Source organism: Flavobacterium sp., from assembly GCF_024710485.1.
Classification (GTDB): Bacteria; Bacteroidota; Bacteroidia; order Flavobacteriales; family Flavobacteriaceae; genus Flavobacterium.
In genome coordinates, this window is sequence record NZ_JANJUQ010000030.1 from 114953 (window position 1) to 157648 (window position 42696).

Annotated in this window: 33 protein-coding genes (1 of these 33 running past the window's edge); 18 read left to right on the forward strand and 15 right to left on the reverse strand. The window is 38.4% G+C overall.

Annotated elements, in window-relative coordinates:
* Window positions 1-1318, reverse strand: the 5' portion of a protein-coding gene (locus Q0M21_RS07220) for a PAS domain S-box protein (protein WP_295336331.1). The gene continues 1235 nt to the left of window position 1, outside the view; only the first 1318 of its 2553 coding nucleotides appear in the window; the start codon lies at window positions 1316-1318; the stop codon falls past the left edge of the window.
* Window positions 1319-1662: 344 nt separating this feature from the next.
* Between Q0M21_RS07220 and Q0M21_RS07225 the strand changes: the two genes are divergently transcribed.
* The 4 genes from Q0M21_RS07225 to katG all read left to right on the forward strand — a co-directional run bounded on the left by Q0M21_RS07225 (window position 1663) and on the right by katG (window position 8090).
* Window positions 1663-2847, forward strand: a complete 1185-nt coding sequence (locus tag Q0M21_RS07225; RefSeq protein WP_295336334.1) for an FIST signal transduction protein — start codon at window positions 1663-1665, stop codon at window positions 2845-2847.
* A 10-nt stretch (window positions 2848-2857) separates the two neighbouring features.
* Complete coding sequence (locus tag Q0M21_RS07230) at window positions 2858-5356, forward strand: PAS domain-containing sensor histidine kinase (protein WP_295336336.1); 2499 nt, start codon at window positions 2858-2860, stop codon at window positions 5354-5356.
* Window positions 5357-5358: 2 nt separating this feature from the next.
* Window positions 5359-5760 (forward strand): response regulator, encoded by a 402-nt coding sequence (locus Q0M21_RS07235; RefSeq protein ID WP_295336339.1) that lies wholly within the window; start codon window positions 5359-5361, stop codon window positions 5758-5760.
* Window positions 5761-5897: 137 nt separating this feature from the next.
* Window positions 5898-8090: a catalase/peroxidase HPI gene (katG, locus tag Q0M21_RS07240; RefSeq protein WP_295336342.1), complete on the forward strand. Its 2193-nt coding sequence runs from the start codon at window positions 5898-5900 to the stop codon at window positions 8088-8090.
* Between the two features lie 141 nt (window positions 8091-8231).
* Here the strand turns inward: katG and Q0M21_RS07245 are convergent, their stop codons facing one another.
* From Q0M21_RS07245 to Q0M21_RS07255, 3 genes are all read right to left on the reverse strand, one after another.
* Window positions 8232-9296, reverse strand: coding sequence for a two-component regulator propeller domain-containing protein (locus tag Q0M21_RS07245; RefSeq protein ID WP_295336345.1), 1065 nt, complete (start codon window positions 9294-9296; stop codon window positions 8232-8234).
* Between the two features lie 434 nt (window positions 9297-9730).
* The gene (locus Q0M21_RS07250) at window positions 9731-13012 is read right to left on the reverse strand and encodes an amidohydrolase family protein (protein WP_295336348.1); all 3282 of its coding nucleotides are present in this window, start codon (window positions 13010-13012) and stop codon (window positions 9731-9733) included.
* 53 nt (window positions 13013-13065) lie between these two features.
* Entirely contained in the window at window positions 13066-14739 is a 1674-nt protein-coding gene (locus Q0M21_RS07255) for an amino acid permease (RefSeq protein ID WP_295336351.1), read from the reverse strand.
* Between the two features lie 218 nt (window positions 14740-14957).
* On the opposite strand from Q0M21_RS07255, the gene Q0M21_RS07260 reads away from it, so the two are divergent.
* The 3 genes from Q0M21_RS07260 to Q0M21_RS07270 all read left to right on the forward strand — a co-directional run bounded on the left by Q0M21_RS07260 (window position 14958) and on the right by Q0M21_RS07270 (window position 16260).
* On the forward strand, window positions 14958-15593 hold the full coding sequence (locus Q0M21_RS07260; RefSeq protein ID WP_295336354.1) for a peroxiredoxin: 636 nt from the start codon (window positions 14958-14960) through the stop codon (window positions 15591-15593).
* Window positions 15594-15681: 88 nt separating this feature from the next.
* Window positions 15682-15990, forward strand: coding sequence for a co-chaperone YbbN (locus tag Q0M21_RS07265; protein ID WP_295336357.1), 309 nt, complete (start codon window positions 15682-15684; stop codon window positions 15988-15990).
* A 12-nt stretch (window positions 15991-16002) separates the two neighbouring features.
* Window positions 16003-16260: a hypothetical protein gene (locus Q0M21_RS07270; protein ID WP_295336359.1), complete on the forward strand. Its 258-nt coding sequence runs from the start codon at window positions 16003-16005 to the stop codon at window positions 16258-16260.
* 28 nt (window positions 16261-16288) lie between these two features.
* Here Q0M21_RS07270 and Q0M21_RS07275 read toward each other — a convergent pair whose 3' ends face one another.
* Window positions 16289-16663, reverse strand: a complete 375-nt coding sequence (locus Q0M21_RS07275; protein WP_295336361.1) for a DoxX family protein — start codon at window positions 16661-16663, stop codon at window positions 16289-16291.
* A 161-nt stretch (window positions 16664-16824) separates the two neighbouring features.
* Here Q0M21_RS07275 and Q0M21_RS07280 point away from each other — a divergent pair, with 161 nt between their 5' ends.
* From Q0M21_RS07280 to Q0M21_RS07290, 3 genes are read left to right on the forward strand one after another with little or no spacing between them, the layout of a single operon-like run.
* Window positions 16825-18135: an anthranilate synthase component I family protein gene (locus tag Q0M21_RS07280; protein WP_295336363.1), complete on the forward strand. Its 1311-nt coding sequence runs from the start codon at window positions 16825-16827 to the stop codon at window positions 18133-18135.
* 17 nt (window positions 18136-18152) lie between these two features.
* A complete protein-coding gene (tilS, locus tag Q0M21_RS07285; protein WP_295336367.1) occupies window positions 18153-19463 on the forward strand; it encodes a tRNA lysidine(34) synthetase TilS in 1311 nt (436 codons plus the stop codon).
* A complete protein-coding gene (locus Q0M21_RS07290) occupies window positions 19463-21460 on the forward strand; it encodes a thioredoxin family protein (protein ID WP_295336370.1) in 1998 nt (665 codons plus the stop codon). The genes tilS and Q0M21_RS07290 overlap by 1 nt, the downstream gene beginning before the upstream one ends.
* A gap of 29 nt (window positions 21461-21489) precedes the next feature.
* On the opposite strand, the gene Q0M21_RS07295 is transcribed toward Q0M21_RS07290, so the two are convergent.
* Window positions 21490-22014, reverse strand: a complete 525-nt coding sequence (locus tag Q0M21_RS07295) for a hypothetical protein (RefSeq protein WP_295336373.1) — start codon at window positions 22012-22014, stop codon at window positions 21490-21492.
* 142 nt (window positions 22015-22156) lie between these two features.
* On the opposite strand from Q0M21_RS07295, the gene Q0M21_RS07300 reads away from it, so the two are divergent.
* Together Q0M21_RS07300 and Q0M21_RS07305 are read left to right on the forward strand one after the other, a co-directional pair.
* Window positions 22157-24487, forward strand: coding sequence for an ATP-dependent helicase (locus tag Q0M21_RS07300; RefSeq protein WP_295336375.1), 2331 nt, complete (start codon window positions 22157-22159; stop codon window positions 24485-24487).
* Between the two features lie 62 nt (window positions 24488-24549).
* Window positions 24550-25170, forward strand: coding sequence for an L-threonylcarbamoyladenylate synthase (locus Q0M21_RS07305; protein ID WP_295336378.1), 621 nt, complete (start codon window positions 24550-24552; stop codon window positions 25168-25170).
* A gap of 88 nt (window positions 25171-25258) precedes the next feature.
* Here Q0M21_RS07305 and Q0M21_RS07310 read toward each other — a convergent pair whose 3' ends face one another.
* The 3 genes from Q0M21_RS07310 to Q0M21_RS07320 form a co-directional block, all read right to left on the reverse strand.
* Window positions 25259-26098 carry an OmpA family protein gene (locus Q0M21_RS07310; protein WP_295336381.1) on the reverse strand — a complete coding sequence of 280 codons (840 nt, stop codon included), beginning with the start codon at window positions 26096-26098 and terminating at the stop codon, window positions 25259-25261.
* A gap of 80 nt (window positions 26099-26178) precedes the next feature.
* Entirely contained in the window at window positions 26179-27168 is a 990-nt protein-coding gene (locus tag Q0M21_RS07315; protein ID WP_295336383.1) for a glycosyltransferase family 2 protein, read from the reverse strand.
* A 3-nt stretch (window positions 27169-27171) separates the two neighbouring features.
* Window positions 27172-27621 (reverse strand): type I restriction enzyme HsdR N-terminal domain-containing protein, encoded by a 450-nt coding sequence (locus tag Q0M21_RS07320; RefSeq protein WP_295336386.1) that lies wholly within the window; start codon window positions 27619-27621, stop codon window positions 27172-27174.
* A gap of 53 nt (window positions 27622-27674) precedes the next feature.
* Between Q0M21_RS07320 and holA the strand changes: the two genes are divergently transcribed.
* The 4 genes from holA to Q0M21_RS07340 all read left to right on the forward strand — a co-directional run bounded on the left by holA (window position 27675) and on the right by Q0M21_RS07340 (window position 33022).
* Window positions 27675-28679: a DNA polymerase III subunit delta gene (gene holA / locus Q0M21_RS07325; RefSeq protein ID WP_295336389.1), complete on the forward strand. Its 1005-nt coding sequence runs from the start codon at window positions 27675-27677 to the stop codon at window positions 28677-28679.
* A gap of 137 nt (window positions 28680-28816) precedes the next feature.
* Window positions 28817-28999, forward strand: a complete 183-nt coding sequence (locus Q0M21_RS07330; protein WP_295336392.1) for a CAL67264 family membrane protein — start codon at window positions 28817-28819, stop codon at window positions 28997-28999.
* A 46-nt stretch (window positions 29000-29045) separates the two neighbouring features.
* On the forward strand, window positions 29046-30740 hold the full coding sequence (gene ettA / locus Q0M21_RS07335) for an energy-dependent translational throttle protein EttA (protein ID WP_295336395.1): 1695 nt from the start codon (window positions 29046-29048) through the stop codon (window positions 30738-30740).
* A gap of 77 nt (window positions 30741-30817) precedes the next feature.
* Window positions 30818-33022, forward strand: coding sequence for a response regulator (locus tag Q0M21_RS07340; protein ID WP_295336398.1), 2205 nt, complete (start codon window positions 30818-30820; stop codon window positions 33020-33022).
* Here the strand turns inward: Q0M21_RS07340 and Q0M21_RS07345 are convergent.
* Together Q0M21_RS07345 and Q0M21_RS07350 are read right to left on the reverse strand one after the other, a co-directional pair.
* Window positions 33019-34272: a DEAD/DEAH box helicase gene (locus Q0M21_RS07345; RefSeq protein WP_295336401.1), complete on the reverse strand. Its 1254-nt coding sequence runs from the start codon at window positions 34270-34272 to the stop codon at window positions 33019-33021. The two genes, Q0M21_RS07340 and Q0M21_RS07345, sit on opposite strands and share 4 nt — an antisense overlap.
* Before the next feature lie 135 nt (window positions 34273-34407).
* A complete protein-coding gene (locus tag Q0M21_RS07350) occupies window positions 34408-35445 on the reverse strand; it encodes a formimidoylglutamase (protein WP_295336404.1) in 1038 nt (345 codons plus the stop codon).
* Window positions 35446-35542: 97 nt separating this feature from the next.
* Here Q0M21_RS07350 and Q0M21_RS07355 point away from each other — a divergent pair, with 97 nt between their 5' ends.
* On the forward strand, window positions 35543-36427 hold the full coding sequence (locus Q0M21_RS07355) for a hypothetical protein (protein WP_295336406.1): 885 nt from the start codon (window positions 35543-35545) through the stop codon (window positions 36425-36427).
* A gap of 52 nt (window positions 36428-36479) precedes the next feature.
* Here Q0M21_RS07355 and hutI read toward each other — a convergent pair whose 3' ends face one another.
* Window positions 36480-37718, reverse strand: a complete 1239-nt coding sequence (gene hutI / locus Q0M21_RS07360; RefSeq protein ID WP_295336409.1) for an imidazolonepropionase — start codon at window positions 37716-37718, stop codon at window positions 36480-36482.
* Window positions 37719-37786: 68 nt separating this feature from the next.
* Here hutI and corA point away from each other — a divergent pair, with 68 nt between their 5' ends.
* Entirely contained in the window at window positions 37787-38857 is a 1071-nt protein-coding gene (gene corA, locus Q0M21_RS07365) for a magnesium/cobalt transporter CorA (protein ID WP_295336412.1), read from the forward strand.
* Here the strand turns inward: corA and nhaA are convergent.
* From nhaA to Q0M21_RS07380, 3 genes are all read right to left on the reverse strand, one after another.
* Complete coding sequence (gene nhaA / locus Q0M21_RS07370; protein WP_295336414.1) at window positions 38854-39996, reverse strand: Na+/H+ antiporter NhaA; 1143 nt, start codon at window positions 39994-39996, stop codon at window positions 38854-38856. The two genes, corA and nhaA, sit on opposite strands and share 4 nt — an antisense overlap.
* Before the next feature lie 63 nt (window positions 39997-40059).
* Window positions 40060-42003 (reverse strand): OmpA family protein, encoded by a 1944-nt coding sequence (locus tag Q0M21_RS07375; protein WP_295336418.1) that lies wholly within the window; start codon window positions 42001-42003, stop codon window positions 40060-40062.
* Between the two features lie 11 nt (window positions 42004-42014).
* A partial coding sequence (locus Q0M21_RS07380; RefSeq protein ID WP_295336449.1) for a type IX secretion system membrane protein PorP/SprF occupies window positions 42015-42696 on the reverse strand: 682 nt, incomplete at its 5' end.

The following is a 42696-nucleotide window of genomic DNA, read 5'->3' on the forward strand; positions in this document are numbered from 1 at the left end:
CTACTTGTTTTCCTTTTTTTTTGGCTTCCTGAAAATACGTTTCTCGTTGGATGGCCATATCGTTATTAATCCCTTTTTTTCTACAATAATCAAAATTGTTTTTACCTATCATCCATTGGCGTAAATCCGGATCGGATATGCCATTAGGATTGATAAAAAGATAGTTGTGATTTTTGTCAAAAACCGCTATATCCGCTGGTAAATTAAAAAGCACGGAGTCGTTAAACTCATTGCGTTTCTTGATTTCAAAATCGGCTATTTTTTGTTGTGAGATGTCCCAAACAATACCATTAAATACCATTTTACTGTTTTGAAAAACCGGAGTGGCACTCGCTTCAAACCATTTGATACTGTTGTCTCTCAATATCATCCGACCGGTAAACTTAAAAGGCTCGTTGTATGAGATAGATTGTTGTGTAGCTTCAAGAAATGAAGGAATGTCTTCAGGGTGTATGCGCAATCGGGTTAACCAAGACTTGTAATGTGTTAGTATATTAAATCCGAAAATTTCCTGAAATGAATTGCTCACATGGTGGAAATAATGAACTTTATTTTTGAGTACATGAAACTGAAATAAAGCAACCGGCAGATGCTTTTGGAAAAAATCAATTTGAGATTTTTTTTCCTCAATGACAATTTTATCTTTTAGTTTTTCAGTTATATCATTGCAAATCAGTAAGTAGTAGTGTTTGTTTTCGAAGTTTCTTTTTTGAAAATCAATTAACAAATGTTTTTTTTTGATTTTTTCACTAAACTTAAAATCATTTTTCTTGTCGACTTTTTGTAAAATTTCCGACCATTTTACAGCGTTTTGGAAATATTTAAAAATCTCCCAAATACATTTTTCACTCAAATTGGCATCGGAGATTTTAACCATTTTTTGGGCAGCAGAGTTTTTGTAAACTAATTTTCCGTCTGAGTTAAAAACAAAAACTCCTTCTTTAATTTGATGGATGAATGCTTCAAAGAGACCAAGTTTCTTTTTTATGGAAGTCAGATTTTCATCAGTTTGTTTTTTGTTTGGTACTGTTTTATTAAAAGTAATGATGTAGTACTCTTTTTCTCGAGTAAATAAAGAAAAGTTTAATTCGAGTTCAACCAAGTTGCCCTCAAGATCAGCAACTTTTTTTTGTGTGTTGAAAGGAAAAGATATGTTGTTAAAATTAATTTCCGAAATCAAAGAATCTATGACGCTATTGGGGAATATTGAAAGTATATTTTGTGCTTTTTGATTGATAAAAATGCACTCTCTCTCATCGTTAAAAGCAATAACAGACAAGGGTAATACTTGTAGGATTGATGAGATATTTTGTTCCAAATGGTGCATTTTCCTGTGTCTAGACTCATTTTTTCTCAAATTTAGAATCCTAATTTTTGCCTTTAGCAATTTTAGGCTTAACGGTAGCTTTATTTATTTCAGTGGTAATTATATATAGACGAACGGTATAAATAGCTATTTTATTACAATTAACATTTGTTTAATCTTCCTGTTTTTTGAATCTCTATTTTCATTCGTCGAAAGATTTAAACCGCTAGCGGAAATAACTTCGTGTTTTATCTAATCCTAATTCTTAAAATTTAAAAAATGTAATAAATTGTTAGAGATGCGTCTATTTTGTCGCTTCTTTAAATCTAAGTCTTACATTTTTAAAAAGTTTTTCTATGCTCCAATTTTACTCTGCTTCAACAAGAATAGTCAACACCAAAAGGGGTGTGGCCGAATGTTTGGAAATTGCTTGTCAAAGCGATTACGAAAACGTTGATTTACTGATTTTTCACGCTTCTATTGGTCATGACTTTGATGCTATTTTAGCCGAATCTAAACGATTAGCACCTAATGCCGATGTTGTGGCTGCCTCTTGTTGTGGTGTTGTTGGAAGAGAAGGGGTGAGCGAATCAATGAAAGATATCGCAATGATGGCCATCAAGGGAAAAGATTACGCCTTGGCTTCAACGGATGGTTTGTACGGATACAATTCTTACGAGAAGGCTTTAGAGTTGGCGCAAAATTTAGCCTCACAAAAACAAGGAATCAATATGATTTATTTTTTGGGATCAGGTATTGATATCAATAACGATTTATGCATTAGAGCTTTTGAAGAGGTTTTTGGTTCTGAAGTAACCATTTTCGGAGCCACATCGTCTGATAACATGAAGGGTTATGTAAGTTATCAAGCCATTAATGATGTGGTTTATGAACACGGTGCATTTGCGATAGGTTTCTGCGATCCAACACTAACGGTAGACACTCAAGCTACTCACGGATTTATTGCTATCGGAGAACCTATGGTAGTTACCAAATCCGAAGGGCACATCATTAAAGAGCTTAACGGAAGACCGGCTTGGACTGAGTATTTAAACCGTTTGGGATTAACAGATAAATCCGATTGTGGGAATACCATTCCTATTGGTGCTTTAGCAGAACAATTGTCTCCTGAATTAGCTAAAGAATATGGAAACAACCACATTTTGCGTGTGGTAACCAAACACGTTGGTGAGGAAATGTACTATGCTACTACTTGTCCTGAGGGAACTGAACTTTGGTTAACAGTTCGGGATGAGGAAGTTATCTTTAACGAAATGGAGCGTATTGTAGAATGTATCAACACTCGAAATAATGGCAAAAAGCCGGTAGCAGTCTTTCATGCCGATTGTTTGGCCAGAGGTCGTTTTTTAACAGACAGAATCTTGAAAGAAGAATTAGTCTTTAAAATGCAAGCTCCTTTTTATGCTGAAAACGGTTGTCCTCCATGGTTAGGGATGTATGGCTTTGGAGAGTTTGCTCGTTTAGGAAATAAAAATACATATCACAATTACACTACCGCACTCTATGTAATCTACCGATAAGATGTTCCCAATGAAAACCAGAAATAATTTCGATTCGTTGCTTAGGGAATACCAAGAATTACAGTTGCGTGTAACTCGTTTTTCCTATATAGAGCAACAGCTAATAAACGCTCAAGACAAACTTGATCACGAGTTGGTTTTGTATAAGCGGTTGAATAAGTTCAGCAATAATGCTCTAAAAAGCAAAAAGCTGGAAGATTTTTTAACCATGGCTGTAGAAGGAATTGTGGATGTGTTGGAAGTAGAATCAGCTGCAATCTTAATTGTAGAAAATCAATCCGGGAATAGTATTTTCTTCAGCGAAAGTATTCACTTTGATACAAAAGAAGATCAAAGTAAAGTGTCTGAAGATTTGTTGAATTTGGCCGAAATAGTCGGAAAGGCAAAATCACTGATTATCTCTTCCAGACGATTGAAGTTATTAAATTATCTGTCGGACTATTCAGATGCCGTGTTTCATGCGGCCGTCGATTCAAACCTGAATATTTCGGTTTATCTTATCGGATTAGTGTCTGAAAAAAAAGCACCTTTCTATGAAAAATTGTACGACAAACACGAAACTATTTTCAGCTTGTTTACCCAGCAATTTCTTTCAATATTAACCAGCTTTTACCAAAATAGAAAAATACAAGATCAAATAGCCAAAATTTCAAGTTCTGAAATTGAACTTAAAAAGTTATCACTCATTGCTACCAAAACCAAAAACGGTGTTATCATTACCGATGAAAAAGACATTATAGAATGGGTTAATGAATCGTTTGTAAAAATGTCGGGTTATTTATTTGAAGATGTTTACGGAAAGCAAACCAAAGATTTGTTTGACAACTTTATTGTTGATTTTTCCGAAAAGAAAAGGATTTTTAAAGCCCTCAAAAACAAGCAAAATATCGAACTCACGCTACTCAACAATACTAAGGACGGTAAGTTGTATTACAGCCAAATCGAAATTATTCCTGTGTTTGATGAGCTCAAAAGACACATCAATTACATTTTTGTCATCAAGGACATTACAAACGAAGTCGAGTTTAAAGCAGAAATTCTAAGAATGAATTCCCGATTTGAATTGATTTCAGACAAATCACAAATCGGAATTTGGGAATGGAACAAAGAAGTAAATGATTCGACTTGGAACAACATATTGATTAAGCAATACGGTGCCGAAAAGCATTCCATCAAAGAAGGCTTTTATGCTTTTTGGCTGAACTCTTTGCATCCCGATGATAAGAAAAGAGTCATCGAAAATCGAGATAGACTCCTTAATTGTGAAATCGACAGTATTGAGCAAGATTATAGAGTTATTCGTCAAAACGACCAATCGGTTCGGTATCTGAAAACGCTAACCATAGGTGAAAAAGATGCCAAAGGAGAAGTAATTCGTTTGGTAGGAAGTTCAATAGACATAACCGACAAAAAACGAGCCGAGGAAAAAGTAGCTTCATTGAAACAATTTTATGAAAGTATAATCAATCATTTACCAAACAAAATTGCGGTATTTAATGCTTCATGTGAGTTAATCTATTTTAACCAAGCAATGTCTGACTGTAATCCGTTTTGGGGTGATTTTCTTTTTAAATCAATTTATGACGTACATCCCGAAGAAACTAATCAAACCACAGTTAATAAGCTGATTTTCCATATCCAAAATGCTATTAACAGCAAATCAGCAGTCAAGTATGAAGAAGTAATTGTCAAAGACGAAAATGAAATCGAATTACTTAACACAGTCCTGCCTTTTTTTAGAGAAGATAAATTGGAGTACATTATCTTATCCGGTGTAGACATTAGTGAACTTAATAAAATTCAAAAAGACTTGCTCAAAAATAACTTTGAGCTGCAAAAGGTCAATTCAGAACTCGACAACTTTGTTTATAGAGTATCACACGATTTAAGATCTCCGTTGCTTTCTATTAAAGGATTAATTTCTTTAATAGATTTTGATGAAGTCAATCCAAGCTTGGCGGAATACATTAAATTAATTGAGAATAGCGCTAGTAGAATGGATTCCTCTATTCAAGATATTTTGGAGTACTCCAGAAATTCACGATTAGAAGTCAAACACGAAGAAGTTAATCTCAAAGAAATGGTTTTTGAAATATTTGATGATACCAAATATTCAGCAGATTCAAAAATCGATTTAATCTATGAAAGTAGTATTTCTGACAGCATCATAACCGACAAATTCCGAATAGGTGTATTGCTCAAAAATTTAATAGGAAACTCGGTTAAGTACAAACGAAACAATGTAAACTCTTTTGTCAAGTTTTCACTGACTAAGAACAATAAAATGATTACCATAACAATTACAGATAATGGTAAGGGAATCGAAAAAGAAAGTCTGTCTAAAGTTTTTGAAATGTTCTACAGAGGCTGTAGCGACAGTGTAGGGTCTGGTTTGGGACTCTACATCTGTAAAGAGATTATAGAAAAACTTGAAGGAACCATAACCTTAAAATCGAAATATGGACTAGGAACCGAAATCAATATAAAACTACCACTAAACAAATTATGAGAATGAAATACATACTTATTGATGATGATCCAATTATTAATTTGGTGCACAAAAAAGTAATTATGAAAACGGATTTAGAGGCCGAGGTAGCCGATTTTATTTCCGGAAGAAAGGCCCTCGATTATTTTCAAAGCAAACAGGGGCAATTAGCAGATATTGTATTGCTCGATATTAATATGCCCGAAATGAATGGCTTTGAATTCCTCGACGCTCTGCTCAAAAATAAAAATATCGATTGCAATAAACTCAAAATCTTTATATTAACCTCTTCTCTGAATGTAAAAGATAAAGAGCAGGCCGGAAAATATCCAATTCTCAAAGGCTACTTAGAAAAACCCTTAAACATTTTAAATTTTAAAGAACTTATTCAACAAGGTTTTAATTTTCAAGGATATACGGTATAGCGATTTTTTATTCTAATGCTAAAACATAGTGATTGGTGTATATTTTGATAGTTTTTTTCTATCGCAAATAATTTTTTGATAAGTCATTTCTCTTTAACTTAGCAGAAAACAATTTGTAACTAAAACCAATTCATAGTATGGAAAACAACAGCAACAGTGGCGGAAAATGTCCTTTTTCCGGCGCTCAAGTAAAACAAGGAACCGACGTTCCCAACAATAGCTTCTGGTGGCCTAATGCGCTAAACTTAGACATTCTACACCAACACGACACCAAAACCAATCCCTTGGGAGAAGATTTCAATTACGCTGAAGAGTTCAAAAAATTAGATTTTGAAGCGTTAAAAACCGATTTGAAAAAATTAATGACCGAAAGCCAGGATTGGTGGCCGGCCGATTGGGGTCACTATGGAGGATTAATGATTCGTATGGCTTGGCATAGTGCCGGAAGTTACCGTATTGCCGATGGTCGTGGTGGTAGCGGAACCGGTAACTTGCGTTTTGCTCCTTTGAACAGCTGGCCGGATAACGGAAACTTAGACAAAGCACGCCGTTTGTTATGGCCTATTAAGAAAAAATACGGAAACAAAATCTCTTGGGCCGATTTGATGATTTTAGCCGGAAATATGGCTTACGAATCTATGGGCTTCAAAACCTTCGGATTTGCCGGTGGTCGTGAAGACATTTGGCACCCGGAAAAAGACATTTATTGGGGTTCCGAAAATACTTGGTTAGCGGTATCCGGTGGTGAAAAAAGCCGTTACTCAGGCGAAAGAGATTTAGAAAATCCGCTAGCAGCCGTAATGATGGGATTAATTTATGTGAATCCGCAAGGGGTTGACGGCAATCCTGATCCTTTAAAAACAGCACACGATATGCGAGTAACTTTTGCTCGTATGGCCATGAACGATGAGGAAACGGTAGCCTTAACTGCCGGTGGTCACACTGTAGGGAAAGCCCACGGAAATGGAGATGCTAATGCTTTAGGCCCGGAACCGGAAGCAGCCGACATAGAAACCCAAGGTTTTGGTTGGTTAAACCCTAAAGGCAATGGCAATGGCCCTGATACCATCACCAGTGGTTTAGAAGGAGCTTGGACATCGCACCCTGATAAATGGAACCATACTTATTTCGACATCTTATTCAACCACGAATGGGAACTGAAAAAGAGTCCTGCCGGTGCTTGGCAATGGGAACCAATTAACATGAAAGAAGAAGACAAGCCGGTGGATGCTCATAACCCGAGTGTGAGAAGAAATCCAATCATGACCGATGCTGATATGGCGTTGAAAATGGATCCGGAATACCGCAAAATTTCTGAAAAATTCCGTAATGATCCTGCTTATTTCGAAGATGTATTTGCCAGAGCTTGGTTCAAACTAACACACCGCGATTTAGGGCCAAGAAGCCGTTACTTAGGACCTGATGCGCCTCAAGAAGAGTTGATTTGGCAAGACCCTGTACCTACAGTAGATTATACTTTAACTGAGGCAGAAATCGAAGACTTAAAAGCCAAATTGTTAAACTGTGGTTTAACGGCAACCGAGTTAATCAACACGGCTTGGGATAGTGCTCGTACTTTCCGTGGTTCTGATTTCCGTGGTGGAGCCAATGGCGCTCGTATTCGTTTAGCGCCTCAAAAAGATTGGCAAGGTAATGAACCGGAGCGTTTACAAAAAGTATTGGATAAGTTAACCGAATTGCAAGCCGGATTGAGCAAAAAAGTAAGCTTAGCCGATTTGATAGTGTTGGGTGGAACAGCTGCGGTAGAAAAAGCGGCTCACGCTGCCGGCGTAAACATTAAAGTGCCTTTTGCCCCTGGTAGAGGAGACGCTACTGCCGAAATGACCGATGCAGAATCGTTTGACGTATTAGAACCGTTACACGATGGTTTCCGCAACTGGGTGAAAGGCGACTATAAAGTGCAGCCCGAAGAAATGTTGTTGGACAGAGCCCAGTTGATGCGCTTAACGGCACACGAAATGACTGCTTTAATTGGTGGAATGCGTGTTTTAGGTACTAATTACGGAGGTTCTAAACACGGCGTATTTACCGATAAGGTTGGTGTGTTGAGCAACGACTTCTTTGTGAACTTAACCGATATGAACTATTCTTGGAAACCAACCGGTAAAAACTCATACAACATTGTAAACAGAAAAACGGGAGAAACCCGTTGGACTGCGACACGCGTTGACTTGGTTTTCGGTTCTAACTCCATCTTGCGCTCGTATGCCGAAGTATACGCCCAAGACGATAACAAAGAAAAGTTTGTGAAAGATTTCATAGCGGCTTGGACTAAAGTCATGAATGCTGACCGTTATGATTTAGCATAATATGGATTAAAGTAATGCAATGAAAAAGGAGGTCTTTTGACCTCCTTTTTTTATTTGTCATTATTGGTTGCCGAACGTGAAAAGATTCGCGCACGAGTGAGAGTTTTTTGCCGTTAGACCGCTGTTGTACGTTCGTATTTCTTAAAATTGCTTTTCAAAAGTCTTTCCGTTAAACTTAAATATAGTTCCATCTGCCATTCCAAAAAGCAAATTGTTTTTGTTGTCTTTATAAATGGTCCAAATCATTGGTTTAGATGGATTGTCGCTAACGGAATAGTTTGTTAACGTTTTACCGTCATATTTCCATGCTCCAGTATATACATCTCCAAACCAAATATTACCTTCTGAATCTTCTTCAATAGCAAAAGGGTGTCCCAATGTGCCGGGTTGTGATTTAGTATCTCCTCTTCTTGTGCTTGTTGGGTGGATTAAATGATGCTTTTCAGAAAAATTCATGATAGAATTCCCTTCCATTAGCAAAACGCCAATTCCATTATTTCCTATCCAAATTCGTCCTTTTGAATCGGCTAATACGCTTCTTATATGCAATTGCTCATTATCTTTTAGGTTTAAATTTTCAGCATCAAAGCGGATTACCATTTTGTCATCATAACGGAATAGTGCAGCATAAGTGGCAATCCAAACGTTTCCGTCTTTATCTTTTGAGATACCCGTAACACCATAAGATGTATAAGGATTTTTATTTTTGGGTTTTGGGAAAGTCAAATAGTTCATATGCATTCCGTCAAAACGATTGATTCCGTCTTCTTCCCAAGCATAAAACCATAAATCTCCTTTGGTTTTATGCCAATCCAATAGTGGATTGTTATTTTTAGATGGATAATTCGTAAACTTCCTGTCGTCATATACACTTATTCCGTTGGCTGTTCCAAACCAAATTCTTCCATATTCGTCCTCTTGGATAGAACGGATTTGATTGTCGGATAAACCGTCATTCGCAGTAAAGTATTCAAATGATTTTCCATCATAAAAGCTGACCCCTTCCATATGACTTCCAATCCAATAATTGCCTTTGCTGTCTTGAAAGATAGCACGTATTGCAGAAGTGAATTTTAAGGTGTCGGTTTTTGAGTTTACTGCTAATAAAGGCTTGTTCGTTTCTTTTTCTGTTGATTTCTTTTCAACGCAAGAAAAGTTTAGTGTCAATAGGAGTATTAGATAAATCAATTTTATTTTTTTGTTCATTTCGGATTTTTATAGGGGCACAAAGTTTCACAGCTTCATGACTTTTGTGAAGCCGGTAAGCTCAGTGCTTACGGCTAAGATAAAAGTTTTTATGTTAATACGTTGTATTCAAGATTAATTGTGAGCACGGATTGCAAATTCGCGCTATCGGGTTTAGCTTAATATTGATTAAAGTTATGTAATGAAATAGGAGGTCACCAGACCTCCTATTTTGTATATCATTTGTGGTTGTCGAACGCGAAAGGATTCGCGCACGAGCGGGGGATAAGTGATAAGTTTTTTCTTGTCCCTTTTTCTTTTAATCTGATAACAATCGAAATTGATTTTCAGTCTGTTTCGAAGTCTCTGGAGTCTAAAACTTTTTTATTATATAAAAAAACCACTCACTTTCGCGAATGGTTTTTACTTCGTACTTCGTACTTTTCACTTCGTCCTTAATTATGAATTGCATCACAACAATGGTGCTCCATAAAACTTTCAGTTTCTTCATGCCAAGGGAAAGCCGCGTTGTATTTACTGTTTTCCCAGTAGAATTTTTTACGGGCTTTAGGTTCGTTGCCTTCTTCGTTCATAGTATCGGCATTGTACATGCGGCCGTTAGCAATAACGTAACGCAAAGAGTTCGAGTTTTGAATGTCTTCTAACGGATTCTTATCTAAAACTAAAATATCTGCTAATTTGCCTACTTCCAAGGAACCAATGTCTTTTCCGGCGCCTATGTAATTAGCGGCGTTAATGGTGGCGGTTTTTAAAGTTTCTAAATTGCTCATGCCGCCTTGGTTGATGCTCCACAATTCCCAATGCGCGCCCAAACCTTGCAATTGTCCGTGGGCACCCATATTCACTTTAACGCCGTTATCGGCCAAAGCTTTAACCGATTTTGCGGTTAGGATATGATCGTTTTCATACTCTTCGTCCGGCGCCATGGTGCGGAAACGAGCACGCGAATCGATGATGCCTCTCGGCGTGAATTGCAATAGCTTTTTGTCTTCGTAAACCTTCGTTTTTTGGTACCAATAGTACTCGGCATTCAAACCGCCATAATTTACAATCAGCGTAGGAGTATAGCCCACGCCGGTTTTGCCCCAAAGGGTCAAGACATCTTTATATACTGGTGTAATCGGAATGTTGTGTTCTACACCGGTATGACCGTCAATCACCATACTCATGTTGTGGAAAAAGTTGGAGCCACCTTCAGGGACTACGTTAATGCCTTCTTCACGAGCCGCTTGTAATACTTGTTGGCGTTGGTCGCGACGCGGTTGGTTGTAACTCTTCACCGATAAAGCGCCAAAAGCTTTGGTTCGCTTAATGGAGAAACGGGCATCGTCTATATTATTGACTACGGCTTTAAAATCGCCATCGGCACCGTATAATATAAAGCCGGTAGAGTAAATACGAGGTCCAACCAAATTCCCGCTTTTAACCATTTCCGAAAGTGTAAAAATCGATTCGGTGTTGGAAGACGGATCGTGCGCAGTCGTCACTCCGTAAGCCAAGTTAGCATACAACTGCCAGTTTTGTTGCGTAGTTAACCCGTAGCGAAACGCACCAATATGAGCGTGTGCATCTACCATACCGGGCATTACCGTTTTGCCCGATAAGTCGTAAACGCGCGCATCGGCAGGAATGGTTACCTCACCGGCTTTGCCTACAGCTTCGATGCGGTTTTGGTTTACAATCACCGTTCCTCTTTCAATCACAGTATCGCCATTCATAGTAATGATACGGGCGTTGGTTAAAGCCAATTTCCCTTTAGGTTTATCCACTTTAGCTACTAAACCGATTTGGATTCCGTTGTCGGTTGGTTTTTCCACTTTTTCCGGCGAACCCGGTAAGAAGGTAAATCGATCTTTGATATTGTTGACAAAATAAGTATCGCCAAGCGTCCACATTACTTGCTGACTGTTAGCCGACCAATGCAAATTAATTCCGGCATCTTTTGACAATTCCGAAACCGGAACAGCTGTGGTTTTGTTGTCTAAATCGGCTTCCTGACCGTTCATGTTTAAAGGCGCTACGTAGGCTTTGTGTAAGTGCATGAAGGCAATCCATTGGTTGTCGGGACTCGGTACCAAACGGTTGGCGTATTTGGCTTTAATGTGCGTTCTTTCGTCTTTACCGTTTAAGTCGACACTTTTCAATTCTTTTGTCAAGCTCCCGAAAAACACACCGCCGGTTTGGAAGAAAATGCGGTTACCGTCTTTGGTAAACAACGGATATTCGCCGCTCGGTCCGATAAATTTGGCTTTACCGCCGTTACTGCTCATAGTGTACAGTCCGGGTTTTTTGGCAAAAGCCATCCCCTGGTCAAGATTGCCGTCTTCTTTTCTATATACTATGGTTTTACCATCAGGCGAAAGTGAAGGCGTTCGGTAAATGGCTTTTTCGGTAGTTAGTTTTACTGCGTTTTTGCCGTCTACACCAATTTTGCGAATGCTACCCAATTCGGTGTCGTTCCAAGTAACATACACAATGCTTTTACTGTCGGCGGTAAAAGTCGGTTCCGCTTCAAAGTCGGTTCCGTTAGTCAAACGTTTCGGTGTGCCGTTAGGTAGTGTTTTAGTCCAAAGATACCCCAAAGCTCTGAAGACTAAAGTTTTTCCATCGGGAGAAGTCACGGCATCGCGTATCATTTTTACCGTAAAATCAGTATCTGAAATAGGCGTATTAAAGTGTACTCTGTCGGCTACATCAATCGCCACATCCACGGTAAATGGAATATTGGCAGCACTCAAGGTCTTGGTGTTGATTTTGTTGATTTTACCGTCAAACCAAATCACGATATCTTCGTTGTTTGGCATCCAATTGAAATTAGGATACACACCAAATAACGCCCAAGCAGTTTGTTGGTCTTTGTCGAGTTTGTCAAACACCGGCCATTCTTCTCCGGTTTCTAAATCGTGTAAATACAACACTGTACTGGTTCCGATGCGTTTAATAAAAGCTAATTTTTTACCGTCTGGAGATACTTGTGGTCGCGCTGCACCGCCCGGACCACCGGTGATGGTTTCTAATTTTCCGGTTTCGAATTCGTAGCGTTTGATAACGTAAATCTCGTTGTGCGGATCTTTGTTGTATTGGAAATACCCGCCCGGATACATGTCTTCACTGAAGTAGAGGTATTTTCCGTCTCGGGAAATATTGGGTTCGTTAACGTCTTGTTGGTCGTTTTTGCGTTTGGTAAGTTGTACGCCGCTACCGCCACTGATGTGGTATTGCCACATTTCGCCTGCGCCTGCTGAACGCTGAGAAGTAAAATTCTTGCGTCCTACCAAATAATTGCCATCGGGCATCCAAGCCGGATTGCTCATTAGGCGAAAATCTTCTTTGGTAATTTGTTTGGCATTGCTGCCATCGGCATTCATCACCCAAAGGTTATCGCCACCACCGGCATCGCTGGTAAAGGCAATTTTTTTGCCATCGGGACTAAACCTCGGTTGGATTTCGAATGGAATTCCGGCGCGTAGCACTTTGGCTTTGCCACCGCTTACAGGCATACTGTAAATATCACCTAACATATCAAAAACGATGGTGGTGCCATCCGGACTCACATCGAGATTCATCCAAGTACCTTCGGAAGTGGTGAATTTTTGGGTTTTGTAGTTAAAAGTGTCGCCGGGTTTGGCAACATCCCATTTTGGGGTTTCGGTTTTTTCTTGTGCGTTTGAGAAGGTAAAAGTAAACACAATGATTAAAAAGTTGAGTTTTTTCATAGTGATGAGTTTATGAGCGAAAAGGGAAGAGTTTTTTTCTTATCCCTTTCCATTTATCCCTTATTTAGTTTACTGTTCTTGTAGCCATACAAGAAATATACGACCAGTCCAATGCCTAACCAAATGCTAAACCATTGCCAGTTGGATACTGCCATTCCGGTTAATAAGTAGCAACAAGAGACTAATCCGAGTAGCGGAATTAAGGATAAGTTTTTTAAGAAAGCCAAAACCGCCATAACTACACACAGTATGATAAACACTACCATAGGTGCATTGTTAGTGAAAAAGTGCTCGGAATAGGTAAACGTGTCCGGGAAGAAGGTTGGCAAAAAGTACTGTACCGCACCAAAAGCGCCCAAACAAATCAATGGGAAAATGTATTTCGAATTGATGTACGGAATTCGGAATTTGCCTCTGGTAGCGCGTTCGGCCAATTCGGCTTCGCTTTGCGGAGACAACATCAGTACACCACCACAAACGAGTACAAAAGCAAACAAAGTTCCGATGCTGGTAAAATCGAGTACAAAGTTTTCATCGGTAAAGAAAATTGGAATTCCAACCACTAAACCGGTCACTATCGTTGCAAATCCGGGCGTTTTGTGTTTTGGATGTATTTCGGCAAATTTCTTTGGCATTAAACCATCACGACTCATCGTCATCCAAATTCTAGGTTGTCCCATTTGGAACACTAACATTACGCTGGTCATTGCGACTACAGCCGCAATAGATACAATGAACAACATCCATTTCACGCCTTTCAAAGCAAAAATTTCAGCTAATGGATCGCTCACGCCTAACAAATCGTATTTCACCATACCGGTTAACACTAAGGCTAGAATGATATAAATGACGGTACAAATCACCAACGAATAAATCATCCCTCTCGGTAAATCGCGTTGCGGATTTTTACTTTCTTCTGCTAAGGTAGATACAGCGTCGAAACCTATGTAAGCAAAGAAAACTGCAGAAACTCCTGCCATTACACCGCCAAATCCGTTAGGCATAAACGGCGTCCAGTTGTCAATGTCAACATACATTGCGCCCACAAATATTACCAAAACGATAATGGCCAGTTTAATGTACACCATCGCATTGCTGAAGTTTTTGGACTCTTTGGTGCCTTTGTAGACCAAATAGGTAATCAGCACATTTATCACTACGGCCGGTAAATCGAAAATTATTCGGAGTCCGCCAACCATAGGCGCAGTATTCCAAGCTGTTAAGCCTTCTCCGGGTTTGTTGGCCAGTAAAGCATCTTGAGCAGATTTGTAATTGATGGTAAGCCATTCCGGTAAATGCAAATGGAAACTTTCGAGTAAATTGGTAAAATAACCACTCCAGGAAAAAGCAATATAAATGTTTCCGATGGAATATTCCATGAGCAAAGCCCAGCCAATAATCCACGCGAATAATTCGCCAAAAGACACATACGCATAGGTATAAGCACTACCTGAAACCGGCACGCGCGAGGCAAATTCGGCATAACACATCGCAGTAAATCCGCAAGCGATGGCACAAATGATGTACAAAAACACTACGCCCGGACCACCTGAAAAACAAGCATTACCAATCGCACTGAAAGTTCCGCCTCCAATAATGGCTGCTATACCGAAAAATGTTAAATCTTTTACCGTAAGGACTTTATTTAAACCCGAATGTTCTCCGTCGCCGCCTTCCTTAAGGATTGCTGTGGTAGATTTTTTTCGGAACAAGTTGGATAATGACATGGTTGGGTAGTGTTATGTTAAGCAAAAAACAAATATAAGATAAGATAACAAAAATCATGTTTTTAATCTTATTTTTTAGATAAGTTTGACCTCAAATTAGCCGTAGCCTATCTAACTATGGCTGTATAAGGAAATACAATGCAATAGTATTTTTTTATGAAGTAGTAACAGCGTACTTTTGCGCCACTAAAAAAATAACTTTTTAAACCATACAAATTATGTCACTAGTAGGTAAAAAATTCCCCAACATTACTGTAGACGCTATCTCTTACATGGGAGATAACTTGAGAATCAATGTGCTTGAAGAAGCCACTAAAAACAACAAAAAAGTGATTTTGTTCTGGTATCCGAAAGACTTTACTTTCGTGTGTCCGACAGAATTACACGCTTTCCAAACAGCTTTAGCTGAGTTTGAAAAAAGAAATACCATCGTAATCGGTGCTTCTTGCGATACTAACGAAGTACACTTTGCTTGGTTGAATACCGCTAAAAACAACGGTGGAATCGAGGGTGTTACTTATCCGTTATTGGCTGATACTACCCGTAATTTATCTGCTGCTTTGGATATTTTAGATGCAGAATGGGTTTATGATGCCGAATTAAACGACGAAATTTTAGAAGGTTCTAACGTAACTTTCAGAGCAACCTACTTAATTGATGAAACCGGAAAAATTTTCCACGAAAGCGTTAACGACATGCCATTAGGAAGAAACGTAAATGAGTATTTAAGATTGATTGATGCTTACACTCACGTTCAAACTAAAGGAGAAGTATGTCCGGCTAACTGGGAAGAAGGCAAAGAAGCGATGACCGCTGATCGTTTGAGTACTGCCGCTTATTTGAGCCAAAACTAATTATCAATAATAATAACAATAACAATGGTAATGTTCAATTTTAACGATTGAGTATTGTCATTGTTATTGTCATTGCAATTCTAAAGCTATGTTAATCGAATTAAACGAAGATACTTTACAAAATTTAGTAGATACTAATGAGAAAGTGGTAGTACAATACTCGGCTTCTTGGTGTGGTAACTGTCGCATTATGAAACCGAAATTCAAAGTGTTGGCTTCACAACATGAAGGAATGACTTTTGTTTTGGTAGATGCAGAGAATGCACCTGAATCCAGAAAATTAGCCAATGTATCCAACTTACCCACTTTTGCAACTTTCGTAAACGGAAAATTGGTCAACCAAACCCAAACCAACAAAGCTGAAGTTTTGGCCGAATTGGTGAACGAAATTGTATAACAATCTAAAAAAATGAAACTACCCGTAATCAAACATTTGACGCAATTTATTGAAGAGAATGATCAAGATTATATCATTGAAACCATAGAAGTATTGGAAGCTTTAACGGAAATTCCTTCGCTAAAAGATGAAGAATTAGACGTTTTGGGCGAATTGATTTCCAATATGTATGGGGCGCTTGAAGTCCATAAAATGGTCAAAGAAGGCAAAGACAAAAAAGAAGCCTTAAACGATTTTATGAAACGAGTCTTAGGTTCCATTGATAAATAAAAAAACGTCCCAATTTAGGGACGTTTTTTTAAGGTGTAAAAACCGATTTATAATTGTGCCAATAGCGCCAAATTAAAAATAAATTGCCTATGAAAAGTAAAGCAGCAATAGGCAAGGTTTCGGGCGACATGAAATAATTAATCAATAGAATGTTTATGGTTACCGGAAGAATTACAATATTGGCCAGAGTAACATATTTTCCGGTAACATAGGATAAACCACAAAGTAATTCCAATGCTTTCGCTAGCGGAATTAAGTAAACAGAAGCGACCAAACCGGCATTAAATGCCTTGAAATTTCCGGTGGCTTCGGTTTCAGGAGCTAATTTCAAAAAGAAACTAATTGAGGCAAACAGTAAAAAAAGGCCGATCAGAATTCTGATAATAGTTGTTGCTAATTTCATAGTTGAAAAGTTAATAAGTTGTACTTTCAAAGGTACTCAAAAAAGACTTTGTTCTTATTTGGTTAATGCTATTTATTTTATAGCCAGTGTTTTATGTGCTATTCGAACGGGGCGATTTAACAATTTTTTTATTGTATTTTTGAATTTCAAAACGCACTGAATTGAGAACTGTAATCCAAAAAGAAATCAACGATACCGACCGGTTTAAAGACCAATTATTGCTTTGGGCACAAGCTTTCCGCGAAGTTGTTTTTTTTGATAGTAATCACTACCACCAACGCTATTCGAGTTACGATTGTGTCTTGGCAGTCGATGCTTTTACTTCGGTTAAAACTGATTACAGTAACGCTTTCGACGATTTGAAAAATTACCAACAACAAACCAAAGACTGGTTGTTTGGCTATTTGTCTTACGATCTAAAAAACGACATTGAAGACCTGCATTCCAATAATTTCGATGGCTTGGAGTTTCCCGATTTGTTTTTTTTCCAACCTAAAAAGTTGTTTTTGCTGAAAGGCAATGTCCTGGAAATACAGTATCTGTTTTTGTGCGACGATGAAATCGAATCCGATTTTACTGCAATAACAAATCATCAACAACATACAACGAACAATAATGTCGCCCTGAGCGCAGTCGAAGAGCAACCACCAACCATACAACAACGCATTTCCAAAGAAGGCTATTTGGCAAAAGTAACCGAAATGCTCTCGCACATCCATCGCGGCGATATATACGAAGCTAATTTCTGCATGGAGTTTTTTGCTGAAAACGCTCATGTCGAACCGGTGGAAATTTACCAAAAGTTGAATGCCATTTCTCGTCCGCCGTTTGCGACTTATTTTAAAAATAACCATCAGTATTTGCTTTGTGCTTCGCCCGAACGCTATTTGCGAAAAGAAGGAAACAAAGTCATTTCCCAACCCATAAAAGGAACTGCCAAACGCCATTTGGATAAAGTTTCAGACGAGCAATCTAAAACCGAATTGGCTCAAAATCCCAAAGAGCGTTCGGAGAATGTGATGATAGTCGATTTGGTTCGCAACGATTTATCGCATACCGCTACCAAAGGTTCCGTAATTGTGGAAGAGTTGTGCAAAATCTATTCTTTCGAGCAAGTGCATCAGATGATTTCTACTGTAGTTTCAACAGTAGAAGATGCTACTTCGCCCATCGAAATTTTAAAAACGACTTTCCCAATGGGCAGTATGACCGGAGCGCCCAAAATTTCTGCCATGAAAATCATTGAAGAGTTAGAAGCAACCAAACGCGGACTTTACAGTGGTGCCGTTGGGTATTTTACACCTAACAATGATTTCGATTTTAATGTGGTTATTCGCAGTATTTTATACAATGCGCAAAACGAATATTTGTCTTTTTCGGTGGGAAGCGCTATTACTTCGCAAGCCATTCCGGAGCAAGAATATGAGGAATGCTTATTGAAAGCTAAAGCCATGTTCGAGGTTTTGAGCTAAATTAACTACTTTTGTGCATGCTGTTAAAATTTCAAAACCATCTCAATACAAACCTTTCTTTTATTAAAGGAAAGAAGTTATTATTGGCTGTCAGCGGTGGCATCGACAGTATGGTTTTGGTTCATCTTTGTCATCAACTGAAATTAGATTTTGCCATAGCGCATTGTAATTTCCAATTGCGTGGTGCAGAAAGTAATCAAGACGAAGCCTTTGTTACACATCAAGCGGAATTATTGAAAATTCCGATTTTCAATGAGCGATTCGATACCCAAACTTTTGCCGAGCAACAAAAATTGTCCATTCAAGTCGTTGCCAGAAACCTTCGCTACGAATGGTTTTATTCGCTTTTAGCCAACCTTAATTTCGATTACATTCTGACGGGACATCATTTGGATGATAGTTTGGAGACTTTCTTAATCAATTTTACCCGCGGTTCCGGTATAGAAGGCTTAACCGGCATTCCGGAACAAAACGATAAAATTGTCCGACCGTTGTTGGTTTTCTCCCGAAAAGAAATAGAAACGTATGCTGTCGATAACCAAATTCCTTGGCGCGAAGACAGCAGTAATGCATCGGATAAATACCTGCGTAACAAATTGCGTCACGACGTGATTCCGGTTTTAAAAGAGCTCAATCCGAGTTTGCTTGCTTCATTCGAAAATACGGTTCTTCATTTGAAGCAAACCCAATCTCTAGCCGATGATGCGGTAAACCATTTGTATCAAACGGTGGTGAATGAAGAGGAAAATCTTACGGTAATCGATTTAAAGAAGTTGCTGAAATACCGAAATTACAAAGCCTATTTATACCAATGGTTGCAACCTTTCGGCTTTTCGGATTGGACAGCAGTGTATGATTTATTGGAAGCGCAATCGGGCAAACAGGTATTCTCGGATTCGCATATCTTATTGAAAAACAGAGGTGTTTTGTTGTTGTTTTCCAAACAAAATACCACTAATGAAGAAGTTTATTGGATTGTCAAAGAACAAACCGAAGTTAAAGTTCCCTTAAAAATGAGCTTTTGTAACGTAAGTGACATTTCGAATCAAATGAGTAATGTTATCTTTGTTGACGAAGATTTGCTAGAGTTTCCTTTAACCTTGCGTCGTTGGCAGGAAGGCGATGTTTTTCAGCCGTCCGGGATGACCGGCAAAAAGAAATTGAGCAAGTTTTTCAAAGACGAAAAATATTCGCTTTGGGATAAAGCCAATGCGTGGTTGCTTTGTTCCGATGATAAAATTGTTTGGATAGTAGGGAAAAGAGCAGATGAAAGGTTTAAACCTACAACCAACACCACTAAAATTTTAAAAATTAATTTCGAAGCCTAATGAAGAAAGTACTTTTTTTACTGCTGAGTTTTGTATCGCTATACACAGCTCAAGCCCAAATCGTCAATCCGGTGAAATGGACAAGCAAAGTGGAGAAAATCAGCGACACCGAATTCAATTTGGTTATGGAAGCCAAAATCGAGGACGACTGGCATGTGTATTCTCAGTTTACCCCGGAAAACGGTCCGCTGCCGGCCGAATTCAAATTCAAAGATGCCAAAGGCAATTATGAATTGATAGGAAAAGTCAAAGAAAGTCCGTATAAAAAACAATACAATGACATTTTTGAAGTTGACGAATATTACTTCGAGAAGAAAGCAACCTTTACCCAAAAAATAAAGGTAACCAATCCGAAAATTACCACCATTAAAGCTTCGATTGATTATCAGGTTTGTAAGGAAGTGTGTATCAATCAGGATAATACCTTTACTTTTCAATTGCCTAAAATTACTGTCGCCGAAACCGTTGTGACTCCGGAAGTCACAGATACTGTTTCTGCCGATACAACTCCAATAGCAACTCAAGAATCAACACCAACTAAAACAGCAACACCGATAAAATCTAAAGAGGAAGAAAAAAGAGGCTTATGGACCATTTTTATTTTGGCTTTTTTAGGTGGTTTTGCCGCTTTGCTTACGCCTTGTGTGTTTCCGATGATTCCGATGACGGTAAGCTTCTTTACTAAACAAAGTAAAAACAAAGCCGAAGGCAAACGAAACGCCATTTTGTACGGCTTATCCATCATCATTATTTATGTAATTCTAGGTTCGTTAGTCACAGCCATTTTTGGTTCCGATGCGTTGAATGCGTTATCAACCAATGTTTGGTTTAACTTGATATTCTTCTTCTTATTGATCTTTTTCGCCGCTTCTTTTTTGGGCGCTTTCGAAATAGTATTGCCAAATTCTTGGGCCAACAAAGTCGATCGCCAAGCTGATAGAGGAGGATTCATAGGGATTTTATTTATGGCTTTGGCCTTGGCTATTGTTTCGTTCTCGTGTACCGGACCAATCATCGGAACGCTTTTAGTGGAAGCAGCGTCCAAAGGCGGATTGGCGCCAATCGTGGGAATGGTTGGTTTTTCCTTAGCCTTAGCGTTGCCGTTTATGTTGTTTGCGATGTTCCCGGGTTGGATGAATTCGTTGCCAAAATCGGGCGGATGGTTGAATACCGTTAAAGTATCATTAGGATTTTTAGAATTGGCTTTGGCCTTTAAATTCTTATCTAAAGCCGATTTGGTGACCCAATCTCATTTACTGCCGAGGGAGATATTCTTAGCGATATGGATTGCCGTATTTGGAGCTTGGGCTTTGTATTTGTTCGGAAAAATTACCTTGCCGCACGACAGTCAGTTGTCGCATATTTCCGTAGGCCGATTGTTTATGGCGTTGTTGGTGACTTCCTTCACATTTTATTTAATTCCTGGATTATGGGGCGCACCTTTAAAAGTGCTTTCGGGTTTCCCGCCGCCTTTGTACTACAGTGAAAGTCCGGAAGGTGTTGGCGGAAGTAGTGCTGTGGTTGATACCGGAGAGAAATTACCGGATAACGCCAAAAAGATTTCACACGGTTTAATCACTTTCTTAGACTACGAAGCCGGAATGGCTTATGCCAAAAAGGTAAACAAACCGGTTTTGCTCGATTTTACCGGTCACGGTTGTGAAAATTGCCGAAAAATGGAAGATTATGTTTGGTCGGATAAAGAGGTCTTAAACATTTTGAAAAACGATTTGGTACTGATTTCTTTGTATGTAGACGAGAAAAAAGAATTGCCTGAAAACGAAAAATATGTTTCCAAACAAACCGGGAAAGAAATTGAAACGGTAGGAAATAAATGGAGTGATTTTCAAATTACACGCTACCAAACCAATACACAGCCGCAATATTTAATACTTGATTTAGAAGGTAATACCATATCTGATGGTTCAACCAGTTATGATCCCGATGTGGAAAAATACAAAGCTTGGTTGCTCGATGGCATTGCCAAATTCAAATAAAAAAAGCCCCGATACATTCGGGGCTTTTTTTATCCTAAAATTTCACTGACTTCACTTTTCAAAAAGGCGAGTGCTACATTGGTAGCGACTTCGTCTTGCAATAAGTTACTCAGAATTTTTTCTCTTAATTCATCGGCACTTTTAACCGATTCGTCAGCAGTAGCTTTTCGAATGTTTTGAATGATGGTGTTTTTCGCGGTGATAATCATCGTCCAACATTCATCGGAGATATACACTTGCTGTGTTAAATTGTGCTCAAATTCCTGGTCGATATGGCGAATGATGAGGTTTTGGTATTCTTCTTTATTGGTTCCTAACGGAGCCACACGAATCAACAACTTAGCCGGATTAATGCGCTCTAAAAACAAAGCCATGCGTTCATAAGCCTGCAGTCGCAATGGCAAGGATTGTTTTTGATTTTCTTTTTGCAACAACCAACGACGCGTGTGCTTTTGGTCTTTAAAATAACTGTCAAACAAATAATACGCCACACCACCCGTTACCAAAGATGGCACCGTGTACATCATTAACTCGAGTATTTTATCTGCATTCATAGAATTAATTGCTAAAAATTGTTGACAAATATAATAGAAATACGCCATAATCTATATTGCAATTCAGCTTAAGTAAGCTTAAATTTGTCCATTTCGATTATTAGCCTTAGTGCCTCAGAACCTTAGCAACTTTGTACCTGAAATGCAACAATATATTTCCCAACTTAACGAAGCCCAACAAGCACCTGTTTTTCAAAAAGACGGTCCGATGATTATTATTGCCGGCGCCGGTTCGGGGAAAACACGGGTACTTACCGTGCGCATTTCTTATTTGATGAGTCAAGGCGTTGATGCGTTTAACATTTTGGCTTTAACCTTTACCAACAAAGCGGCACGCGAAATGAAAAAACGTATTGCCGATATCGTTGGGAATAACGAAGCCAAGAACCTTTGGATGGGAACCTTCCACTCGGTATTCGCCAAAATTTTGCGTATCGAAGCAGAGAAACTCGGCTATCCGTCGAATTTTACCATCTATGATACGCAAGACAGTGTGCGCTTGATTTCGGCGATTATCAAAGAAATGCAGTTGGACAAGGATATCTACAAACCCAAACAGGTTTACAGCCGAATATCATCGTACAAAAACTCGTTGATTACTGTAAAAGCCTATTTCAACAATCCCGAACTGATGGAAGCCGATGCGATGAGCAAAAAACCACGGATGGGCGAAATTTACCAAGCCTATGTAGAGCGTTGTTTCAAAAGCGGCGCCATGGATTTCGACGATTTGTTGCTGAAAACCAACGAATTGCTCAATCGTTTTCCGGATGTGTTGGCCAAGTATCAAGACCGTTTTCGCTATATTTTGGTCGATGAGTACCAAGATACCAACCACTCGCAATACCTTATTGTTAGGGCTTTGTCCGATCGTTTTCAAAATATTTGTGTGGTTGGCGATGACGCGCAGAGTATTTATGCGTTTCGTGGTGCCAATATCAACAACATTCTCAATTTCCAGAAAGATTACGATAATGTAAAAACCTATCGATTGGAGCAAAACTACCGTTCGACCAAAAACATAGTGGAAGCTGCCAATTCAATCATCGATAAAAACAAAACCAAACTCGACAAAGTGGTTTGGACCGCGAATGATTTTGGTCCGAAAATTAAAGTTCACCGAAGTATTACCGATGGAGAAGAAGGGCGATTTGTAGCCGGTGAAATTTTCGAGCAAAAGATGCGCAACCAACTCATGAACGGTCAGTTTGCTATTTTGTACCGAACCAACGCCCAATCTCGAGCCATTGAAGATGCTTTGCGCAAGCGTGACATTCCGTATCGCATTTACGGAGGTTTGTCGTTCTACCAACGCAAAGAAATCAAAGACGTGTTGAGTTACCTTCGCTTGGTTATCAATCCGAAAGACGAAGAAGCTTTGGTGCGTGTTATCAATTATCCGGCGCGCGGTATTGGAGATACCACGGTTGAAAAATTAACTGTTGCGGCCAATCACTACAAGCGTTCCATTTTTGAAGTAATGGAGCACATTGATAAAATCGATTTAAAACTCAACGCCGGAACCAAGCAAAAGTTGCAGGATTTTGTTACGATGATTAAGAGTTTTCAAGTCATTAACGAGCAACAAGATGCTTTTGTGTTGACCGAGCACGTAGCCAAAAAAACCGGTTTGATTCAGGAACTCAAAAAAGACGCTACACCCGAAGGTATCGCTCGCATCGAAAACATCGAAACCTTAATGGGCGGTATCAAAGATTTTATCGAAGGACAGAAGGAAGTCGACGGCGCCCGCGGTGCCTTATCCGAATTCTTAGAAGATGTAGCCTTGGCCACCGATTTAGACAACGACACCGGCGATGATGACCGAGTAGCTTTGATGACCATTCACTTAGCTAAAGGACTCGAATTCCCGTATGTATTTGTGGTTGGTATGGAAGAAGACTTGTTCCCGAGTGCGATGAGTTTGAATACCCGTAGCGAACTCGAAGAAGAACGCCGCTTGTTTTACGTAGCTTTGACGCGTGCCGAACATCAAGCATATCTGACTTACGCGCAATCGCGTTACCGTTGGGGCAAACTCACCGATGCGGAACCATCGCGTTTTATTGAAGAAATAGACGACCAATATCTGGAATACATCAACCCAATGGATCGCGGCGGTTACACTTATAAGCCAACTATAGATTTGGACATTTTTGGTGATATCGACAAATCGAAGTTGCGATTGTCCAAACCGGTAGCCGGCATTCCGCCAAAAAACTACAGGGAAGAACCGGCATCTTCGGCAAATATTCGTAAATTGAAACCGGTTTCGGGCACAGCACCGGCAGCAGGCAACTTATTCGACAACAAATTAGTCGTTGGTAATATTGTGATGCACGAACGCTTCGGAAAAGGAGAAATCATCAATATAGAAGGCGTTGGCGCCGACAGAAAAGCAGAAATCAAGTTTGAAGTTGGCGGCATCAAAAAATTGTTGTTGCGCTTTGCCAAACTTGATGTTATAGGATAAATTTTTTAAATACAATATTTTCTAATTGGTCTAATAATCTAAGAAGTCTAACAATCAAAAATATGGCCGAATTTATCAAAATATACGAAGACAAGCCCAGCGAAGCTGCTATTAAAAAAGTAGTGGAAGTACTGCGCGACGGTGGTTTGGTAATTTATCCAACCGATACGGTTTACGGTTTGGGTTGCGACATTACCAATTCGAGAGCCTTGGAACGCATCGCTAAAATCAAAGGGATTAAACTGGAAAAAGCCAACTTTTCGTTTGTCTGTTACGATTTGAGTAATTTGTCGGATTATGTTCGTCAGATTGATACGACTACATTTAAGATTTTGAAGCGAACACTTCCCGGACCGTATACTTTTATTCTTCCCGGAAATAACGATTTACCGAAAGAATTCCGTAAAAAGAAAACCGTTGGGATTCGTGTGCCCGATAACAATATCGCTCGCGAGATAGTAAAAATGCTGGGTAATCCTATAGTGTCGACTTCCATACACGACGAAGATGAGGTTTTGGAATATTCTACTGATCCGGAGTTAATCTTTGAAAAATGGCAAAACAAAGTCGATTTGGTGATTGACGGCGGTTACGGCGATAATATAGGTTCTACTATAATCGATTTGTCAGGATATGAACCGATAGTGGTACGTGAAGGCAAAGGAGATCCTGATATTTTTTAAAGCGATTAAAATTTCTAAAGCATATAGTATTCAACTAAAAACGCCCCAAAATTCAGGGCGTTTTTTTATTACTCAAGATTAAATCAGCTTATTGTTTTTTCTGATTTTTCATTTCTTTTTCAATCATATCGTAGAACTCGTCAATCTTAGGTAAAACCACGATGCGTGTTCTTCTGTTTTTGGAACGGTTATCAGCGGAACTGTTGTCCACTAACGGAATGTACTCTCCGCGTCCGGCAGCAATCAACTGAGAAGGTTTTACCCCTAATTCTTTAGTCAATACTCTGATGATAGCAGTAGAACGTTTAACGCTCAAATCCCAGTTGTCAAGAAGTACTGCATTGCCTGTGAAAGGTACGTTATCAGTATGACCTTCTACCATACATTCAAAGGTTGGTTTGTCGTTGATTACTTTCGCCACTTTAGCTAAAACTTCTTTGGCTCTGTCGCTTACCACGTAGCTTCCGCTTTTGAACAACAATTTATCGGCGATAGAAATAAACACCACACCTTTTTCAACATTTACTTCAATGTCCGGGTCAGAAATACCTACCGAACTTTTTAAACTGGTTACTAAGGCTAAAGTTACGCTGTCTTTGCGGGTTAAAGCATCTTGTAAACGGGTAATTTTTAAATCCTTTTCTTTTAAACTTTCCAACGATTTTTCCAAGTTTTGAGCACCTTTGGATGTTAGTAAAGTCAATTCTTTCTGATTGTTAATTAAATCGGAATTGTTTTGTTTCAGATACTCATTTTGTTTAGATAACGCCTCTTTTTCGGAAAGACATAAATTTAATTTAACAGTAGTTGAATTCAATAAGTCCTGACATTCTTTGTTTTGTGCTTCTAGAGCGGCAATTTTTTTCTTAGTTCCGCAGGAAGTCAATGTCAATGTAGCCAATGAAAGGGCAAAAATCACTTTTCTCATAAGTCTGGGATTAAAATTTTAACAAAATTACGACATTTTAAGTTTAATCAATTCGAAAGAATGATAAACTCTTGTTAAAATCAGGACTCAAAAACCTTGCCGTTCTTGACAAAATATTGATAAACGATGCTTTTGCAATGGTAGTAATTGTCGGCTTTGTTACCGGTTCGTTTTTTTAAAGTTTTGTTTATCAAGCTGTAAAAAGCAAAATGTGCTTTGATAATAGCCCAGCAATGTTTGAATTTTCCTTTTAAGATAAATTGAATTCCTGCTAAACCGTCTAAGCACAATCGAATAAATAAAAGGAAAAACAGTTTTCTCTCAGGTAAATTTTTAGTCAGCATCAATAGAGAATTTCTGAAATTGAGGAACGTTTTCCTCGGATGCCCTTCGTTTAAAGTTGCGCCGCCCACGTGATACACTACCGATTTAGAAGTATATCTTGCCGTATAGCCCAAGTTGAAAGCGCGCCAACATAAATCAATCTCTTCCTGATGGGCAAAGAAATCGTCGTCGAAACCATTCAGCTTTCTGTAAATATCTTTTCGGATGAACAAACAAGCGCCACTGGCCCAGAAAATGTCAACATCATCATTGTATTGGCCTTGATCTTTTTCAATGGTATCAAAGATTCGTCCGCGGCAAAACGGATAGCCAAATTGATCGATGTAACCACCGGCCGCACCGGCATATTCAAAGTAGGCTTTATTTTTGAAATCCAGAATTTTGGGTTGGATTATTCCGATGTTCGGCTCGTTGTCAAAAACGGATAGAATAGGTGATAACCAATTGGGAGTTACTTCGATATCTGAATTTACCAGTGCATAATAGTCTTCTTCTACCTGTTGCAAAGCCATATTATAGCCTTTGGCAAATCCGTAATTGCTGTCGTTTTTGATAATTGTTATTTGAGGAAATTTCGACTGGATGATTTTCAGGGAATTGTCTGTGGAAGCATTGTCGGCGACATAAATTTTAGCTTCTTCAGAGTACGCAACGACCGAGGGCAGAAACTGTTCCAACAATTTTGCACCGTTCCAGTTCAATATGACAACAGCTATTTTTTTCAAGACTTATAATTTAGGATAATCGGGTAATTCTTTGAGAAACACATACTGTTCCTGTTCGAAGTCCATTTGGCAAAAGTAGTGATTTAGACCGTTGGTTACCATCAAATAATCGGCTTTCAACTTTAAATTGTAACGGGCTATTTGATCAAAAGTTTGTTGGTTGATAGTCACTTCGGGAGCTTTGCATTCAATTAACAGGAACAATTCGCCATTGGGTTTAAAAACAACTATGTCATAACGCTTTTTTGTACCGTTGATTTCTATCGTTTTTTCGGCGTTGAGGTAGGCTTTTGGATATTTTTTATCCAGTAATAAAAACTGAATAGTGTGTTGACGAACCCATTCTTCTGGAGTCAGAATAATAAACTTTTTCCTGATTTCGTCAAAAACAGACACTTTATTTTCACTATTTTTGAAGCGAAACGAATAGTTTGGGAAATTCAGTTTTTGCATTTCACAAAGCTACAGTCAATTCAATAAAATACCAACAACCAAATCAACTTATTTTGGACGAAGTAGTAAAGATTATCAACGATATCAAAGCCGGAAACATCAAGCCCATTTATTTTTTAATGGGAGAAGAGCCGTATTATATTGATCGCATCACGGAATATTTAGAAAACAATTTGTTGTGTGACGACGAAAAAGGATTCAATCAAACTGTGCTCTACGGTCGCGACACTACTATTGATGATATTGTAGCCAATGCCAAGCGTTATCCCATGATGGCGGAACGGCAAGTTGTCGTCGTTAAAGAAGCACAAGATTTGGCTAAGAACATTGACAAGTTGGAAGCTTACGCACAGAATCCGCAGCCCACAACGGTTTTGGTTTTTGCCTACAAGTATAAAACTTTGGATAAAAGAAAAAAAGTAACCAAAACGTTAGAAAAACACGGATTGGTTTACGAGAGTAAAAAGATGTATGAAAACCAAGTCGGCCAATGGATCAACAGGGTTTTGCAAGGTAGAGGATATTCGATTGAACCCAAAGCCAATGCTTTATTGGTGGCTTTTTTAGGAAATGATTTGAGTAGGATTGCCAACGAACTTAACAAACTTGAAATAATTCTTCCCAAAGGCAGTACCATTACGCCGAATCACATTGAAGAGAATATCGGATTCAGCAAAGACTTTAATGTGTTCGAATTCCGAAAAGCCATAGGTGAAGGCAATAAAGCCAAAGCGCATCAAATTGCTACCTATTTTGCCCAAAATCAAAAAGAAAACCCGATGGTAGTAGTTAACGCACAGGTGTTTTCTTTTTTCTCTGCCTTGTTGCAATACCACGGTTTAAAAGACAAATCACCCGGCAATGTGGCCAAAGTACTTAAGGTAAATCCGTATTTTGTTAATGATTACATAGAAGCATCCAAAAGATATCCAATGCGAAAAGTTAGTGGAATCGTGGCGGCTCTTCGTGATATCGACGTGAAAAGTAAAGGTGTCGGAGCAGCTAACTTAAACGATGCCGAATTGTATAAAGAAATGTTGCTCAGTATTTTTAAGTAACACTTTATAAAGTTATTTGTAAAGAAAAAAAATAGTTTGTCAGTCTAAATTTCATCGAGGCAAAGCTGTCAATTCATGACACATATTTTATAATTTTTAACGATATTTGTCATCCGAAAAATTAAAACCACAAAATTATGGCAATGAATAAAAATACAGTCTTAGGCTGGGCAACTTTTATAATGATTATCATGGGACTCATTTTAATCGGACTCGGAGTTTACCGTTATGCAGACGTAGCCGGTTGGGGATTTGGTGCTGTCGGTGTTGGTTTTTTAGCCAATGCATGGGTATTCAGTTCGCTTAAAGGTCGCGTATAAATTCTAAAAAATTAAATTAAAAAATAATACTCTAACAACCTCTATTATGTCAGATGATAAAAAAGTGATTTTCTCCATGCAACGTGTGAGCAAATCCTACCAAGGAAGTGATAAACAAGTTTTAAAAAATATCTATTTGAGTTTCTTTTACGGAGCTAAAATCGGAATCTTGGGTTTAAATGGTTCCGGTAAATCTTCGTTGTTGCGCATTATCGCAGGAGTAGACAAAAATTACCAAGGAGATGTGGTATTTCAACCCGGCTATACCGTTGGGTATTTGGAACAAGAACCACAGTTAGACGAAAGCAAAACAGTGATTGAAGTCGTTCGCGAAGGCGTAGCCGAAACTATGGCTATTCTTGACGAGTTTAACAAAATCAACGACATGTTCGGTCTTCCGGAAGTGTATGAAGATGCCGACAAGATGCAGAAACTCATGGACAGACAAGCCGAATTGCAAGATAGAATTGACGCAGCCGGCGCTTGGGAAATCGATAATAAATTAGAAGTAGCTATGGACGCGCTTCGAACTCCGGAAGGCGATATGCCTATCAGCGTTTTGTCGGGTGGAGAAAAACGAAGAGTAGCTTTATGTCGTTTATTATTACAACAACCTGATGTATTGTTGTTAGACGAGCCAACCAACCACTTAGATGCGGAAAGCGTTCTTTGGTTGGAGCAGCATTTGGCACAATACTCCGGAACGGTAATCGCTGTAACGCACGACCGTTATTTCTTAGACAATGTTGCCGGATGGATTTTAGAATTGGATAGAGGAGAAGGTATTCCGTGGAAAGGCAATTATTCGTCTTGGTTAGACCAAAAATCAAAACGTTTAGAACAGGAAGAAAAAGTAGCTTCCAAACGAAGAAAAACATTAGAACGTGAGTTAGAATGGGTTCGCCAAGGAGCTAAAGGAAGACAAACCAAACAAAAAGCACGTTTGCAGAATTACGACAAGCTCTTAAATGAAGACCAAAAAGTTCTCGACGAAAAATTAGAAATCTACATCCCGAACGGACCAAGATTGGGAACCAATGTAATTGAAGCCAAAGGCGTTGCCAAAGCGTTTGGTGATAAATTGTTATACGACAATTTGAATTTTACCTTGCCACAAGCGGGAATTGTTGGAATTATCGGGCCAAACGGTGCCGGAAAATCAACTATATTCCGAATGATTATGGGTGAAGAAAAACCGGATGCCGGGGAATTTGCAATTGGTGATACAGTTAAAATTGCTTATGTCGACCAAACACATTCCAACATCGATCCGAACAAAACCATTTGGGAAAACTTCTGCGATGGTCAAGAATTGATTATGATGGGAGGAAGACAGGTGAATTCCAGAGCTTACTTATCGCGTTTCAACTTCGGAGGTAGTGACCAAAACAAAAAAGTGTCGGCGCTTTCCGGTGGAGAACGCAACCGTTTGCATTTGGCTATGACCTTAAAAGAAGAAGGCAACGTATTGCTTTTGGATGAGCCAACCAACGACTTAGACGTGAATACTTTACGAGCTTTAGAAGAAGGTTTGGAAAATTTTGCCGGATGTGCCGTAGTGATTAGTCACGACCGTTGGTTCTTGGACAGGATTTGTACACATATCTTGGCTTTCGAAGGCAATTCAGAAGTGTATTATTTTGAAGGTGGTTTCTCAGAATACGAAGAAAACAAGAAAAAACGTTTAGGTGCTGATGCCACTCCAAAACGAATCAAATATAGAAAGTTAATCAGAAATTAACAATACAACTTTAAAATCCTGAGCAATCAGGATTTTTTTTTGAAAAAACTGTATATTTGATATCCTTAACTAACCTAATGAATAAGAACAAACTAATTGGTTTGATTTTATGGTTGTTGTTTTCAATTATTGCTGTGCCAGCACAGGAGCATGAAGGTGAAAAAGCAGCTATAAAAAAACTACTCAATTTGGCTGTGGTCGATTTCGGTGAAGCGAAATACGACAGTGCTTTGGATTATTCTAAACAAGCCTTGGTCAGTTCTTTTGCTATAGATGACAACTTACTTATAGCACAATCCTATAACACCATCGGAGCCATTTTAAATGAATGTTCGGAAACGGATAAAGCGATTGAATTTTATAATAAGGCATTGATTTACAATAAAAAAGTAAACAATGATAAGATGTTCAATTGGATTTACAGTAATCTCGGAAGTGTTTATTATTTCAACGATATTGATGTAGCCAAGGGTATTAACTACTACAAGAAGGCACTTCATTATGCTTTGAAAATAAAAGATACCCTGCAAATTCGGTATACCAAACTCAATCTGGCCAGCGCATACTTTGCCATTGATCAATTTGATTTGGGCAATCAGGAAATCAAAGACATTAAAGAACAAATTTTAGCCGGAGAAGATGAAGAGGCTAAGATGTCGTTATATTTATTACTAGGTATTTATTCCAGTAACAACAACGAAAAAGAAAAAGGGGAAGCCTATTTTTTAACAGCCAAACAAATCGCTAAGAAAAATGGCTTTGATGCCTTTTTGGTGAATATATATGAGAATTTTGTCAGACATTACAAAAAGCACAACGATAAAGTAAAAACCAAGCTTTATCAACAAAAATTAGATTCACTGGATAATATAGTCTATTCGGAAGAAAAGATTAATAATCTAAAAAAAGCGGCCAATCAAATCGAATTGCAAGAGTATAAAATGCAGTTGGAAAAGATTGAATCTGAGAATGAAAAACACCAAAAGAGTTTAAAAGAATCCAAACTTGTTGTCATTCTTTTTATCATCATTTTAATCATATTATTGTTATTACTCTTAACACTTTACAAAAACGTTAAACTTCGGGAGCAAGCCAATCAGGAACTGTTGTTAGCCAATGAAGCACTCAAAGAAGCCAAGGAAAAAGCAGAAGAAGCGTCTCGATTAAAATCACAATTCGTCTCTACCATTACACACGAGCTGCGAACTCCTTTGTACGGTGTTATCGGAATCACCAACATCATTACCGATGAACACAGAGAATTGGCCAATAGTCCGCATTTAAAATCACTCAAGTTTTCCGCCAAGTACTTATTGTCGCTGGTTAATGATATTCTTCAAATCAATAAGATAGAAGAAAAACGAGTGGTTTTGGAGAATTTAATTTTTAATCTTACCGATGAAATCACTACCATTCAAAATTCGGTAGAATATATAGCTGAAAAGAATAACGATAAATTAATTATTGAAATAGATACTGCCATACCTGAGTTTTTAATTGGTGATAAATTGCGACTTTCTCAAATCATTATGAATTTGGTGAGTAATGCTTTGAAATTTACCAAAAATGGAGAAGTGGCTTTGACGGCTGATTTGAAAAAAGTGGTCGATAAAATCTATTATATCGAGTTTAAAGTTAAAGATACCGGAATCGGCATAGCCAAAGAAGATCAGGATAAAATCTTTGATAAATTTGTTCAAATCGAACGAAAAGAAGAAGATTATCAAGGCACAGGTTTGGGTTTGGCCATTGTTTCGCGCTTGGTTCAATTGTTTGATAGTGAAATTCACCTCGAAAGCGAAGAAAATGTCGGGACAACTTTTTCATTTACCATTGGCTTCGAATACGATGAAGAAAAATCAAAAGAAATCATCAATAATATTGAAGTCGATTTATCCGATAGCCATTTGTACAACATTTTGGTGGTTGAAGACAATAAAATAAATCAAATGGTGACCAAAAAAATCATCCAAAGCAGTAATATGACTTGTACCATAGTGGATGATGGTTATGCTGCCATTGTAGCTTTGGAGAGAGAACGTTTTGATTTGATTTTAATGGATATCAATATGCCGTTAATCAACGGTTTTGAAACTACCCGTAAAATCAGGGAAAAAGGAATAGAGATACCGATTATTGCACTCACGGCGTTCGACAAGCAGGAAGTCACCGAAGAAGCTATTTCGGCTGGTATGAACGATATTATGGTGAAACCTTTCGAGCCGTCAAAATTATTCCAAGTGATTAGTAATAACGTAAAAAACAGAGAAAGCGTTGATTAATACCAACGCTTTTTATTTTTCTTTGACGCTACCGATTTTCTCGACTTACTTTCACTGTTCGTTTTCTTTTTATTTCTCAAATCGGGTTTAGCCTCGGGATTGGGAATACTTTCTTTCCAAGGAAACGGATGGTCTTTGATGATTTTTACATTAACCTTAATTAGTTTTAAGATGTCTTTCCAGTACACTTCTTCGTCTTTACCACAGAAAGAAATCGATATGCCGCCATTGCCGGCACGACCGGTTCTACCAATGCGGTGAACGTAGGTTTCCGGAATATTAGGCAAATCGAAATTGATTACGTAAGGCAAACTTTCAATATCAATTCCACGAGCGGCTATGTCCGTTGCCACTAAAACCGTAATCTCCTTGTTTTTAAACTGATCTAAAACGCGTTGGCGAGCGGTTTGTGATTTGTCGCCGTGAATGGCTTCGGCATTGACACCGTTTTTCTTCAAGGCCTTCACCACATTATCGGCACCGTGTTTGGTGCGGACAAATACCAATACGTTGTTCAAATTTTGATTGCGAATCAAATGATATAACAACCCGCGTTTGTTCTCTTTATCAACAAAATATACTTGTTGTTCAATGATTTCGGCGGTAGATGAAATAGGAGTGACCGAAACGTATTCCGGATTATTTAAGAATGTATCGGCTAATTCGCGTATCGCCATCGGCATAGTGGCCGAGAACAATAGCGTTTGGCGATTATTTGGTGCCAATTTCACAATTTTTCTAACGTCATTGATAAAGCCCATATCGAGCATCAAATCGGATTCGTCCAATACTAAAAAGTGCAAATGATCGAAATCTAAAAAACCTTGTTTGTGCAAGTCTAAAAGACGGCCAGGCGTAGCAATTAAAATATCAATGCCCTTTTTCAATTGGTCAACTTGCGGTACTTGTGACACACCGCCAAAAATGGTCAACTGTCTTAAATTGGTATATTTGCCGTAGGTGTCAAAACTTTCTCCAATTTGAACGGCTAACTCTCGGGTTGGTGTCACTACTAAACAGCGAATTTGTTTGGTTTTTTTAGAGGAACCGACCATTCGGTGTAAGTGATGTATAATGGGAATGGCAAATGCTGCGGTTTTTCCCGTGCCGGTTTGAGCACAGCCCACTAAGTCTTTTCCGGCTAAAACAATCGGAATGGCTTTTTCTTGAATAGGCGTGGGGTTGGTATATCCTTCTTCAAAAACAGCTCTTTGAATACTTTTGGATAATGATAAATCTTCGAATAACATATAATTTGTTTGCGATTAAGTACAAACCGCCACAAAGATAGGGTTTTATTAGTTAGGAGTTCAATGTTTCAAGTTTCGGGTTGCGAGTTTTGGGTTTCTGAATGAACTTTGAACTCGCAACTTTGAACTCGAAATTTATATAAGTTCTTTTCTGGCTTTGATAAAATCGGTGACCAAGTAGCCAATGAGTTTTCCGATTAGATGATTGTTTTTTTCTTCGCCTAAATCGGGAGCACCTTCGCATATGTGTAAATAAGCCGCATTTTTATTTTTACCGAAGAAGTACACAAACTGGCGCAATTCTTCTATCGAAAAACCGCTCATAGTCATAGCACTGCTGGCAATATTGGGCAAAGCATCCAAATCGATTTCAATCCCGTAAGCGTCGTTTTTAATGAAGTCGTAAGCCGTATTTAACTCTTGTTGGAAGTTTTTTTGTTGTCGAACTTTAATTTCATCGTAAGTGTTGTAGTTCACTCTGGCTTCTATTTTTTTCAGAATGTCGAGTACATTTTTAGAAGTATAGTTTTCGTGCAAACCAAAAATGAAATACTTTTTAAGAAAACCTTCTTCGTAAGCGTATGAGAAACCATTGCCGCTGTGTCGCCCTTCTAAGATTCTGAAATCAGAATGCGCATCAAAATTTATGGCATTGATGGGTTTTCCTAAACCTAAAGCCGTTCCTTTGATGTTGCCGTAGGCGTTGTTATGGCCGCCGCCAATAATAATCGGCGTTTTTCCGCATTTGATGATGGAGGTTATCACATGAACTACTTCTTTGTCGATGCGTTCCACTAAAGTAGTCAGCAATTTACGGTCGGCCGTTTTGTGAAAATCCAAGTCCTTGGCTTCTTCCATTTCTTTGGAAATGTCAATTTTACCCAAAACCACTATTTGACTGCCTTTACAAAAGCGATTGTGTTGAATGTTGGCAATACTGCTGATGGCACTTTGCCAGGCAGAAGCCGCTCCTGGACGGCCAAAATTAGCTCTGACACCCACATCTTCCGGTATACCCAACAGTGCATATTTAGCGTCACAATTTTTGAGAAAGGTCATGCAGTTTTCGCCTTTCGGGATGGTCAGCATCTTTTCGCCAAACTTTACTTCGCCACTTCGGTGGTTGGTAACTTTGGCCAAATCGCTTATGGTAAAAGGAATGATACGCTCCATTTTAGTGTTAAAAATTTCTCAAAAATATAATATAATGGGGAATTACACGTTACTATGTTAAATATTATTACTTTTGCTCTAATTAAATCTATAACTTATGGAAAATCAAAACGGTAACTCTAAACTGAAAGCAATTATTGCCATTTTGGCTATTTTATTAGTTGGTAGTTTGATTTATATTTTCAAACTGACTTCTGATGCTGAAACTCTTGAAACTACTATTGTAGAAACAAAATCGGAAAAAGAAAGTGTGCTCAAAGACTTGGAAACGTTGAAAGCTTCCTACGATGAGGCCATTGCCGAAAACACTACTATGTCGGATGAATTAATTGCTGAAAGAGAAAAGGTTACCAAGTTAATAGCCGAGTTAAAAGCTTCAAAAGGTGATAATGCTTCTTTGAGAAAATACAAAGAACAATACAAGACTTTGGAGCAAAAGATGAAAAACCTGATGCAGGAAGTTGAAGTATTGAAAGCTCAAAATCAAGAGTTGACTACTAATTTAGATAGCACTAAAGTAGTTTTAGAAGATTCTAAAAAGTACAATCAGGTATTGGTTGGTCAAAACGAAGAATTGGCAAAAACTGTTGAAAAAGGTCAAAAATTATCGGTAACCAATTTAAAAACGGCGGCTTACAAACAAAGAAGTTCCGGTAAACAAATTGAAACCGACAAAGCCAGTCGTGCCGATTTACTTCAAATCAGTTTTACCATTGCTGAGAACAAAATCGCCAAATCGGGAGATAAAGTATACTATGTTCAGGTAATTGACGCTAAAAACAACGTGTTAGGTGATAAAGCTACTATTTCTTTCGGCGATACATCATTGACTTACAGTTTCACTACCACGGTTAAATATGAAAACAAAACCGTTGATGTGAAAGAGCAATTACCGGGTAAAGATTTTCCAAAAGGAACTTACTTTGTAAATGTATTCGATAAAGGAGAATTGGTTTCTAAGAGCAGTTTCTCTTTGAGATAATCGATTCCGATAAACATAAACTAAAGTCCTTCGTTCATTCGGAGGACTTTTTTTATGAAATCAATTTACCGTTAAGAAGTACTTGTTCGACCGGATTGCTGCCAAAAGCATACGGAATTTCATAAAAAGAATTCAACGGTTTAGTAATAATCAAATTGGCTTTTTTGCCCACCGTAATACTGCCATGTGTAGCCGATAAACCCATAGCATAAGCACCGTTGATAGTGGCCGCATTGATAGCTTCTTCCGGTGTCATTTTCATTTTGATACAAGCTGTGGCAACCACAAAATTCATATTTCCTGATGGTGTAGTGCCCGGATTGAAATCGGTTGCCAAAGCTAATGGCAATCCGGCATTCAACATTTGTCTTGCCGGTGTGTAAGGAATACTGATGAAGAACGAACAACTCGGCAAAGCCACTGGCATGGTTTCGGTGTTTTTTAAGACTTCAATATCTTCTTCGGTTACAATTTCCAAATGATCTACAGAAAGTGCCTTATGCTTCACGCAAGCGGCAATTCCGCTAATAGCAGTAAATTGGTTCACGTGGATTTTAGCCTGCAAACCGTATTGTTTCCCGGCTTCCATGATGCGTTCGGTTTCGGCTACCGAAAAATAACCGGTTTCCAGGAAAGCATCAATGTAATCCGCCAAATTTTCTTCGGCTATTTTAGGCAACATTTCGTTAATAATAATGTCGATATAAGCTGAATGGTTTTCTTTGTATTCTGTTGGAAAAGCGTGCGCGCCCAGGAACGTTGATTTGACAGCAATCGGATAATCCTGAGCTAATTTTTTTATCACGCGCAACATTTTCAATTCGCCTTCTACCGTCAAACCGTAACCCGATTTGATTTCGATGGCGCCGGTGCCTTGTTGGATTACTTCTTCCAAACGCTTTTTTGATTGTTGGTAAATCTCATCTTCTGAAGTTTCGTTCAATCGTTTCGCTGAATTTAGGATGCCACCACCACGCTGGGCAATTTCCTCATACGATAAACCGTTAATGCGATCCACAAATTCCTGCTCGCGATTCCCGGCATACACCAGATGCGTATGGCTGTCACACCAAGAAGGAAGTACTATTTTTCCGGAGGCATCGATAGTTTTGTCAGGAGAGAGTTTCGGACAATTGTCCATATTGCCGAAAGCGGCTATCGTATCATCTTCTACCAATAGAAAGGCATTTTTTATCGAGGGTAAAATAGCCATCTCATTACCGGAAACTTTATCTATTGGTGTTTCGCGTACTTGCAGTAATTCTTTGATATTGATAATAAGCGTTTGCATGCGTTGATTTTTGGTAAAAATAGTTTGAAAAAACTAAATATGCTTAATTTTAAACAAATTTAGAATCCGTGAGAAAAATTAAATACAAAAAGGGTAGAAAAGTACAGCCAACTTTTTTTGACTATACTGGTGTGCACAAACATACTAAGACAGAAATGCAATTGTTTGTTTACGATACGAACGATTTGACCGAGTTTGATGAATTTTCCACTTCGCAATTGGGAAAATGTATGGCGTCTGATAAAGTCAATTGGCTAAACATTCACGGACTCAATGATACGGATGTTATTAAAGCTATAGGTGATTTTTTGCAAGTCGACAACTTTATGTTAGGCGATATTTTGAATACCACCAAACGCACTAAATTGGATGAATATCACGAGGTGTTGTTCTTCAATATTAAATCGTTATTGCCGGTAGAAAACAGCGATAATATCAATGTTGAACAGATAAGTTTTTTGTTGAAAAATGGCATTTTGGTTTCGTTTCAGGAAAAGCGAAGCGACTTTTTTACACACATTCGCGAACGCATCCGAACGCACTCCGGTATTGTAAGAGATAAGAAAGCTGACTATTTATTGTATTTGTTACTCGATGCCGTGATGGAGAATTTTTACATTACTATAGAGAACGAAGAAGATCGTGTAGAGGAACTGATCAATCTTTCTAAAACAAGTACCAGTCCGCAAATATTGGAACAAATTGAAAGACATCGGGACAATTTTAACTTTTTGAAACGGTCGATTATTCCGTTGCGCGATTCATTGTATTCCATCAAAAGTATCAAAGACGACAATGTGTTTAATACGATTGAACACGATAACTACAGCTTCTTTTCGCGTTTGCATCAAAAGTGTTTGGAATTGTTGGAGCAAATTGAATACGATTTGACTTCGCTCGACAGTGCGTCAAACTTTTATTTCTCGGCCCAAAACCAAAAGATGAATCAGGTAATGAAAACGTTGACTGTCGTTTCGGTATTTTTTATGCCGTTGACTTTCATTGTAGGTATCTACGGAATGAACTTCGACAACATGCCGGAACTCCATTGGCAATACGGCTACTTTTTAGTGTTGGCCTTTATGTTGATTTTGCTCTTGGGAATGATTTACTACTTCAAAAAGAAAAAGTGGTATTAGACTTTTTGAGGTTTTAATATCGATTTTAAATACAATAACCCGATTACAGCAGCTATCAACGACGAAACTAAAATCATGATTTTGGCATTGTCTATATGTTCACCGTCGGAAAAGGCGAGGAGTGTGATGAAGATGGACATCGTAAACCCGATTCCGCCTAAAAAGCTGACTCCTAAGACAGATTTCCAGTTTAAATCTCTTGGTAAACGGCTAATCTTAAGTTTTACCGCTATATAACTGAGCAGCATAATTCCAAGAGGTTTTCCAACGATTAAACCCAGAGCAATACCTAAAGTGTAGTGATGACTCAAGGCATAATGCCAATCAGAATTCAAGACGATAGCGGTATTGGCTAAGGCAAAAAGCGGCAAGATTACAAAGGCTACCGGTTTGTGCAAAAAATGTTGTAAGATATAAGAAGTCGATTTTTCATCGCCATTACCAAAAGGAATCGCAAAAGCTAAGAGTACACCTGTAATGGTAGCATGTACGCCAGAGTTCAACATAAAATACCACATTACTACACCGCTAACCAGGTATGGAATTAAGTTTCTGACTTTGAGTCGGTTCAAAACTAACAGAAATACAAAGATGCCTAATGCTATCATAAGGTTGGTTATCACCAAACCTTTGGAATAGAATATGGCAATGATTAAAATGGCGCCCAAGTCGTCAATAACGGCAAGCGCAGTTAAAAAAACTTTTAACGAAACCGGTACTCGATTGCCTAGTAACGAGAGTATACCCAAAGCAAAGGCTATGTCAGTAGCCATTGGAATTCCCGCTCCGGATTGGGTATCAGTTCCGTAGTTTAGAAACAAGTATAATCCCGCAGGAACCAACATACCGCCTATGGCCGCAAATATGGGCAACAAAGCATTTTTGAGATTGGATAGCTCTCCTGCATACACTTCTCTTTCCAATTCCAAACCAATGAGTAAAAAGAAGATGGTCATTAACCCATCATTAATCCAATGCTCGACGGAATGATTTGCAATTTGGTAATGCCAAAGGTGAAGATATTCTTCACTTAAAAAGGAGTTTGTCAATAATAGCGAAAGTAGTGTACATAGAATCAGTACAAATCCACCGGCTCTTTCGCTTTCAAAAAAGTCTTTGAATAGTTTGGTAATCTTCATGTTCCAAAGATAAAAAAAAGCACCCGTTTTAGGGTGCTTTTTATATCATTATTAGGAATTGAATTATAAACTGGTGATTATAAATTCACTTCTTCTGTTCAACTGATGGTCTTCTTCACTACATGGAACGCCATCGGCACATTTGTTTACCAATTCGGTTTCACCTAAACCTTCAGCAGTTAAACGATCGGCAGCAACACCGTTTTTGATTAACCAATCTCTGGTAGATTTTGCTCTTCTGTCCGACAATTTTTTGTTGTAAGCATGAGAAGCACGGCTATCGGTATGTGAACGAATGTTGATTTTCATAGTAGGATTTTGGTTCAATACATCCAACAATTTGGCTAAATCAACTGCAGCATCCGGACGGATATTCCATTTGTCTAAGTCGAAGTAAATGATGTTGATTTTGAAACAATCCGCTAAGTCATCACCAATCTTAACGCGACATGTCTTGGTCTTAAGCTCGATGTTCAATTCGGTTTTTCCGGATTCAGAACCGATGATTACGGCAGGTTCTTTGGTCTCATAATCTTCAAGAGAAGCATTTACGTAGTATTTGGTACCACATTCTACTTCGGTGAATTCATATTTGCCTTCGGCATCAGAAACCGTTTCTTTCAATTTATTGAATTTTTCATCCATTAAGACCAATTTGGTATTTGGTAATACAGCTTTAGTATCTTCGTCTGTAATAACACCATATAAGATTTGATCGCAGAAAATAGGTTTGGTTTCTAAAAACTTATAGATGTCATCGCTTCCTTGTCCACCATCACGGTTAGAGCTCAAGAAACCTCTTTTGGTTTTGGTGTTGATGATAAATCCAAAATCATCTTTCGGACTATTTCCTTCTTCACCAATATTTAAAGGTGCTTTAAATTTGCCGTTGTCTTTTGGGATACGGGTCACAAAAATATCCAAACCACCTAAGCCGGGTTGACCGTCAGAAGCGAAGTACAATTCATTATCTTCAGACACGAAAGGATAAGTTTCTCTACCTTCTGTATTGATAGTATTGCCTAAATTTTCAGGTGTTCCGAAACTGCCGTCTTCGTTGATTTTCACTCTGAACAAGTCGGACAAACCGTGAGTTCCAGGCATGTCAGAGGCAAAGTATAACGTTTTTTCATCTGGTGATAGGGCAGGGTGAGCCGTTTGGTAACTGTCACTGTTAAAAGGTAACGGCGTAATGTTGATCCATTTTCCGTCGGCATCTAAATTAGCTTTGTAGATTTTAAGTAAAGTTACTTTGTTGGCATCAAAACCTCTTCCGTCCAAATAGTTATTACGGGTAAAGTAAACCGTTTTTCCGTCTTTGGTGAAAGCCGGTGTATCTTCATGGTATTTGGTGTTAATTTTTTTGCCAAACTTATCTACACCGCTCAAAGAACCATCTTCGCTTAAAGCCGAGCTGTACAAGTTTGTGAAGTACTGCCCGGTCCAAGTGTGAATTCTTTTAGAGAAGTTACCGGTATCACGAGCAGAAGTGAAGATTACTTTATCTCCTAAATAAGCCGGTCCGTAATCTGAGTATTTAGAGTTAATTCCGGCATTTTCAATTTTATAACGGCCTGAGTTCTTTTTGATAACCTCCAGATAGTTTTTGTTCTTGTTGAAGATTTCTTGTCGACTGTCATTCCCGCTTTTCTGACCAAACTTAGCCATCATGGCATCTGATTTTGCATAGTTTTTTGTAGCTCTCAAGGTTTGTGCATAGCGGTAATAAAATTCCGGCTCTTGTTCAGGGTTGGTGGCGTAAAGTTCCTCATACCACTTGTTGGCCTTTTCTAATTCGGCATTAAAATAGTATGCGTTACCAATCTTGAGCAGCATATCCGGAGATTTGTATCCCTTTTCATAGATACGCTCATAAGTTTTAATGGCATCGATATAGGCGTATTTGTCATACTCCTTATTTCCCTTTACTTCTTTTTTCCCAACTTGCGAATAGCTGTTTACAGCAGCGAAAGTCAATAGTACTAAGTATATAATTTTATTTTTCATAATCGTTGTTATTAGAAGAATCTAGGTGATACCAATTTACTTACTTTATTGAATAGTTCAAATCGTAAGAATACCTCATGTGAACCTGAGTTGTAATTTCTCAACTCAGTTGTCTCGCGATCGTAACTGTAACCGATGAATAATCCGTCTGTTACTTGGAAACCAGCCAATGCACTTACAGCGGCATCCCAACGGTAAGCAGCACCCAACATTAACTTGTCAAAGAACAAGAAGTTAGCAGAGGCATCTACTTGTAAAGGTGAACCTGTAACTACCTTGGTCAAGAAAGCTGGTTTGAATTTCACTGATGGTGAAATGTCAAAGACATAACCTCCGATAGCATAAAAGTTCATTCTTTCTTGGAATACAGCAACCTCGTTATCATTGTACTTAGAGTCTTGTAAAAAGTTAGGAACTGATAAACCAAAATACATTTTATCAGAGTGCAAGTAGATACCTGCTCCAAAATTTGGCGAAAAATCATTGTCGAAATTTTGTAAGTTCGGATCATTAGCATCGGCAGGATTCAAACGGTTAACATCTAAGTTGAATAAATTTCCTGAAGCTTTAATACCAAAGGATAATTTAAATTCTTCTGAAGTTTGAATGGTATAGGATAAATCCGCCGAGATAGTGTTATCACTGGTAGGCCCGATTTTATCATTTACAAATGAAACTCCCAATCCTAAATTA

Coding starts and splice junctions, on each gene's coding strand:
- Q0M21_RS07350 (WP_295336404.1), bottom strand. CDS start 35,445: ATGGAGCGTATCATTCCTTTTACCATAAGCGATTTGGCCAAAGTTACC.
- Q0M21_RS07355 (WP_295336406.1), top strand. CDS start 35,543: ATGGAAAATCAAAACGGTAACTCTAAACTGAAAGCAATTATTGCCATT.
- tilS (WP_295336367.1), top strand. CDS start 18,153: ATGCTGTTAAAATTTCAAAACCATCTCAATACAAACCTTTCTTTTATT.
- Q0M21_RS07250 (WP_295336348.1), bottom strand. CDS start 13,012: ATGAAAAAACTCAACTTTTTAATCATTGTGTTTACTTTTACCTTCTCA.
- Q0M21_RS07295 (WP_295336373.1), bottom strand. CDS start 22,014: ATGAATGCAGATAAAATACTCGAGTTAATGATGTACACGGTGCCATCT.
- Q0M21_RS07340 (WP_295336398.1), top strand. CDS start 30,818: ATGAATAAGAACAAACTAATTGGTTTGATTTTATGGTTGTTGTTTTCA.
- Q0M21_RS07270 (WP_295336359.1), top strand. CDS start 16,003: ATGAAACTACCCGTAATCAAACATTTGACGCAATTTATTGAAGAGAAT.
- Q0M21_RS07305 (WP_295336378.1), top strand. CDS start 24,550: ATGGCCGAATTTATCAAAATATACGAAGACAAGCCCAGCGAAGCTGCT.
- Q0M21_RS07290 (WP_295336370.1), top strand. CDS start 19,463: ATGAAGAAAGTACTTTTTTTACTGCTGAGTTTTGTATCGCTATACACA.
- Q0M21_RS07330 (WP_295336392.1), top strand. CDS start 28,817: ATGGCAATGAATAAAAATACAGTCTTAGGCTGGGCAACTTTTATAATG.
- Q0M21_RS07235 (WP_295336339.1), top strand. CDS start 5,359: ATGAAATACATACTTATTGATGATGATCCAATTATTAATTTGGTGCAC.
- Q0M21_RS07320 (WP_295336386.1), bottom strand. CDS start 27,621: ATGCAAAAACTGAATTTCCCAAACTATTCGTTTCGCTTCAAAAATAGT.
- Q0M21_RS07225 (WP_295336334.1), top strand. CDS start 1,663: ATGCTCCAATTTTACTCTGCTTCAACAAGAATAGTCAACACCAAAAGG.
- Q0M21_RS07375 (WP_295336418.1), bottom strand. CDS start 42,003: ATGAAAAATAAAATTATATACTTAGTACTATTGACTTTCGCTGCTGTA.
- Q0M21_RS07255 (WP_295336351.1), bottom strand. CDS start 14,739: ATGTCATTATCCAACTTGTTCCGAAAAAAATCTACCACAGCAATCCTT.
- katG (WP_295336342.1), top strand. CDS start 5,898: ATGGAAAACAACAGCAACAGTGGCGGAAAATGTCCTTTTTCCGGCGCT.
- Q0M21_RS07345 (WP_295336401.1), bottom strand. CDS start 34,272: ATGTTATTCGAAGATTTATCATTATCCAAAAGTATTCAAAGAGCTGTT.
- Q0M21_RS07300 (WP_295336375.1), top strand. CDS start 22,157: ATGCAACAATATATTTCCCAACTTAACGAAGCCCAACAAGCACCTGTT.
- hutI (WP_295336409.1), bottom strand. CDS start 37,718: ATGCAAACGCTTATTATCAATATCAAAGAATTACTGCAAGTACGCGAA.
- Q0M21_RS07260 (WP_295336354.1), top strand. CDS start 14,958: ATGTCACTAGTAGGTAAAAAATTCCCCAACATTACTGTAGACGCTATC.
- ettA (WP_295336395.1), top strand. CDS start 29,046: ATGTCAGATGATAAAAAAGTGATTTTCTCCATGCAACGTGTGAGCAAA.
- Q0M21_RS07310 (WP_295336381.1), bottom strand. CDS start 26,098: ATGAGAAAAGTGATTTTTGCCCTTTCATTGGCTACATTGACATTGACT.
- Q0M21_RS07275 (WP_295336361.1), bottom strand. CDS start 16,663: ATGAAATTAGCAACAACTATTATCAGAATTCTGATCGGCCTTTTTTTA.
- Q0M21_RS07230 (WP_295336336.1), top strand. CDS start 2,858: ATGAAAACCAGAAATAATTTCGATTCGTTGCTTAGGGAATACCAAGAA.
- Q0M21_RS07265 (WP_295336357.1), top strand. CDS start 15,682: ATGTTAATCGAATTAAACGAAGATACTTTACAAAATTTAGTAGATACT.
- nhaA (WP_295336414.1), bottom strand. CDS start 39,996: ATGAAGATTACCAAACTATTCAAAGACTTTTTTGAAAGCGAAAGAGCC.
- Q0M21_RS07245 (WP_295336345.1), bottom strand. CDS start 9,296: ATGAACAAAAAAATAAAATTGATTTATCTAATACTCCTATTGACACTA.